This window comes from Rhizobium sp. BT03 (assembly GCF_030053155.1).
Taxonomy (GTDB): Bacteria; Pseudomonadota; Alphaproteobacteria; order Rhizobiales; family Rhizobiaceae; genus Rhizobium.
On sequence record NZ_CP125645.1, the window covers coordinates 230,687 to 288,357 of the forward strand.

The following is a 57,671-nucleotide window of genomic DNA, read 5'->3' on the forward strand; positions in this document are numbered from 1 at the left end:
GCGACGGCCGCACGCACGTGGATACCAACTGCCTATTTCTGACGCGACCGGCCCTGCCGATCATCGCGCGCTGGGCTCACATGCCGAGGGAACTCTATCCAGTAGGAGATTCCGTCTATTGGAGCTCGATCCGGAGTTCCCGGCTGTCGCGCGCTCACGAGCCGACTGCGACGGTATGCTACCGCACGACTTGGGAAGCCGATTACAGGCGGATGGGAGAGCCTGCCCCTGCGGGCAGCAAGACCCTCGCCTTCACCGACCAGCCATACTACTGGTTCAAGTCTCTTCCGGCTCGGGATCGCTGGCGCATCTGGCAGGATTTCGGCTTTCCGCTCAGGCGGCGCACGGTCGCAAAGCTGGTCGGCCAATATGCGCTGTCAAGGCTTTCTCCCTACTCTTATCTCGGCGCCAAACATGAGTACTGACAGTCTGCCGAGCCCCTGATCTCTCGTCTTCCTGCGTCCGGAAGATCTGTCGAACCAAAGAGGGACGCTGTGCGTACGGAGGAAGAAGTTTGCAACGTGTTGATGTCGTAATACCCTGCTATAACTATGCCCATTTCCTGCAGGAATGCGTTGAAAGCGTCCTTTCGCAAACGGGCGTCGATGTGCGCGTGCTCATTCTGGATGACTGCTCGCCGGACAATACGCCGGAAGTCGGAATGGCCCTGGCGTCCCGCGACAAGCGGGTCACTTATCGGCGCCACGCGGCAAACATGCGCCACATCGCCACCTATAATGAGGGGATCGATTGGGCCGGCGGTGACTTATTCCTGCTTCTTTCTGCGGATGATTATCTCTGGCCGGGCGCGCTGGACCGCGCAGCGGAGGTGATGCGCAACTATCCGGATGTGGGGTTGGCGTTCGGGAACGCGATCATAGCCGAGCCAGATGGCAGCATGAGCAAACGCGCCGATCCTCTCGGCGACCATTACGTGCCCCCCATGCAGATCTTGTCCGGTCGGCAATTCATGCAGTTGAGTGGAGCACGCAATCTCGTTCCAACGGCGACCGCTGTCGTGAGGACCGCGCTGCAAAAGCAGGTCGGCGGCTACCTCAAGGAACTGCCGCATGCCGGCGATATGGAAATGTGGCTGCGGCTCGCATCACATGCCGGCGTAGCTTTCATCAATGCCGATCAAGCAGTATATCGCCAACATGCCTCGAATATGTCGCTGCAATACTATGGAGAAAATATTCTCTCCGATCTTCTGCAAAGAAAAAAGGTTTTCGATATCCTATTTAGCCAAGCGGCCGATGGCCTCAGAAAAGATGAGATGTTACGGCGCTTTCTTGCCAGAGATCTCGGAAAACAGGCGCTTCGACAGGCTGGCATCGCATTCAACAACTTCGACGTTGCGACGGCCGTGGCGATTCAGCGCTTTGCATTGGAGGTTTCCCCCAATGTGCGAAATTCATTGCCCTGGATCAAATTGGTCTGCAAGCAGACGATCGGCCCAAAGTGCTGGTACGCCTTGAATTCTATGCGGCGAAGAGTTGCCGCATGAACAGGCAGGACCGGACCGGGTTAGTTCATCCGCAAGTACCGAAACAGCAGTCCCTGTCGAGCACTCGATCGCTGCTCATGCCAAGATCGCGGGAAGCGTAACAGAGCGCCCTCAAAAAACCCGGTGACGCATTTGCGCCACCGGGTGATTTGAGCAAAGAACGTGATTCCAAGAATGCTCCAACCAGCACGCGTCTTTACGATCATGCCGGAATAGTATTTTGGAACAAGTCGTTAAGCTTGAACACGACCTCCGTCCTGTTCGTTGCCTTGACCTTTTTCATGATGTTGCGAACATGAACCTTGACGGTGCTTTCTCGCAGGTTGAGCTCATAGGCAATGATCTTGTTCGCCTTCCCGCGGCGCAACGCCGCGACGACTTCGGCCTGGCGATCGGTGAAGATTCCGGCCAGCGGATGCGCCGTCGGGTTGTTCGACTGCAGCAAGTGACGCATGGCGAACAGGGCGCTTGCCGGCACGAAAAGTCCTCCTGCCACCGATAGCGCAATCAGCTCCATGCAGACGCTGATGCTGACGGAGGCAGGTATGTAGCCCTTGGCTCCGTAATCGATCGCCCTGACGATCTGGGCGAAGTCGTCACTATCGGACAATATGATGACCGGTGTCGACACGAATTCCGACGAAAGACTCTTGATCTGCTCCGAAACGACAGGGTCGTCGACCGTCTTGCCGCCGACGTTCAAGAGGATTGCCGAAAGCGGAGGATATTCTTCACGCTTTTGCTTCCACTCTTCTATCGATCCGAACGCCAGAATCTCGAAATCCGCCGTGTGGGCGGCCATGCATTGCGCAAGGCAGTGCCGATCGAGTTCCCTCTTGTCGAGAATGACAAGCGAGTGCTTTGACTTTGACGGTCCGGCAAACGTCGTCGAACCATCGTCTATCTCTAACGGAAGAGATATGTTTTCCTGCCTGTGGCTTATATTTATTGTATCCAACGCCCCATCCTCCCAGCCTTTTTCTACGCGGTACTTCAAAGTCGAATATCAAACTCCTCTGTAAATATGGGAGTTTAATTACCAGAAGTGCTAATTTAATACCACAGTTCCAAGGATGTTAAACTAATTAATAGTGGTTACCCCAGCACATAAGTTCCACAGACAGATACAAATGGTTACATCGTTGAAACTGATCGATCTGTGGCTCATTCATTTGTATGTCAATCCATCAGGTTGCTACATATATTCAGTTTAACTCGCTAAACCCATGTAAACTATGCCCTCTTCGACGTGGAGGATCAGGATCGCTCGGCGCGCGACCTGTCGCTGCCGATGGTCGAGGGTCATAGACGTTCGCATGCGATCGTCATCCAATTTTCGTAAGCAGATACGCCTTTAGGTGAATGAGCTTCAACGTTTTGTTTCTTTACTAAGATGAAGAAAACAATTCTTTTTGAAGGGGAAGAAATATTTGCTCTGACGAAACGAAACCTTGGATGCATTCTTGCGATGGCCGGTTTCACCCACGTCAGGGCCTGTTGAAGCGTAGGGGGCGAGTTGGGATGATTGCATCGAACGTCAACCTGGGTGACGGCTGCGTTATCCACCATCGGGATCTTGTGAATCTCTACGGCTGTACGATCGGCGCGGGAACGCGCATCGGCACCTTCGTTGAAATCCAGAAAAACGTTCTCGTCGGAAAAGACTGCAAGATCTCCAGCCATTCCTTTCTCTGTGAAGGCGTGACGCTGGAAGACGGCGTTTTTATCGGCCACGGGGTCATGTTCACCAATGATACCTACCCGCGCGCCGTCAATTCGGACGGCAGTCTGCAGACGGAGGCCGACTGGGTCGTCATCCCCACTCTGGTCAAGCGCCACGCGTCGATCGGCAGCAACGCCACCATTTTACCCGGCGTGACGATCGGAGAGGCCGCGCAGGTCGGCGCCGGCGCCGTCGTAACGAAGGATGTGCCTGCCGGCGCCATTGTTGCCGGCGTTCCGGCGAGAATCACCGGTCGCGTTCATGACCGGTCAGTTGACATGCAAGCGTTGGGAGGAATGCGATGATCGGCATTGCTGTCGTTGGGTATGGGTATTGGGGTCCGAACCTGGTTCGTAACATTTCGGAAGCGGCCGGCGCGCAGCTCCTTTCCGTTTGTGATCTGAATGTCGAACGGTTGGCGGCTGTTAAAAGCCGGTATCCCGCAGTAACGATCACCGACAATTTCGAGGAGGTTCTGCGCGATCCGAGAGTGGATGCAATCGCCATCGCAACGCCGGTCTCGACCCACTTCAAGCTCGCAATGCAGGCGATGATGGCCGGCAAGCATGTCTTCGTCGAAAAGCCGATGGCATCGACGACGGAGGAAGCCGCGCGGATGGTCGAAGAGGCCGCGCGCCGGCGCCTGGTGCTGGCGGTGGATCATACCTTCGTCCACACCGGCGCCGTCCGCAAGATGCGCGAACTGGTCGAAAGCGGCCTGGGCGATATGTATTATTACGACTCCGTCCGGGTCAATCTGGGGCTCTTCCAGCACGATGTCAGCGTCATCTGGGACCTTGCGGTGCACGATCTCTCCATCCTGGACCATGTCGTGCAGGAAAGGCCGGTGGCCGTCTCAGCGACGGGCATGAGCCATGTGCTCGGCGAGCCGGAGAACATCGCCTATCTCACGCTCTTCTTCGAAAGCAAGCTTATTGCCCACGTCCACGTCAATTGGCTGGCACCGGTCAAGGTCCGCCGCACGCTGATCGGCTGCAGCAACAAGATGATCGTCTATGACGATCTGGAGCCCAGCGAAAAGATCAAGGTCTATGACAAGGGCATCACCATGTGCCCGAATTCCGATGCGTATGGCGAGAAGGTGCATCAGATGATGGTCGGCTACCGCAGCGGCGATATGTGGGCGCCCAAGCTCGATATGACCGAGGCGTTGAAACGCGAGCTGGATCAGTTCGTCGAGTGCATCGAGCAGAATTCGCGCCCCATTGCAGACGGCCACGCCGGGTTGCGTGTCGTGCGTATCCTTGAAGCCGCAAGCCGGTCGCTCGCTCAGCGCGGTCGCATTATCGAGCTCGAAGAGGCGAGGCGCATTGCATGATCCCGTTCCTGGACCTCAAGGCACAATATCAATCGATCAAGGGCGAAATCGACGCCGCCGTGCTCGGCGTCCTGGCCTCAGGGCAATACATACTCGGCGAAGAGGTTGCCCGCCTCGAGCAGGAATTCGCCGCGTATTGCAACGTCAAACATGCGATCGCGGTCAACACCGGAACGAGCGCCCTGCACCTGTCGCTGCTCGCGGCGGGTGTCGGCCCCGGCGATGAAGTCATCACCGTGCCATTTACCTTCGTCGCCACCGTATCGGCGATCTGCTACGCCGGTGCACGACCGGTGTTCGTCGATGTCGAGCCCGTGACGCTGACGATGGATCCGGCCCAGCTCGAGGCAAAGATCACACCCCGAACCAAGGCCATTATTCCCGTCCATCTCTACGGTCAGATGGCCGATATGGACGCGATCAAGGCGATCGCCGACCACTACCGGATACCGGTCATCGAGGACGCCTGCCAGGCGCACGGAGCGCAATACAAAGGTGCGCGCGCCGGCAGCATCGGCACATCCGGCTGCTTCAGCTTCTATCCCGGCAAAAACCTCGGCGCTTGCGGCGAGGGCGGTATCATCGTCACCAACAGCGACGATCAGGCCAGGACGATGCGCATGCTGCGCGACTGGGGACAGGAACAGCGCTATCACCATCTGCTGAAGGGCTTCAACTACCGCATGGATGCCATTCAGGGTGCGATCCTGCGCATCAAGCTCCGGCATCTCGAAGCCTGGACCGAAGCGCGGCGCGCCCATGGCCGCCGCTACTCCTCGCTGCTGGGGCGATCGGCGCATTTGACGACGCCTGTCGAAATCACCGACCGGCGCCACGTCTACCACGTCTATGCCATCAGAAGCCGCGGTCGCGACGAGCTTCAGCGCGTGCTGAGCGCGGAGGGCATTCAGTCCGGGCTGCACTATCCGATCCCTGTTCACCTGCAGAAGGCCCATGCCGACCTTGGTCACAGGACCGGCGATTTCCCAATCTCGGAAGCCGCCGCACGCGAGGTGCTCTCGCTGCCGATCTATCCAGAGATGCCCGCATGGCACGTCGATCAGGTGGCCGCAGCGCTGGAATACGCCTATGTCAGTTGATCGTGCGGGCGAGGCCAGGGTCGTGCAGGCGGTCCACGGCCGTCATGAAAGGCCGGCGGATCCCCCCTACCAGGCGGGGCTCGCCGAAGAACTCAGGCAATCCTATGGGCGCGCCGGCCTGATCGAACTCTACGGTCGCTTCGCGACGGGAGATGGTGTCGTCGACACCATGATGCGCAAGGCCATCTGGCAAGCGATCACGCGGAGCTGCGGCACGGGATTGCAGGTCGCAGGCGGCGCCGGCTTCAAACACCCGGAGACGTTCGACATCGGCAACGGGGTGTTCATCGGGGCTCAGGCCTATATCCAGGGACGCTTCGACGGCCGATGCAAGATCGGCGACAATGTCTGGATCGGGCCGATGGCCTATTTCGACGCTCGCGATCTCGTGATCGAGGATTCTGTCGGGTGGGGACCCGGCGCCAAGGTGCTCGGCTCGACCCACACGGCATTGCCGGTGGATGTGCCGATCATTCGCACGGATCTTGAAATCAAGCCGGTCCGTATCGGCGCATGGGCCGACATCGGCACCAACGCCACAATCCTGCCCGGCGTGACCATCGGAAAAGGCGCGATCGTCGGTGCGGGCGCCGTTGTCGTCTCGGATGTCGAGCCGTTTTCAGTTGTCGCCGGCGTGCCGGCGAAATTCATACGCTGGCGCACGGAAGCCGATCCTGTGCTGGATATATCGCATGGAGGAAGATCGTGAGAAATCAACGGGTGCTCATTACCGGCGGAGCCGGCCTGATCGGGTCGCATATTGCCGATCTGGTCGCATTGGAAAAACCGCGTGAGATCATCATTCTCGACAACTTCGTGCGCGGACGCCGGGATAATCTCAGTACGGCAATAGCCAGCGGGTACGTTAACATCATCGAGGGAGATATCCGCGACAGAGCGCTTCTGGCAAAAGTCTTCGAAGGCGTCGATATCGTGTTTCATCAGGCCGCCATCCGCATCACGCAATGCGCGGAAGAGCCGCGACTGGCTTTTGATGTGCTTGCGGAGGGCACGTTCAACGTTCTCGAAACTGCCGTCAAGGCAGGTGTCTCGAAGGTGGTCGCTGCTTCCTCGGCTTCCGTTCTGGGGCTGGCCGAGAGCTTTCCTACGACCGAAGAGCATCATCCCTACAATAACCGGACAATCTACGGCGCGGCGAAAACATTCAACGAGGGGCTGATGCGCAGCTTTGCGGAGATGTACGGTCTGCGCTATGTCGCGCTCCGTTATTTCAACGTCTATGGGCCGCGCATGGACGTTTACGGCGCCTATACGGAAGTTCTGATCCGCTGGATGGAGCGCCTGATGGCGGGAATGCCGCCCCTCATCTATGGGGACGGCAGCCAGACGATGGACTTCGTCGATGCCCGCGACATCGCCCGCGCAAACATTCTGGCGGCGAAAAGCGATGTCACGGACGAAGTGTTCAACGTCGCGAGCGGCACGGAAATAAGCCTGCTGCAACTCGCGAAGATGTTGAGCGACATTATGGGTTCGTCATTGGAGCCGGAGCACAAAGAAGCCCGCACGGTCAACGGCGTCACGCGTCGTCTTGCCGATATCAGCAAGGCCGAGCGGCTCCTCGGCTTCAAGGCGGAGATCTCCATGGAGCAAGGGCTTCGTGATCTCGTTGCCTGGTGGCAAATGCAGACCGACGCAGGGGGGCAGGCGGCATGAGTTCATCTCAATCCACAATTCCGGCCACAATTCCGGTCGCCAAACCCGTCCTCGGGGAGGAGGAGGCTGAGGCTGCGCGCCGCGTTATTCTGTCGGGATGGGTGACGCAGGGGCCGGAGGTCGCGGCTTTTGAGCGTGAATTCGCCGCCTTCGTGGGCGCCGCGCATGCTTGTGCCATGTCCAACTGCACGACCGCGCTGCATCTGGCGCTGAAGGCGGTCGGCGTATCCGCGGGCGATGAAGTCGTCACGGTCAGCCATTCTTTCATCGCGACCGCAAACGCGGTTCGATACTGCGATGCGGTGCCCGTTTTCGTCGATATAGAAGAAGACGGTTACAACATCGAGGCCGGTCTGATCGAAAGGGCAATCACGCCGCGCACCAAAGCAATTCTCTGCGTGCATCAACTCGGCATGCCTTGCGATCTCCGCGCCATCGTGGAGATCGGCAAGCGTCATCACATACCGGTCATCGAGGATGCGGCCTGTGCGACGGGAAGCGAAATCCTATGGGACGGGCGTTGGGAAAAGATCGGCAAAGCGCATGGCGACATTGCGTGCTTCTCCTTCCACCCCAGGAAGGTGGTCACGACGGGCGATGGCGGCATGCTGACCACGGCCAATCCGGAATATGACCGAAACTTCCGGCTCTGGCGCCAGCACGGCATGAGCGTCACCGATGCCGTGCGCCACGGCTCGAAACAGGTCATCTTCGAAGACTATGACGAATTGGGTTACAATTACCGGATGACCGATCTCCAGGCGGCCGTCGGACGCGAGCAGTTGCGGCGGTTGCCGGAACTGGTTGCCCGGCGCAGGCTGCTTGCCGAGCAATATTGCGAACGTCTGTCGACGATTGCCGGGCTTTCCCTGCCGGCCGAGCCGCGCTGGGCCCGCAGCAACTGGCAGAGCTTCTGTGTGAGATTGCCCGATACGGTCGACCAGCGGGCGGTCATGCAGACCCTGCTCGATCAGGGTATCTCGACCCGGCGTGGCGTGATGAACATTCATCTGGAGGGCGCCTATTCAGGTGAGAGCTCCTACCGCGCTGCCACGAGCCTGATGCGAAGCGTCTCTGCGCAGCAGCAAACGATCATCCTGCCGCTTTATGCCCAGATGACGGTGTCCGACATGGACCGGGTTGTCGAGGCACTTCGCGCCGCCCTTGCGGAAGCGACCGTCAGAGCCGTCGGCGTGCAACCTGCCAGGGATGTCGCTCTCGCCTGAGCAATCAGCATAACGAACAATGCGCGCATCTCCGGATGCGCGCATTGTTCGTTATGCTGATTTCGTGATCCATCCACGGATGATTGCCGGCAGGGATTCCGGCGGAAGCAGGTCGATCAGCATGCGCAGCGAATAGAGCCCGCAGAGAACGACGGCGACGAAGCCCATCACCGTTGCCGGCCACAGCGGCAAAATCGAGAACATCAGGAAGACGAGCCCCGATGCAGGCAGGAAGAGCAGCGCGTGTCGGCGATTGGCGGCGGACCAGCGAAAACCGGTCAGCTTCCGCACGATCACATAGATCAGGATGCTGTGCCAGACATAGAGGCCGAAAAACGCCATGCCGGCTCCTTGCGTCCCGAGCAGCGATACCAAGAGCCAGGCAAGCCCGACATGCACGACTGTCGCCGCAACCTCCGTCCAGAAGAAAATCGCCTGGGTACGCTTCGCCACGACGATGAAACCCATCGGCCAGGAAATAATCCGCAGCATCATTCCAAGGCAGATCCAGCGCAGAAGCTCGACGGCCCCATGAAATTCCGCCGAATAGAACAGGCTCATCATGAGCGGCGCGAGCGTCAGCGTGCCGAGCAGACCGGGGCCAGCGAGCAGCATGCTGATTTCCGCCTGTTCATTGACCAGCCGATTGCATTCGGCACTGTTGTCGATGGTTGCGGTCAGGCGCGGATAGAAATCCGTTCCCATGGCCTGCAGGATGAAACCGGCGTATAGACCGCCGAGGCCCCAGGCCGCTTGATACAGTCCCGCCGCCATGACGCCGCCCTCCTTCAGCACGATGATGCGGATGGCATAGGCTGCGCCGAAGGTCAGAAGTCCGCTTGCCATGAAGACGAAACCGAGCCGGAGCAGCGCCGACACCTCCCGGCTGAACTGGCGCATGGGCATTGGCGAGGGATGTGGAAAGATCCGCCGGCTGTACCACCAGGTCGGAAGGATCGATGCGGCTGCAATGACCACGAGCGACGGTGCGATCGCCTGGACCCCGAACAGGTAGATCAACGGGATACTCACGGCTGTACCGAAGAGCCCGGCCAGCACGTTGATGCGGGCGAGATCCGCAATGCCGCGCAGGCCCTGGATCAATGCGCTCTGCCCCGCAGACACCAGCCGGAAGAAAACGGCGAGCGACAGCAGCACAATGCCGCCGACATGCTGGAAATCGCCGAAAGTGAAGCTTGAGACAGGATATGCCAATGCGGCGAGAAGAAGCGCGCCAAGCAGCGCCAGCACCACCGATATGCGTCTCAGTACCGTCGCCGACTGGGCAATCCTCGCTGCGTCGCCGGTGCCGGCGGCCTCCGCGACCTGGCGCACGCCGCTGCCGCCGACGCCCAGACCCGCGATGGACTGCGCGATATCGACAATCGAGCTGTAAAGGCCCATAAGCCCGATGCCCTCAGGCCCGAGCAGGACGGCCATCGCCTTGTTTCTGATAATACTGAGTGCGACATTCACGAGCGAAGCGCCGCCCATCAGCATCGTCGACTTGAGGATTTCGGTGTAGGTCTGGCTGCTGGGTGGGGTCATGCGCAAAGTCATCGGAAGGCCCTAGAGCACGATGCCGAAAAATGTGAGCGGTTTTCGGATGACATCATGCTTTAACCCTTTAATTTAGAACAGAATTCAGATTTCAGGCCGGCCGGGCCGAAAATCATCCTGTTCTAGCCGTTTATCCCGTGCTGGCGTTCGACCGCCTGCCGCAAGCTCGATTGCATCACATGCTTTTCGCGTATCACCGGCTTACCCGGCTGATCTGCGCCTCTGTCTGATCAGGCAGCGCAGCGGCGTCTTCGGACGGCGCATCGGCGATGCGGGCCCGGGTTACCCTGACCACGTCGCCCGGCGCCAGCGGGGTCGTTTCGGAGGCCTGGAATTGATTGACCTCACCCTTGTCCCGCCGGTTCACGACGAACGTCAGGGGGAGTTCTTCAAGGCGGTTATTCACGTTGGCGCCGTTCGCCAGGTCTTCGAGAAGCAGTTGTTGCGTGGTGTCGCGCTTCAATTTGAGCTGATCGAGATTGGCTTTCTCAGCCTGCACCTCGGAAGCGACCTCGCTGCGGCGCGTGTCGGAAAGCCCCTCGAGATTGCGCGTCGTCTCGTTGATCGCCTGGCGGCCCCGCATGATGGCCGTCACGAGGTCGAGCCGGTCGGAGCGATAGGTGGTGAGCAATCGTTCCAGATCCATCTGGCGTGAGGTGATCGTGAGGCCCTTCTGGACCAGCGTCTTCACGCTCGTCAGTTGCTCTTCGACCGACTGGATATTGTCATCCGAGCCTTTCAGCTTTTCTTCCAGCGTATCGATTTCCGCCGTCAGGAGATTGCGCAATTCGACGAGGGCCACCGACTGCTTGTCCAGCGCGCTTGCGCGGGCCTGAAAAATGACCCGCTCCTCCTGGTAGATACTCTCGGCATATTGCCGATCGGCAGCGGGCGGCGGATCGAAGACGATCTCCTTCGCGCCGGACATCTCCGTTTGCAGCCGCGCGAGTTTTGCCGAACCGCGCAGCAGCGAATGGTCGATTTCCCGCAAATCGCCGGCAAGCCTGATCGTCTGCGACTGCTGCTGTGCCGCAGCCCGCAACGGGCCGCCGCTCATGGCGAGCGATTGCAGGACGCTGAGGCCGGAGCGAAACTTGTATTCTCCCGGCGCCACGACGTCTCCGACGACGTAAATGGAGGGATAGTCGAGAATGTCGATGGTCACCGCAGGTGCCTGGGCCAGACCCATCTTCGCCTGAAGGCGCTTGCCAATCTCGTTGGTGAGGCCCTCATTGTCCAGATTTCCAACCGACAGCGCCCCCAGGAAGGGCAGGGAGACCACACCTGCATCCGAAACCGTATAGTCGCCTCCAATCCCATCCCATCGTTCAAACTGTCCTTTGGAGGGTATCCATTGGACGATCGTCAGGCGGATTCTCGTTTGTGGAGCCAGGGGGGCGCTGTCGGCGAGAGCTGGCGACACCGCTCCGGCAAGAAAGAGGAGTGCGCTGATGACGGACGTCGCGCGAAAGAACACGCGAGGGGCGCGGTGCGATAGATTCATGTACATGTCTCGCCTGCAAAACATTCTTACACGGACGCTGATACGATACCTTGACCTCTGCTCGAACGCCGGAAGCCAATTCCGAAGCTGCACCGCCAGTGTGCAGCCTGGCGAAGCCTTGAGGAAGGTGGAGGCCGTTTGCTTTGCCACATCACTATTGATGAGGCGGGGAGGGTGCTTCAGCCTAAATTGAGTAGAAACATATATCGTCGGTGCGGCACGCAGGCGTCGTCTTGGAAAATCAATAGGTTATGCACGCAGAAATAGGCGCGATCGCTTCGGTAAAGTGCAACCTATACGGCAGCGCCCTCATGCTCGGGATCGTCGATTTTACCGCATGATGACCGGCCGTTTCGCCCCTCTACGGCTTCGAGCTTGCCCAGGAAACGGCAAATCTCCGCCCTTTCGCATCGGATCCGTCGCGTGGGCGACGCAACACGGCCGCTTGCCCAAAGGATGCCGTCTGTAGAGCGAAAGGCGTAGGATATACTCGCTTATTTTTCGACTATACTTCAGAGCTTCGCGTTTAAGCGAACCTCATAGATACGACCCTGACAATCTCGCGAGAGGTACCTGCCATGTATCGCAACGCTCGCCGGTGGACTTCGCGCTCACTCCTGCTGGATTCGTTGGTTCCCCGATGGTTGACTGTCGGCGGAAAGGAAAGGCCGCGCAAGCCTGCCGGAAAGAACGGGGATAGTGCTCAACTCGCGGCAGCGGTGCAAACGGCTGATGGAAACAAGCAGGCCCTCCTCGTCGGCGATCCCCATAAGGAGGCTGCGCTCAACGAGCATGAGGCTGGGCAGAGCGCGGGCGTGAACGGCGACGCTGATGGTCGGGCCGACGACAGCCTCGTCGCGCCGCCCTTGCCTGACGCTTTCACAATCAATCGTGAAATCGGAGAGCGAAGCGGTGATAGAGCCGCGTCCGTACTGTCAGTTCATACGCCGGATTTTGCCCATGTCGAGCGGAACGCCAACGGAGTTGCATTCGGGGCGGCATCACCCCTTTATCGCACCTACGCCGGAATGAACCTCATAGGCGACGATCCTTTGGCGCCGTATCTGCCGCAGGCGCCTACGCCGGCAGGCTCGGGGCACGATTCTGCCGCGGTAGTGGGCGAGCGTGCGCACTCCGGCAACGTCGTTATTCTCGAATCGAGCCCGTCAGCGCAGGCGAGCGCCCAGCATGCCGGAGCCAATTCACTGGCGTTTGGCATGCCCTTTGGCGTGTGCGGGTGCGGCTACTTTACCTCCCCCACGCGGATTCTCGATTGGGCCCATGGCGGCGCCATGCTCCAACAGGACGGTCAATTGGCGGGGACCAAGCTGACCGAGGGGCCGGACTATGTATCGGCGCTCAAGCGGGCCATCGGCGCCTCGGTCAGCGACCCGCTTCTCGATCGTAATCTGTCCCCTCTCTCGGGCTGGCGCGGCACCGCAAACTGGACAGAATCAACGGTCTTGGCCGGATCATTGCCAGGCGGTGGCGAGACCGGAACAGGCAACAGCACCTCCAAAGGTATCGGCATCCTTTCCGGCTCGGTAACGACGCCACCTTCGACGCAGCGGTCGCTGACGACGCAAAATCTGGCGGCCGCAGCGGCGGCCAGCAACCCGATCGTGCTGGAAAATCAGAAACAGGGCAATCCAGAAAGCGAGTGGGGCATCGACGGTGCCGGCAGCACCAACATCGAGGGCTTTGCGACCGATATCAGTGTCGACAACGGCAAGACGATCAGCTTCAAGATCAATACGAATTCCACCAATTACCGGATCGATATATACCGGCTCGGCTATTACGGCGGCATGGGCGCCCGCAAGGTGGCGACCATGCAGCATACCGGATTGCAGACCCAGCCCAGTCCGCTGCGCAATGCCACAACCGGCACGGTGGACGCCGGCAACTGGGCCGTCTCGGCGTCCTGGACCGTACCTGATGATGCCGTCTCGGGCGTCTATATCGCCAAGCTCGTGCGTCAGGATGGCACCTCCGGCGAAAATCATATCCCGTTCATCGTGCGCGACGACGACAGTCACAGCGATATCGTCTTCCAAACCGCCGACGAGACCTGGCAGGCTTATAACGGCTGGGGTGGCGCAAACTTCTATGGCGGCAACGGTCCGGCGACGGGGCAGGGGGCGGGCCGCGCCTATGCGGTCAGCTACAACAGGCCGATTGCGACCCGCGGCGGGGTGGGCACCTATGCCGGTCCGCAGGATTACCTGTTCGGCGCCGAATATGCGGGCATCTCCTGGCTGGAACAGAACGGCTACGATGTTTCTTACATGTCGGGTGTCGACGTCGACCGCTATGGCAGCCTGTTGCTCAATCACAAAACCTATGTTGATGCCGGGCACGACGAATACTGGTCCGGACAGCAGAGGACCAATGTCGAAGCCGCGCGCGATGCCGGCGTCAACCTGATGTTCTGGAGCGGCAACGAGGTCTATTGGCGCACCCGCTGGGGCAATGCCTACAGCGCCGACGGCACACCTTATCGCACCCTGATCTCCTACAAGGAGACATGGTCGCCCAGCGCCAGCATCGACCCTTCCAACGAATGGACGGGCACCTTCCGCGATCCGCGTCTCAGCCCGCCTGCCATCGGCGGCGGAAACCCCGAAAACTCGCTGACCGGGCAGTTGTTCAAGGTCGACGATGTCGGCAGCAATCTTGCCGCGATCACGGTTAAATATGATGACGCCAACCTGCGCTTCTGGCGCAATACGAGCGTTGCCAATCTTCAGCCTGGCCAGACGGCAACGCTCACCAAGAACTATCTAGGTTACGAATGGGACGAAGCAGTCGACAACGGCTTCGATCCGGCCGGCCTCGTCAAGCTGTCGTCGACGACGCTTCCGGTCAGCACCTACTTGCTCGACTACGGCAACACCACCGGCAATGCGACCTCGACCCACAATCTGACGCTTTATCGGGCGCCGAGCGGTGCGCTGGTATTCGGCGCCGGCACCGTCTACTGGGCCTGGGGCCTGAGCGACAATCACGACCTCCAGGCGACGCCGACGGACCCGCGCGTGCAGCAGGCGATGGTCAATCTGCTCGCCGACATGGGCATTCAGCCTGGGACACTGCAATCCGGGCTCGTCGCGACAACCGCTTCGTCGGACCATACTGCGCCGACCTCGGTCATCACGGTGCCCGCCACGGCGACCGTAGGATCCACCGTGACGATTACCGGCACCGCTACCGATACCGGAGGCGGCGTCATCGCTGCGGTCGAGGTCTCCACCGATAACGGAGCGAGCTGGCATCCGGCGACAGGCGATGAGAACTGGACTTATACCTGGTCGCCGCAGACCGCGGGCACCTACACCATCCGATCGCGCGCAGTGGACGATAACGTCAACCTGGAAACACCCTCGGCGGGGCGAACGGTCACCGTCAGCGGGCCGAATTACACCTCTCTCTTCGGTTCGGCGACACCGGCGGTCGTCAACACCAACGATAGCGCAGCCGTTGAACTCGGCGTCAAATTCCAGACCTCCGTGGCGGGCACGGTCACCGGCATTCGTTTCTACAAGGGCGACCTGGATACGGGCACGCATACCGGTTCTTTATGGTCGAGCACCGGTACGCGGCTTGCGACCCTCACCTTTACGAACGAGACTACCAGCGGCTGGCAGACTGCCTATTTCACCAGTCCAGTGGCTCTGACGGTCGGACAAACCTACACCGCGTCCTACCATACGAATACCGGTCACTATTCGACGAGCACCAACTACTTCACCTCAAATGTGACCAGCGGTCCGCTGACGGCACCGGCCAGCGGCAATGGCGTCTACCGCTATGGCAACAACAGCCTGTTCCCCAGCACCACCTTCCAGTCGACGAACTATTGGGTCGATGTGATGTTCACGACACCGAGCTCGAACACGACGCCGACGGCGGTTGCCGATGCGGGGGATGCGACCGAGAAGGGCGGGGTGGCCAACGGTTCGGGCGGCGCGGTTGCCAGCGGCAACGTGCTGACCAACGACACCGATCCGAATGCCGGCGATACCAAGACCGTCACGGCCGTGGTCTTCGGCGCGACGTCGGGCACGCTGGGCTCGGCGCTCAACGGTACCTATGGCAGTCTCGTGCTCAATGCATCGGGCGCCTATACCTATACGATCAACGAGACCAATACCGCCGTCCAGGGGCTGCGGCAGTCGACCAACACGCTGAGCGATGTCTTCAGCTACACGATGCGCGACAGCGCCGGCGCCACGGCCACGGCCAATCTGACCGTCACCATCCATGGTGCCAACGACGCGCCGGTGCTGGCCGTCCAGACGGCTGGTCAGAATGCCACCGTCGGCACGGCCTTCTCCTTCGCCGTTCCGACGACGACCTTCACCGATGTCGACAGCGGCGAGACGCTGACCTATTCGGCAACGGCCGCCGATGGCACGGCGCTGCCTGCCTGGCTGAGCTTCAATGCCACGACGCGGACCTTCTCCGGCACGCCGACGACCGCTGGCACCTATGGCGTCAGGGTGACGGCGACGGATCTTGGCGGCCTTGCCGCCAATGAGACCTTCAACATCGCCGTGTCGACGCCCGGCAATACGCCGCCGACGGCAGTTGCCGATGCGGGGGATGCGACCGAGAAGGGCGGGGTGGCCAACGGTTCGGGCGGCGCGGTTGCCAGCGGCAACGTGCTGACCAACGACACCGATCCGAATGCCGGCGATACCAAGACCGTCACGGCCGTGGTCTTCGGCGCGACGTCGGGCACGCTGGGCTCGGCGCTCAACGGTACCTATGGCAGTCTCGTGCTCAATGCATCGGGCGCCTATACCTATACGATCAACGAGACCAATACCGCCGTCCAGGGGCTGCGGCAGTCGACCAACACGCTGAGCGATGTCTTCAGCTACACGATGCGCGACAGCGCCGGCGCCACGGCCACGGCCAATCTGACCGTCACCATCCATGGTGCCAACGACGCGCCGGTGCTGGCCGTCCAGACGGCTGGTCAGAATGCCACCGTCGGCACGGCCTTCTCCTTCGCCGTTCCGACGACGACCTTCACCGATGTCGACAGCGGCGAGACGCTGACCTATTCGGCAACGGCCGCCGATGGCACGGCGCTGCCTGCCTGGCTGAGCTTCAATGCCACGACGCGGACCTTCTCCGGCACGCCGACGACCGCTGGCACCTATGGCGTCAGGGTGACGGCGACGGATCTTGGCGGCCTTGCCGCCAATGAGAACTTCAACATCACCGCCTCGGCGGCGGCGACGACCTACAGCCTGTTCAACGCCTCCAGCACGCCGGCCCAGACCAACCTCAATGATGGTCAGCAGCTCGAACTCGGCGTCAAGTTCCAGTCGAGCGTTGCCGGTGACGTGACCGGCATCAAGTTCTACCGCAGCGCCAACGATAACGGCCAGAATGTCGTCGACCTGTGGACCACGACGGGCACCAAGCTCGCCACCGCCACCTTCGCCGGCACCACCGGGAGCGGCTGGCAGACGGTGAACTTCTCAACCCCCGTCACCATCGCCGCCAACACGATCTACGTCGCCTCCTATCACACGACAGGGGCCTACGTCGCGACCGACAATTTCTTTACGGCCGCCGTCACCAGCGGCCCGCTGACCGCGTCGGCCAGCGGCAACGGCGTATACACCTATGGCGGCTCCGCCACCGCAGGCATTTTCCCGAATGCCACCTACGCTGCCGCCAATTACTATGCCGATGTGGTCTTCCGTCCGGCATCGACAGCGCCGAACACGACGCCGACGGCGGTTGCCGATGCGGGGGATGCGACCGAGAAGGGCGGGGTGGCCAACGGTTCTGGCGGCGTGGTTGCCAGCGGCAACGTGCTGACCAACGACACCGATCCGGATTCCGGCGATACCAAGACCGTCACGGCCGTGGTCTTCGGCGCGACGTCGGGCACGCTGGGCTCGGCGCTCAACGGTACCTATGGCAGTCTCGTGCTCAATGCATCGGGCGCCTATACCTATACGATCAACGAGACCAATACCGCCGTCCAGGGGCTGCGGCAGTCGACCAACACGCTGAGCGATGTCTTCAGCTACACGATGCGCGACAGCGCCGGCGCCACGGCCACGGCCAATCTGACCGTCACCATCCATGGTGCCAACGACGCGCCGGTGCTGGCCGTCCAGACGGCTGGTCAGAATGCCACCGTCGGCACGGCCTTCTCCTTCGCCGTTCCGACGACGACCTTCACCGATGTCGACAGCGGCGAGACGCTGACCTATTCGGCAACGGCCGCCGATGGCACGGCGCTGCCTGCCTGGCTGAGCTTCAATGCCACGACGCGGACCTTCTCCGGCACGCCGACGACCGCTGGCACCTATGGCGTCAGGGTGACGGCGACGGATCTTGGCGGCCTTGCCGCCAATGAGACCTTCAACATCGCCGTGTCGACGCCCGGCAATACGCCGCCGACGGCAGTTGCCGATGCGGGGGATGCGACCGAGAAGGGCGGGGTGGCCAACGGTTCGGGCGGCGCGGTTGCCAGCGGCAACGTGCTGACCAACGACACCGATCCGAATGCCGGCGATACCAAGACCGTCACGGCCGTGGTCTTCGGCGCGACGTCGGGCACGCTGGGCTCGGCGCTCAACGGTACCTATGGCAGTCTCGTGCTCAATGCATCGGGCGCCTATACCTATACGATCAACGAGACCAATACCGCCGTCCAGGGGCTGCGGCAGTCGACCAACACGCTGAGCGATGTCTTCAGCTACACGATGCGCGACAGCGCCGGCGCCACGGCCACGGCCAATCTGACCGTCACCATCCATGGTGCCAACGACGCGCCGGTGCTGGCCGTCCAGACGGCTGGTCAGAATGCCACCGTCGGCACGGCCTTCTCCTTCGCCGTTCCGACGACGACCTTCACCGATGTCGACAGCGGCGAGACGCTGACCTATTCGGCAACGGCCGCCGATGGCACGGCGCTGCCTGCCTGGCTGAGCTTCAATGCCACGACGCGGACCTTCTCCGGCACGCCGACGACCGCTGGCACCTATGGCGTCAGGGTGACGGCGACGGATCTTGGCGGCCTTGCCGCCAATGAGAACTTCAACATCACCGCCTCGGCGGCGGCGACGACCTACAGCCTGTTCAACGCCTCCAGCACGCCGGCCCAGACCAACCTCAATGATGGTCAGCAGCTCGAACTCGGCGTCAAGTTCCAGTCGAGCGTTGCCGGTGACGTGACCGGCATCAAGTTCTACCGCAGCGCCAACGATAACGGCCAGAATGTCGTCGACCTGTGGACCACGACGGGCACCAAGCTCGCCACCGCCACCTTCGCCGGCACCACCGGGAGCGGCTGGCAGACGGTGAACTTCTCAACCCCCGTCACCATCGCCGCCAACACGATCTACGTCGCCTCCTATCACACCACCGGCGCTTACGTGGCAACTGACGGCTTCTTCGCCAGTGCCGTCACCAACGGTCCGTTGACGGCCCAATCAAGCGCGGTCGCCGGTGGCAACGGTGTCTATGCGTATGGCGGATCGGCCACGACAGGTCTCTTCCCGACCAACTCCTACGATTCATCGAATTACTATGCGGACGTGGTCTTCCGGCCGCAGCTCGTCGGGTGAAGCAAAGGTTAGGGACGGTTTCGAATGAGGCTGATACGACGCAAATGCTGGCCGCGGCGAGGGGCGCTCCGACCGTCCACATTCGGGGAATGCCGATGAGCAGGATCGAGCGGCTCCCGGTAACCGTGCTGGCCGGCTTCCTCGGCGCCGGCAAGACGACGCTTCTCAGCCACGTCCTGAATAACCGTCAGGGCCTGCGGGTTGCTGTCATCGTCAACGATATGAGCGAAGTGAACATAGACGCCAGTCTCATTCGAGACGGCGGCTGCAACCTGTCGCAGACGACGGAGACATTGATCGAGCTCAGCAACGGCTGCATATGCTGCACCCTGCGCAACGACCTTCTGACGGAAGTACGGCGGCTGGCCGAAGAGCGGCGATACGACTATCTGTTGATCGAAGGCACCGGTATCGCCGAGCCGCGCCCCATTGCGGCAACCTTTTCCTTCCGCGACGAGAACGGCGTCTCGCTCGCCGATTTTGCCAGGCTCGACACGATGGTCACCGTGGTCGACGCGGCAAACCTGTTAGCCGACTACAGCAGTGCCGATCTGCTTGCCGACCGCGGCCTGCAGCGGGACGGCGAGGATCGGCGCACCCTCATAGACCTGCTGGTGGATCAGATCGAGTTTGCCGATGTCGTCGTCATCAACAAGATCTCGGACGCGACAGATGAGGTCCGCGCTGAGGTGAGCAAGATCGTGACGTCTCTCAACCCGGATGCGCTCCAGGTGGAGACGGATTTCGGCAAGATATCGCTTCCGACCGTCCTCAATACCGCCCTCTTCGATGAAGCAAAGGCAGCTGCGCATCCCCTGTGGCACAAGGAATTGTACAGCCCGGATGAGCATGTTCCTGAGACGGAGGAATACGGAGTCTCGAGTTTTGTCTATCGCACCAGGCGTCCCTTCGATCCCATGCGGTTTCGGGCATTCCTGGATGAGCCCTGGCCTGGAGTGCTGCGCGCCAAGGGCCATTTCTGGCTTGCCACGCGCCCGCGTCATGTGGGCCTGATGTCGGCTGCCGGGATCCAGCGGCGCTGCGAGCCGATGGGGCTCTGGTGGGCCGCCGTGCCCCGGCAGGATTGGCCGAGCCATCAGCAGTTTCGTCAGCAGCTCGAGAGCCGCTGGGACAGCGCCTGGGGCGACCGTCGGCAGGAATTGGTTTTTATCGGCGTCGGCATGGACGAGACAGGTGTGCGCACCGCGCTGGACGGATGCCTCGCCAGCGCCGATCCGCGCGACTGGGCCACCCTCGAAGATCCGTTTCCGGCCTGGTAACACGGGGCGGCGCCGGACAACGCTCGAGTTAGCCGGCTGGGACAGCCGGACCGAACCAGCATTCCTTTTCCCGCCGTGAGGCACTCGGCAGGGAGCCGTCGGCAACTTTGGGGCCTTGTCGGCCGGTATGGGGTGAGGGTCATCATATTGGAGTAGGGGCTACCTCCCACATACCCCGGATTGCTGTCGTACGTTCCCTTCGCAAAGGTGCCAGAATGAACGTCTTGCTACAGCGGTCGAAGGGCCGGCCGATGCGGAAGGGGACGCCGCTGATGCGGAGAATTCATGTGGGTAATCGTGAGTATCTGAGTACATTTGGTGGGGCGTTGAGTATCTGTCGTGCACCCTCTGCCTGGAGCGCAGTCCTTGCCTCCGCGACGGTCGTGTCGTCGAGAAGTACCGATGGTGCCCCGACCTTTGCCAATCAGGGCAGCGCCACCGTCCAATCCTCCTTCACCGGCACGGTCACATCTTCCCTGATATCTTCAGGCGACATGCAATCGTCTCCGGCACCGTCGACGGCGATGCCGGCGCCTGCTGCCGATGGCGGCGCGCAGGACACGTCCACGAAGACGGCGTCGGTCGCGTCGGTCTTCCAGACGCCTTCCTCCACATTGCAACGCACCGTGCTTGGCCCGGATCCGGCCGAGGAGGCTGCGGCACTGCCTGCCGCCCCCGCGCTTACGGGTGTTACCAGCGATATCGATACCGGCAGCGCCGAAACGGCGGCGCCGGTCAGTTCTTCCAGCAGTGTCGGCACAACTTCGTTGCGCCTTCAGGCCTCGATAGCATCCATGTCGGTGGAGCCGAGCCAGGACGTTTCTGCTGAGACTGCCGCGGCCCCGGCAGCACTGGCGGCGCCGGCGGCGGCCGCAGCGGCAGCAGTGACGCCCAACAAGATCGCGCTCGAAAACCTGAAGCAGGGCAACCCGATCAGCGAATGGGGCCTGGAGGGCGACGGCGGCGGCACCATCCAGGGCTTCGCCACCGAAATCAGCACCAATATCGGTCAGACGGTCGATTTCAAGATCGCCACGGATTCCACCCATTATCGCATCGATATCTACCGCATGGGTTATTATGGCGGGGCCGGCGCGCGCAAGGTCGACTCGATCGAGCAGCAGCTGACCACGGCGCAGATCCAGCCGCATCCGATCGTCGACATGTCGCTCGGCCTCATCGATTGCGGCAACTGGTCGGTTTCGGCCAGCTGGCAGATCCCTGCCGATGCCGTCTCCGGCGTCTACTTCGCCAAGCTGGTGCGCGAGGATGGCACCGAGGATGCCGGCATCATCCCCTTCGTCGTGCGCGACGATGCCTCGACCAGCGATATCGTCTTCCAGACGTCGGACACGACCTGGCAGGCCTATAATGCCTGGGGCGGCGCCAGCCTCTATTACGGCGAAGTGCCCGTCGACCCGGCCGCCATGATCGGCTACCTGCCGCCGAACTGCAGCTGCGGCCTGACGGCCATCGGCCGCGCCTCGGCCGTCAGCTATAATAGACCGATCATCACCAATACGAGCCCGATCGGCGGCTCGCACGATTACGTCTTCGGCGTCGAATCCTCTGCCATCTCGTGGCTGGAGCAGAACGGCTACGACGTTTCCTATATTTCCGGCGTCGATGCGGCGCGCAGCGGCACGCTGCTGCTCAACCACGATGCCTATCTCTCCGTCGGCCATGACGAATACTGGTCTGCCGAACAGCGCGCCAATGTCGAGGCGGCGCGCGATGCCGGTGTCAACCTCGCCTTCTGGAGCGGCAACGAGTGCTACTGGAAGGTCCGCTGGGAAAGCAGCATCGACGGCAGCGGCCAGGCCTACCGCACCATGGTCTGCTACAAGGAAACCTGGGGCACGAGCACGGATCCGAGCAACGTCGGCACCGGCACGTGGCGCGATCCGCGTTATGCCGATGCGGGGCAGGAGCCGGAGAATTCGCTGACCGGCACGATGTTCCAGGTGGACAGCTACCGCCAGGATACGATCTCCATCCCCTACGACTATTCCAACCTGCGCTTCTGGCGTAACACCGATGTCGCCGAGCTGCAGGAGGGTGATACCTACAATCTGGTGCAGAACCTGCTCGGCTACGAATGGGATTCCGACGTCGAGAACGGCTTCCGCCCGGACGGGCTGATCAACCTGTCGCTCTCCTCCATCGCTGTGAGCACCTATCTGCGTGATTACGGCACGACGGTCGGCGATGCGGTGGCGACCCATAGCCTCACCATGTACCGGGCGGAAAGCGGCGCGCTGGTCTTCGGCGCCGGCACCGTCTTCTGGTCCTGGGGGCTGAGTGACAATCATCAGGGTCCGGCCACGTCGACCGATCGCAACGTCCAGCAGGCGATGGTCAACATGTTCGCGGACATGGGCATCCAGCCGACGACGCTGGATGCGAGCCTGATCCTCGCGACCCAATCGACCGACACGCTGAAGCCGACCTCGTCGATCAGCTCGCCGATCGTCGGCGCAAGCTTCGTCGAAGGGCAGCACGTGACGATATCAGGCACGGCGCAGGATTTCGGCGGCGGCATCATTGCCGGCGTCGAGGTTTCCACCGATGGCGGCCAGCACTGGTTCAAGGCCACCGGCCGAGAGAGCTGGAGCTATAACTGGGTCGTGCAGGCAAGCGGCACCTATACGATCCTGTCGCGCGCCGTCGACGACAGCGTCAACATGGAGGCGCCATCGGCCGGCAAGCAGGTCACCGTCACCCTGCCGGGAACGCAAGGCCTCTGGACCTTGGCGGAGAAACCGACTGTCGAAATGGCGATCGATCCCAATTCCGTCGAGCTCGGCCTGCGCTTCCAGGCGACGACGGCAGGCTATGTGGAAGGCATCCGCTTCTACAAGGGCTTCCACGATATCGGCGACCATGTCGTCAGCCTCTGGAGAGCCGACGGAACTTTGCTGGCAACGGGTGTCTCGGTCGGCGAGTCGCTCTCCGGCTGGCAAACGGTGATCTTCTCCAGCCCGATCCAGATTGCCGCCGGCACGACCTATGTGGCCTCCTATCACACCGACGGTTTCTATTCGGCCACCGATAATTATTTCGGCAGCACCTATGCCAGTGGCGCGCTGAAGGCCGTCGACGGCGGCGGCGTCTACGCTTATGGCGACAATGCCGGCACATTCCCCGGCCAGAGCCCCGGCACCGGCACCAACTACTGGGTCGATGTGGTCTTCGATGCCGGGCCCAACAGCGCGCCGGTTGCGACCGACGATGCCGGGCTGACCATCACCCGCAACGACAGCGTCGTCATCTCGATCGCCTCGCTCATCGGAAACGATACGGATCCCAACGGCGATGCGATGACGATTTCGGCCGTCGGCAATGCCGTCAACGGCACGGTAACGCTCAACAAGCAGAACGGCACCGTCATCTTCACGCCGACCAACGATTATTCGGGGCCGGCAAGCTTCAGCTACACGCTGTCGGACGGGCGCGGCGGCACGGACCAGGGCAATGTCAGCCTCACCGTAAACCAGGGCCCTGCCGGGGAAACACTGTTTACCTCGAGCGAAGGGCCGACGGGCGCAAGTTATAACGAGGGCCAGTCGCTGGAACTCGGCATGCGGTTCTCCGCTTCGTCGAGCGGCATGGTGACCGGCGTTCGCTTCTACAAGGCATCAGGCGATACCGGCCCGCATACCGGCTCGCTGTGGACGGCGGACGGCACACTGGTCGCGACCGTCACTTTCGCCGACAGCGGATCGCTGAGCGGCTGGCAGACTGCAACATTCTCGAACCCGGTGCATATCCTAGCCGGCACGACCTATGTCGCCTCCTACCACACGACCGACTCCTATGTGGCAACGGCAAACTATTTCACATCAGCCCATAGCAATGGTTCGCTGACGGCGCTTGCCGGCAGCAACGGCGTCTTTGCCGAGGGCACCGGTTTTCCGACCTCCAGCTACCAGTCGTCGAATTACTGGGTGGATGTCGTCTACAACCAGACGAGCAACGTGCTGCCGGTCGCCGCCAATGACAATGGCTACACGACCTATTCCAGCACGGCGCTGTCGATTGCCGCAGCCAGCCTGCTTGCCAACGATACCGATGCCGATGGCGACCTGCTCAGCATCACCGGCGTCAATGGTGCGGCCAACGGAACGGTGACCTTCAACAGCCAGACCAAGTCGGTCACGTTCACCCCGACGGCCGGTTATACGGGTGCGGCAAGCTTCTCCTATTCGATCTCGGACGGATTCGGCGGCACGGCATCCGCAACGGTCAGCCTCAATGTGGCTGCACCACCCGCGGGCGGCCCGACGTCAAGCCTGTTCACCGGCGCAGACACGTCGGGGGTTGCCGCCGCCAATGATCCCAATTCGGTCGAACTCGGCGTCAAGTTCATCGCTTCCGCCGGCGGTCAGATCACCGGGCTCACCTATTACAGGAGCGCCCAGGATACCGGCGCGCATGTCGGCTCGCTCTGGACGGCGGGTGGCCAGCTTCTGGCCCAGGCGACCTTCATCAACGAGACGGCGAGCGGCTGGCAGACGGTTTCCTTCACCCAGCCGATCAATGTGACCGCCGGCGCCACCTATGTGGCGAGCTACCATTCGAACGGCTTCTATTCCGCAACGGCGAACTACTTCACGACGGATCATACGAACGGTGCGCTGACGGCGCCATCGAGCACGACGAGCGGCGGCAACGGCCTTTATGCCTATGGCACGAGCAGCCTGTTCCCGACCGCTTCCTACAATGCGAGCAATTACTGGGTCGACGTGGTCTATCAGCAGGGCGGCGCGCAGAATGCGGTTCCGGTCGCCGCCAATGACAGCGGCTTTACGACCAATAGCGGCACGCCGATCACCATCCAGGCCTCGGCACTCCTGGCAAACGATACCGACGGCGATGGCGATGCGCTTGTCGTCACCGGCGTCAGTGGCGCGGTCAACGGCTCGGTCGCCTACGATGCCCAGGCCCAGACCGTGACCTTCACGCCGACGGCAGGCTATTCGGGACCGGCAAGCTTCAGCTACGCGATATCGGACGGCAAGGGCGGCACGGCCTCGGCGCAGGTCGCGCTCACCATCAACAACCCGGCTGCAGGACCGGAGCAGAACCTCTTTGCAGCAAACGCGACGCCCTCGGTCGTCTCGGTCGCCGACAACCAACCGGTCAATCTCGGCATGAAATTCCAGGCCGATACGTCAGGCTGGATCACCGGCATCCGCTTCTACAAGGGAGCAGACAATACCGGCCCGCACAACGGCTATCTCTGGACCGCATCCGGCACGCTGCTCGGCAGCGTCACCTTCAACAACGAGACGGCCAGCGGCTGGCAGACTGCGCAGCTCACCCAGCAGATCGCGATCCAGGCGGATACGACCTACGTCGTTTCCTACTCGAGCAACGGCAACTATTCGGCATCAGGCAATTACTTTGCCAGCGACGTGACTAACGGCGATCTGAAGGCGCCCGGCGGCAGCAACGGCGTCTATGCCTATGGAGCGGGCGGATTGTTCCCGACAGCCAGCTATAACAGCACGAACTACTATGTTGATGTGGCGTTCAAACCACAGCTCGCAGCGTAAAGCCCGCGAGGATGCAAGGCCAAGCATGCTGTAAAGAGTGAGAGTTTCGATGATGGGTGCAGACAACAGATTGCCCGTAACGGTTCTCGCCGGGTTTCTCGGCGCCGGCAAGACGACTGTCCTCAATCATGTCCTGAGCAATCGGGAGGGCCGCCGGGTTGCCGTCATCGTCAACGATATGAGCGAGGTCAACATCGATGCGGAGCTCGTGCGCGAGGGGGGAGCAGATCTCTCGCGCACCGACGAGACGCTGGTAGAGCTTACCAATGGATGCATCTGCTGCACCTTGCGCGACGATCTCCTGAGCGAAGTGCGCCGGCTCGCAGCTGCGGGCCGTTTCGACTATCTGCTGATCGAGGGCACCGGCATTGCCGAGCCGCTGCCTGTTGCCGCGACCTTCTCCTTCCGCGACGAAAGCGGGGCGGCCCTCTGCGACGTGGCGCGTCTCGACACGATGGTCTGCGTCGTCGATGCGGTCAATCTTCTCACAGACTACCAGAGCGCCGAGTTCCTTGCCGATCGCGGCGAAAGGCGTGACGGGGATGATGAGCGCAAGCTCGTGGAACTGCTCGTCGAGCAGATCGAATTTTCCGATGTCGTCATCATCAACAAGGCAGGCGACGTGCCGTGCGCCGACCTTGCCGAGGTTCGCCGGGTCGTCGCGGCGCTCAATCCGGAAGCTCGGGTCATCGAGGCGGTCTTCGGCCAGGTGCCGCTTGGGGCGATCCTGGATACCGGCCTCTTCAGCGAGGCGAAGGCCGCCCGCCATCCGCTCTGGCACAAGGAACTCTTCGGCTGGGGCGATCATGTGCCGGAGACCGAGGAATACGGCATAAGAAGCTTCGTCTATCGCAGCCGCCGGCCCTTCCATCCCCTGAGGCTCAAGGATTTCCTCGACCGGAAATGGGCGGGCCTCATCCGCGCAAAGGGTCATTTCTGGCTGGCGACGAGGCCTGATGAGATCGGCCTTCTGTCGATTGCCGGCACCCAGTGCCGGATCGAGACCAGGGGCTACTGGTGGGCCTCGGTGCCGCGGGTGCAATGGCCGCGCTTTCCGCAGTTCCGCCAGCTCATCGACCGGCATTGGGACGATGTCTGGGGAGACCGCCGTCAGGAACTCGTCTTCATCGGTTCCGGCTTCGACGAGGAAGCGATCCGCGCTGCTCTCGGTTATTGCCTGATCGGAGAGGAGACGGGTTTCGATCCGCAGACCGCCGTCGGCATTCGCGATCCGTTTCCGGCCTGGCAGCACGGACATATCCCTGCGCATTCAAATAGTTAGAGTGTTCCAAGGAACGCAAGACGCCCTGAGTGAAGACGTTTTGATTATCAACCGGAGGAGAGAACAATGAGCAACGAACTTTATGCAGACGGCATCGGCGAAATCACCATTACGGGAACGATCGTGCGCATCGACCTGATGTCGCTTTCGGCAACCGATCGTGACGACAACAACAACCCGAAGCCGGTCTTCCGCCAGCGCATCATCATGCCTGTCGATGCTTTCGCCAATGCGGTGGATCTGATGCAGAAGGCGCTCGGCGGGTTGGTCGAAGCGGGTGCGGTCCGTCGTATCGGCGATATGTCGGCGGCGGCGGCTGCCGATATCCAGTCGGCGCCGGCCGGCGCTTCGAACGCTTCGCCGAACTTCAACTGACAAAACGAATATTGACTCGGTCTCTTATTGTTTCGGGTGGGCCATGAGTGGTTTTCTGCATACCAACCTGCACTGTCTGGCGCTCGTCGCGCGTCATCACGGCGTTGATCTCGCGCCTGAGCGATTGCAGCATGATTATGCCGTCGGCAACGATCCCGTTGCCGTACGGCAGCTGCTGCGGATGGCCAAGGATGCCGGCCTCAGAGCCCGGCATCTGACGCTCGACTGGCGAAGCCTGTTTCAGCTCGGCGAGGCCTTTCCGGTGCTCGCGGAACTGACGAACGGCAATTGGGTGGTGATCGCCGGCGCTGTCGGCAGCGGCGAGGATGAGAGAATTCGTGTTCTCGATCCGCTGGCGTCCCGCGCCGAAGTGATGATGCTCAGTGAAGAACAATTCGCCAAGGCCTGGCTCGGATCGGTCGTCCTGCTGAAGCGCAACTATCGCATGTCCGACGAAGACCGGCCCTTCGGCTTCCGCTGGTTCGTCCCCGAAATCATCAAGCAGCGCAGCTTCTTCCGCGATGTCGCGCTTGCCGCCTTCGTGCTCTATGGTCTCGGGCTGACGACGCCGATGTTCTTTCAGCTCGTCATCGACAAAGTGCTCGTGCATCAGAGCTATGCGACGCTGACGGTCCTGACGGTCGGTATCGCGGTGGCGCTCGTCTTCGACGCGACCTTCAGCTTCCTGCGCCGTTATCTGCTGCTCTACGCCACCAACAGGATCGACATCCGGGTGGCGACGCGCACCTTCGGCCATCTGCTCAACCTGCCGATCGCACTCTTCGAGCAGGCGTCTGCCGGCGTTCTCGTCAAGCATATGCAACAGACGGGGCGCATTCGCGAATTCCTGACCGGCCGGCTGTTCCTGACGCTTCTCGACGGCGTCTCGCTCTTCGTCTTCGTGCCGATCCTGCTTCTCTACAGTGTCAAGCTGACGCTCGTGGTGCTCGGCTTCGCAGCGCTCGTCGGGCTGGTGGTGATGATGCTCGTCGGCCCGTTCCAGCGCCGCCTGCAGGCGCTCTACCAGGCCGAAGGCGACCGGCAGGCCTTGCTTGTCGAAACCGTGCACGGCATGCGCACAGTGAAATCGCTGGCGCTGGAGCCGCGCCAGCGCAAGGTATGGGACGATTATTCGGCCCAGTCGATCTCGGTGCGCTTCCGGGTCGAGAAGATCTCCACCATCGCTCAGTCGCTGACGGGGCTTCTGGAAAAGCTGATGAGTGTGGCGATCATCGGCCTGGGCGCACTCGATGTCTTCAGCGGTGCGATGACGATCGGCGCGCTGGTCGCCTTCAACATGCTCGCCGGCCGCGTCTCCGGGCCGCTGGTGCAAATCGTCACCATGGTGCACGAATATCAGGAAGTGGCGCTCTCGGTGCGCATGCTCGGTGAGATCATGAATCAGCGGCCGGAGCAGGCCGGACGCGGCCGCGGTGTGCGGCCGCATCTGCATGGCCGCATCGAATTCGACCGCGTCTCCTTCCGCTATGCGCCGGATGCGGCACCTGCGCTCGACAATGTCTCCTTCGCCGTTCCGGCAGGCTCGGTCTTCGGCGTAGTCGGCAAGAGCGGCTCGGGCAAGACGACGATCACGCGGCTCATCCAGGGGCTCTATCAGAGCCAGGAGGGGCTGGTGCGCATGGACGGCTATGACAGCCGCGAGATTGACCTCGTGCACTTGAGAACCAGCATCGGCGTCGTGCTGCAGGACAATTTCCTGTTTCGCGGCTCGGTTCGCGACAATATCGCCGCCGCCAAGCCCGATGCCAGCATCGAGGAAATCATGGAGGTCGCCCGCATCGCCGGCGCCGAGGAGTTCATCGAGCGCCTGCCGCGCGGCTTCGACACGATGCTGGAGGAAAATGGCTCGAACCTTTCCGGCGGCCAGAAGCAGCGGTTGGCCATCGCGCGCGCGCTGATCACCGATCCGAAGCTGTTGATCTTCGACGAGGCGACGAGCGCGCTCGACCCTGACAGCGAGGCGATCATCCGCGAGAATCTGAGCCGCATCGCTGCCGGCCGCACCGTCATCATCGTCTCGCACCGGCTTTCGACGCTCGTCGATGCCGATGCCATTCTCGTCGTCGACCGTGGCAAGGTCGCCGATATCGGCCGGCACGATCAGCTTGTATCGCGCTGCATGACTTATCGCCACCTGTGGGCCCAGCAAATGAGGCAGGTCGCATGAACGCGCACGCGAGAAAACCCAGCGAAAACCTGCCGGTCCCTTCAGATAAGCGCTCCTCCGATCAGGGGCCTTCTGACAAGGGAAGACAACTGGCCGCCCGGCCGCCGCTGCCGCCGGCGATCGCGGAATTCCAGTCCGATGCCGTCGAGCTCGAGGAACGCGCGCCGCCGCGTGTGGCGCGCATGACGCTCTACTGTGTGACGGCGCTGCTTGCCGCGGCGATCACCTGGGCCTCGGTCTCCTCGATTGACGAGGTGGTGATCGCGCCCGGAAAGCTCGTCACCACCCAGCCGACCATCGTCGTCCAGCCACTCGAAACCTCGATCATCCGCACGATCGAGGTGAAGGCCGGCGAAGTGGTGCATGCCGGGCAGACGCTCGCGACCCTCGACGCCACTTTCAGCCAGGCCGATGTCGACCAGCAGCAGGCGAAATTCTCCGCGCTCGACGCCCAGGTAAAACGCATCGAGGCGGAGCTTGCCGGCGACGATTATACCAAGATGGCGGGAGATACGCCCGACCAGATGCTGCAGGCGCAGCTCTTCGGTCAGCGGCGGGCCTTCTACGTGGCGCAGCTGCAGAATTTCGACCAGCAGATCGCCGGCCAGTCGGCCGCTCTTGCGGCAAGCAGGAACCAGGAGGCGGTGCTCAACGACAGGCGCGAAGGGCTCTCGCAGATCGAGGCAGCGCGGGAGCGGCTCTATGACAACCAGAGCGGCTCGCTGATTACGCTGCTCGGCTCGCGCGACGCCCGCCTCGACGTGGAATCCGACCTGACCGCCGTCCGTGGCAAGGCCGACGAGGCCGCCCACTCCTATGCCAAGCTCCGAGCCGACCGCCAGGCCTTCATCGAGGATTTCCGCCGCGCCGCCATGGAGCAGCTGGTGGAATTGCGCGGCCAGCGCGACATGGCTGACGAGGAACTGAAAAAGATGGAGCTGCGCCGCAACATGGTGGCGCTGACGGCACCCGCCGATGCCGTCGTGCTGGATCTCGCCCAGCGCTCCATCGGATCGGTGGTGCGCGAAGCCGAACCGATCGTCACCCTGGTGCCGATCAACGTGCCGCTCGAAGCCGAAGTTTCGATCAACACGCGCGATATCGGCCGCGTTGCCGTCGGCAAGGAAGCGCGCATCAAGCTCGACGCCTATCCCTTCCAGAAATACGGCACGGCCTCCGGCACGGTGCGCACCATCAGTGAGGACACGTTCCTGACCGGCCAGCAGGACCAGACCGCCACCCCCAGCCAGCCGGCCGCGCCCTTTTTCAAGGCCCGCGTCCTGCTCGCCGATACGAGGCTGAATGCTTCGGATGTGCCGGTGCGGTTGCTTCCGGGCATGACCGTGTCCACGGAAATCAAGGTCGGCAAGCGCACGGTGATCTCCTATTTCCTGTATCCGTTGCTGCGGGGGCTGGATAACGCAATACGCGAACCGTAGGGGGATCAGTTCGCGGGAGGGCGAACATCGTCTGCCGGGTTGCTGCTTGACGCTCCAAGCACGCAACCTCACACTCGCGGTATCGAAGGTGAGTCGGACAGACTGTACCGTTTTTCACATCCGTTGCTCACCTCGGAAGGAGTCGCCGGCAGGGGCTTTGGTTTACCGGCCGACCGACACCGGTCGGTCGCAAACAGGATCGAGATTGATTGGGCTCGAACTCGCATCCGCTCCGATTTTGCTTGTGAGGTCGCGCCGTGGATAAGGTGTTATCAGCAGTCGATCCTCCCCGCGACATCCGGCTTCGGCGCTGGAATTCCCTGTTGCGGAGCAACCGCCGCCGGCTGCTTTGGTCGGTGCTTTTGATATCGGTTTTGCTTCTTGCAGGCAGCATTGTTTTTTACCGTGAAATCCACCACAGCGAAGATCCGGTCGAGCTCTTTGAAGATCGAGCACTCGATAAGGCTGCCCGATCGGCGCCCATAACCGTCCGCCCCGATACGGCGGCTCCTTCTCCTCTCTCGCCAATGTCCATACCGCTGCAGCTGATCGAGGTCCCGAAGCCGGAACTGGCCGGTCAGTTTCTGCGGATGTGGCGCGTCTCGGGGCCGAATATTTGCGGTGCTCTTCGAGAGGCCGGCATCGAGATGAGCGAATGGAAAGCCGCATCGATGCGCAATCGCAATTATGAATGTTATTTTCAGCGCATCTACGAGCGGGACGAGGTGCGTCCCCTCAGCTCCACCTTCCTCAAGGTTCGTGGAAATGAAATGGGCGATGTTCTAGAAATCCGCGCCAAGATCATTGGGCCGACGACAGATGCTGAGGGGCGTCTCGCCCCGGCCGTCCTGCGCATTTTCGAGATCATCGTGAAGCAGTCGTGCTGGCGCGATTTCGAGGATACGCTTGCGTCGATCCAAAACCTTCGAAATGTCGAAGACGAACGATTCGGCTCCTATCTCGGCTTCACGCGCGAAGCCGGCAGCGGAAATAACTTTAATTTTGTCCTTGGTCTGAAGGCGACTTCAGCTTCACAGATGAGGACGAAGACGTATTTTTCGACAGAGCGCTGGCTGGCGACAACAAATCCCCGCCTCATGGACAGCTTGAGCCCGTCGCTATCAGCCAATTGCGCTCAATGACGGCGCAAACCGAACGCGACTCGGACTGTCGATGTCGCCAGCAATCAGAAGGGGTCGGCCTTCATGCAAACACCGCCTTTCCGATCACGGGTGTCGAAGGCACGGCCATGTCGCGTGGCTCCAGCATGCCGGCGCCGAACGCCTGCCTGCCGGCATCGATTGCCTTGGCAAAGGCCTCCGCCATCGCGGCCGGGTCGCCGGCGCCGGCGACAGCGGTGTTGAGCAGCACGGCATCGAAGCCCAGTTCCATGACGATGGCGGCATGCGAAGGCCTGCCGATACCGGCATCCACGATCAGAGGCACGTCTGGAAAATGCGCCCGCATCGATCGAAGGGCTGAAAGATTTTGGGGTCCCGCCGCAGATCCGATCGGTGCGCACCAGGGCATCAGCACCCGGCATCCGGCGTCGATGAGGCGCTCGGCGACGACCAGGTCATCCGTCGTATAGGGAAAGACCTGAAAGCCTTCGCCGGTCAGGATGCGTGCCGCTTCGACGAGCGCGAAGACATCCGGCTGCAGCGTATCGTGATTGCCGATCACCTCCAGCTTGATCCAATCGGTGCGAAAGACTTCGCGGGCCATCTTTGCCGTCAGCACCGCCTCGGATACGCCGTGGCAGCCGGCCGTATTGGGAAGAACGTGAACGCCGAGCGCGCGGATCATGTCGAAGAAAGCGCCGCCGTTGCGCCCGCCTGCCATTTCGCGGCGCAGCGACACGGTGACGATCTCGGTTTTAGAGCGCGTGATGGCTTCGGCGAGGATCGCCGGCGAGGGGTAACGGGCGGTGCCGAGAAGCAGGCGCGATGCGATTTGACTTCCGTAAAGATCCAGCATGCTCAGCCTCCCTGCATCGGGGTGAGGATTTCGATCCTGTCATGATCGTTCAGCATGTGCTCGCCGCGATCCTCGCGATGAACCAGTTCGCCGTTGACGGCGGTCGCCAGCCAGTCGCCTTCGTAATCGAGTGCGGCCAGAAGCTGCGAAAGCGTCGTGGCGGCGATTGTCTGGGCTTCGCCATTGATGATCAGTTGCATTGGGAGTTCCTTTGCTTCGGCTATTTGGAAAAAACGAGATCGGCGGCCTCGGCCGCCATGGTCGGCGCCAGCAGAAAACCGTGGCGATAAAGGCCGTTGAAAACGACGACCTTCCCCTCCCGCACGACGCGCGGAAGATTGTCGGGTAGGGCAGGGCGGATGCCGGCGCCGGTTTCGACGACGGCGGCGTCGGCAAAGGCCGGGTGCAGCGCATAGGCCGTGTTCAGCAATTCCATCAGCGAGCGCGCGGTGATCGGGCCGTCGGAATCGGTCTCGATCATCGTTGCGCCGATCATGAAAAACCCGTTGCCGCGCGGGACGATATAGACGGGAAAGCGTGGATGGAGCAGGCGGACGGGCCGGGCGAGGGTGATCTCTTCAGTCTGGAGATAGAGCATTTCGCCCCGCACGCCGCGCAGATCATGCTCTTGCCCGATGCGGGCAGCGCCGGTGCAGTCGACGATGTCGGAGAAATCGTCATCGCCCGGAGCTGCGTCGGTAAAGGTAACGCCGTTTGCCGTCAGTTGCTCCTTCAGCGCGTGCAATGCCTGGCGAGGGTCCAGATGCGCTTCGCCTGGGAAGAACAGGCCGTGCCTGAAACGGGTGGCGAGCGCGGGCTCAAGGGCGGCAATATCGCTCTCCTCAACCCATTGATAACCGGTCGTGCGGCCGGCAAACCGCTTCAACTCGCCATGGTCGCGCGTCGAGGCGACGACGAGCGTGCCGTTGCGGACGGTGCTGCCGGGCAGGATAGCTTCCCAGCGATCGGCGGCATCGAAGCCGCGTGTGAGCACGGCCTCATCGGCGCTTTCCCGCTCGCACCAGGGCGCCAGCATGCCGCCGGCGAGCCAGGACGCCGCATGGGCGAAATTCGGGTGCGGGTCGAAGACCGTGACATCGGCACCACGGGCATGCAGCTCGCGGGCGACGGTGAGGCCGGCGACGCCGGCCCCTTTGACAAGCACGCGCATGTCAGTCCGCCCCGTGTGCGGGGGCGTCGATCGGCATATAGAGATCGCCGCCCTCCCGGTATTTTGCCGCCATCGCGTCCAGCCCTTCCTTCTGCGCTTCGGCGCGGATGTCATGCGATATGCGCATGGAGCAGAATTTCGGGCCGCACATCGAACAGAAATGCGCCACCTTGTGGGCTTCCTTCGGAAGCGTCTCGTCGTGGAAGGAGCGGGCGGTGTCGGGATCGAGCGACAGGTTGAACTGGTCTTCCCAACGAAATTCGAAACGCGCCCGCGACAAGGCGTCGTCGCGCAGGCGGGCGGCCGGATGGCCCTTGGCGAGGTCGGCCGCATGGGCGGCGATCTTGTAGGTGATGACGCCGGTCTTGACGTCGCTGCGGTCAGGCAGGCCGAGATGCTCTTTCGGGGTGACGTAGCAGAGCATGGCCGTGCCGAACCAGCCGATCATCGCCGCGCCGATGCCGGAGGTGATATGGTCGTAGCCGGGGGCGATATCGGTCGTCAGCGGCCCCAGCGTATAGAAGGGCGCCTCGCCGCAGACGGCGAGCTGCTTGTCCATGTTTTCCTTGATCTTGTGCATCGGCACATGGCCAGGCCCCTCGATCATCACCTGGCAATCCCTCGCCCAGGCGATTTTCGTCAGCTCGCCGAGCGTTTCGAGTTCGGCAAATTGCGCCGCATCATTGGCATCGGCGATCGAGCCGGGGCGAAGGCCGTCGCCGAGCGAGAAGGAGACGTCATAGGTCCGGCAGATATCGCAGATCTCCTCGAAATGCTCGTAGAGGAAGCTCTCGCGGTGATGATGCAGGCACCACTTGGCCATGATCGAACCGCCGCGCGAGACGATGCCGGTGACGCGATTGACGGTGAGCGGGATGTAATGCAGCCGCACGCCGGCATGGATGGTGAAATAGTCGACGCCCTGTTCGGCCTGCTCGATCAGCGTATCGCGATAGATTTCCCAGGTGAGATCCTCGGCGATGCCGCCGACCTTTTCCAGCGCCTGATAAAGCGGCACCGTGCCGATCGGCAGCGGCGAATTGCGGATGATCCATTCGCGGATATTGTGGATGTTGCGGCCGGTCGAAAGATCCATGACCGTATCGGCGCCCCAGCGGGCAGCCCAGACCATCTTCTCGACTTCTTCGGCCATCGATGAGGTGACGGCGGAGTTGCCGATATTGGCGTTGATCTTGACCAGAAAATTCCGGCCGATGATCATCGGTTCGCTTTCGGGATGGTTGATGTTGGCGGGGATGATCGCCCGGCCGGCGGCGACTTCCCGGCGGACGAATTCCGGCGTCACGTGATCGGGAATATCGGCGCCGAAGCTTTCGCCGTCGCGTACCAAGGCCTCCGCCTTGGCTTTGCGGCCGAGATTCTCGCGAATGGCGATGAACTCCATCTCCGGCGTGATGATGCCGGCGCGTGCATAAGCGATCTGGGTGACGGCTTTGCCGTTTTTGGCGCGCAGCGGCTGGCGTCGCCCGGGGAATTCCGGCGTTAGCCGGTCGCCGCTGACGAAGCCGTTATCCTCGGGGCGGACATGGCGGCCGTCATAGGCTTCGACATCGCCGCGGGCCAGCAGCCAGTCGCGTCGCAATGGGGGCAGGCCCTGCTCGATGCGGATCTCCGCACCTTCGATCGTATAGGGGCCGGAGGAATCATAGACGACGACAGGCGGCTCGCCGGCGGTCGGATGGACGCTGATTTCGCGCATCGGCACGCGGATATCACTGTGGATATCTCCCGGAATATGGATCTTCCGCGAGGCCGGCAGCGCGCCGGTGGTGACGGTCGGGGTGAGGTTTTTTGCGGCAATGGTCATGGTTTGAGGCTCCAAATTGCGAGTTGGAGACCCAGTCAGTCAGCCGGAATGATGGAAAGACGCCGACATGGATTCCACGCGGGAATCCGAAGCCTTCGAGCGCTTGCACCGTCCCTACGCCAGTATGAACTGGATCAGGTTCAACGGGTCACTGCGCCACAACAGGCTAAGCCTGATTGTCCAGCAGTATCTCAGCCCCTTGCCGGGACCCCCCTGGTGAATGCCGATAGTCGTAAAGCGCCGTCCCGGATCATGTCAAGCTTAAGAGCTTTGTCGTTCCGCTTTTGTCGTCCCGTCTCGGAGCCTGTTGCGTTACTGGCCGAACTGCGGCACATGTCAGTTCACTCAACGTCAGGTGGATTATGTCGTTTCGGATTGAACGTCTTATGCGAGAACATCTCAGTGGCGCCGCCGGTGTGCTGGTCAGTGCCTATTCGGGACCTCCGTGGAACGAGAATTGGTCGCTTGAAGCGGCGATTGAAAATGTAAACAACGTGCTCGAAACCCCCAAATCCATTGCTCTTGCGGCCATCGACGGAGGCAAGGTGCTGGGGATCGCGCTGGGCATACGGCAGCGGCGCCATGCCGGTCCGGTCATTTATCTGGATGAGCTTTCGGTGCTGCCTGAAGCGCAGGGTCGGGGAATAGGGACCGCGCTATTGTCGGCCGTTTCCGAAACAGCAAAGGCCGAGGGATGCAACAGCGTCTGGTTGGTCTCACAGCGGGAAGGTGCGCTGTCGCAATTTTATCAGCGCTGCGGATTCGCCGTCGGCAACAACCTTGGTCTCTACTCCAAATCGAGTGCGTAGCGGTTGGCCCCGTGACCGCGATTCTACTTTGAACCTATCTCCTTGTGGGATGAAAGAGCGCATGTCTGATCGGATTTGCCTGTCCGGTATATCGGAGGAAAGCTGGCGAGCGGTCATCGAAATGCTGGGGGCTGCCGGCTGGTCTGTGCGAAAGGGTGGCGGCCTTGATTTCTCCTGGGCTATCCTTGAGCGCGGCGGGATACGGATCGACATGGAATATGATGCATGGCAGGAGGGCGAAATGGCCTTTGCCAAAACCGACGGGTCGACAATAATGATCGATCTTCCAGCACAATTGATATTGGAGCTGAAATTGAACTGACCCGCCACCAAACGTTCGGCGGCCTTTGAAGATGCCCGCTCAATCCGGTCGCAATGTCTTGCCGGATTCCGCATCGAAAAGATGAAGCTTCCCCGGTCGAGCGGCGATCGTCGCGACCTGCCCCGGCTCAAAGTCGTGACGGTCGGACAGCACCGCGACAAGCTCGCCGGACCCGTAGCGCAGGAAGACCATCGTCTCATGGCCGGTGGGTTCGGTCACACTGACCGTCGTGTCGAGGCCGCTTTGGCTGAGCGACAGGTGTTCAGGCCGCACGCCGAGAAGCACGGCCTGCCCGTCGGACGCCTGCGGGATAAAACCGAGCGCAATCTCGTCGCCGGTCTCCGTGACGAAGATCGCACCATCGGCCTTGTAGCGGCCTTTCAGCAGATTCATCGACGGCGAGCCGATAAAGGCCGCCACGAATGTATTGCGCGGACGATCGTAGAGTTCCAGCGGTGTACCGATCTGCTCGACCTTGCCGCCCTGCATGACCACGATCTTGTCGGCCATGGTCATCGCTTCGACCTGGTCATGGGTGACATAGATCGTCGTGGTTCTCAGCCGCTGGTGCAGCTCCTTGATCTCCTTGCGCATCTGCACGCGCAGCTTGGCGTCGAGGTTCGACAAGGGCTCGTCGAACAGGAAAACCTGCGGCGACCTGACGATCGCGCGTCCCATCGCCACGCGCTGGCGCTGGCCGCCCGAAAGCTGGCGCGGATAGCGGTCGAGATAGGGCACGAGGTCAAGCGTTTCGGCCGCCGCCTGCAGCCGCTGCTTGATGATGTCGGCCGGCTGCTTCTGCAGGCGCAGCGAAAAGACCATGTTTTCGGCAACGGTCTTGTGCGGATAGAGCGCATAGCTCTGGAAGACCATCGCGATGTCGCGATCCTTCGGCGGCAGATTGTTGACGACCTTTCCGCCGATCGAGATGGTGCCGCCGGTGATGCTTTCGAGCCCCGCGACCATGCGCAGCAATGTCGATTTGCCGCAACCGGACGGGCCGACGAGCACCACAAATTCGCCGTCGCGAATATCGATATCGACGCCATGCAGGATATTTACGGCGCCATAGGCCTTCCGCGCCTCTGAAATATTGACTTCAGCCATATGCCTCCCACTCGCTTTCCGGCTCCCCCGGGCAGTCCCAAGAGATATGCATCTCGCGACAATATCCAAGGCATCAGGCCTGGCGAAACCGCACTCTGCCGCTGCTCAGATAGACTGTCGGACCTCCTCCATGAAACGTTTCATTTTTGATTGACTTTTCCCGCTTGCCGTCTAATTCTCGCTGGCGAGGCCGAGAGGAGCGGTTTCGAACATAAATATGAAACGTTTCATTTTTTTGTTTACCAGATAGTTCTGCACGAGACCAGTCCCAAAATCGGACCGGAGCCACTCCGGAAGGACCGGCTGGCGGCAGCGCACAAATGTGGAGGAGGAAAGCATGAAAGTCGAAATATACGATGCATTGATGCGCCGTCAGGCAAGCCGTCGCGACGTCCTGCGCGGGACGGCGAGTGCTGCGGCTCTGCTCGGTCTATCCGGCGCGATGGGCGGAATTCCCGGCATGGCGATTGCCGCCGACGATCTGCGCGCCCAGATCCTGCAGATTCCGGGCGTCGGCAAGGGCTCGCCGACGGACGCGGACTGGCAGAAGGTCGGCGAACTCTGCCTCGGCCCGACCAAGGCCAACGTCAAGCAGGGCGAATTTGCCGGTGTCGAGCTGACCTTCATGGGGCTCAACAATCAAAACCTGCACAACTTCCTGTTCCGCGGCTTCCTGAAGCCCTGGGAGGCTTATACCGGCGCCAAGATCAACTGGATCGACCTTGCGCAAGCCGACTATAACGCCCGCCTTCAGCAATCGATCGCGACGGGCACGGTCGATTTCGACATTCTGGAAATGGGGGCCCCCTTCGAAGGCGATACCGCCGGACGCGGGCTTCTGGACGAGATGCCGGACTGGGCTGCAAAGCAGATCGAAGCCGACGACCTGGTGAGCTACCTGAAGCCCCCGGTCGGCACTTGGGGCGGCAAGACCTATCGCGTTACGATCGACGGCGACTGCCACACCTTCGCCTATCGCAAGGATTATTTCGGAGAGGGCTCCATCAGCGGCATGGCCGAGCCGCCGAAGACCTGGCAGGAGGTCAATGCAGCCTCCAAGGCGCTGATCGGCAAGACCGATCCGCTGACCGGCCAGCCGGCCTATGGCTATCTCGACCCGCTCAAGGGCTGGGGCGGTTTCGGCTTCTATTTCATCGAGAACCGCGCGACGGCCTATGCCAAATATCCCGGTGACCCGGCCTGGCTGTTCGATCCTGAAAACATGAAGCCGCTGGTCAATAACCCCGCATGGGTCCAGGCGATCCAGGACGTGCTCGATCTGATCGCGGCCAAGGCCTATCCGGCCGATCAGATCAATGCCGATCCCGGCACCACGGCCTTCTCGCAGTTCCTGGCAGGCACCGGCGCCATGCTGATGTGGTGGGGTGATGTCGGCTCTGGCGCGCGCACCTCGGACTCGTCGGTCGTCGGCGATGTGGTCGGCTTCGGTATCAACCGCGGCTCCAACCGGGTCTACAACCGTAAGACCGGGCAATGGGAAGACAAGTATAACGAAGCGCCCAACATGGCCTATCTCGGCTGGGGCATCTATGTCACCAAGCAGGTCTCCGGCGACGAGAAGAAGCGCAAGGCGGCCTGGTCCGCTGCCGCCCATCTCGGCGGCAAGGATCTGTCGCTGTGGACGTCGGCCTATCCCTCCGGCTTCCAGCCTTACCGCCAGTCCAACTTCAACTACGACGAATGGGAAAAGGCAGGTTACGACCGTGCCTATATCGAGGACTATCTGGGTTCGAATGCCGACAGCTACAACCACCCGAACGCTGCCATCGAACCGCGCATCCCCGGTATCTTCCAATATTATTCCGTCGCCGAGGACGAATTGGCCAAAGGCTTTGCCGGACAATATAAGTCGGCGCAGGAGACCGCGGATGCGATTGCGGCCGCCTGGGAAAAGATCACCGACCAGATCGGCCGCGACAGCCAGCTGAAACTCTATCGGGCGAGCCTCGGGCTGTGATCGTTTGACACCAGTATGCCGGCGGACCGGAAACGGTTCGCCGGCGCTCATTCTGTCCGGGCGAGGAATATCATGTCGACAGTCGAAGGCGACCTGCTCCACACGGTCGAAGCCGGCGCCATTTCCGCGAGCCGCCGTTTCTGGGGCCGCACGGCTCTGTGGCTGAGCGCCCTATGGTTCATAGCGTCGTTCCTATTGCAGGGTGCCCATGAGCTGGGCTGGAGCGGTTGGGGTTTTGAGAACTGGCGGCCGGTTCTTTATGCCTATTTTCTCTGGGCCGCCGTTCTTTGCGTCACGCGTGTCGTCATTTACGGCGAGCCCGGCAAGAAGGCGCTTTTCGTTCTCCCGGCCGCGCTTTTCGTCGTGTCGATGGTGGTGTTCCCGCTGCTCTTTGCGCTCTGGATCGGCTTTTCCGATTGGAACCTCGCCTCCTCGACCGGGCGGCGCTTCAATGGGCTCGACAATGTGCGCCGGATGATCGCCGATCCGTTCTATGCCAATGCCTTGCTGAACATGGTCCTTTATTGCCTGGCGATTGTGGTCGAATATGCAATCGCCTTCGGGCTGGCGCTGCTCCTCAACCAGGAAATTATCGCCCGAAAATTCTGGCGGGTCACCTTCCTCATCCCTTTGATGCTGTCGCCGGTCGCGGTGAGCTGGATGGTCGGCAAATCGATGCTGGAGACCCGTTTCGGCCCGATCGCGCGCTTCGCCCGCTGGCTCGGCTGGGAAAACCCATCCTTCTTCGGCGATCCGCTGACGGCGAAACTGTCGATCATGATCATGGATGCCTGGACCTTCATTCCCTTCATGATGATCATGCTGCTTGCCGGATTGCAGGGCCTGTCCAGGGAGGTGCTGGAGGCGGCCGAAGTCGATGGGGCCACCAGATGGCAGCGCTTCTGGAAGGTCACTTTCCCGCTCATGCTGCCGGTTTCGGTGACGGCGGTGATGATCCGGGTGATCTTCAAGCTCAAGCTCGCCGACATCATCATCACCGTGACATCGGGAGGTCCGGGCGGCGCGACCGACTCCGTCACCAGTTTCATCTATCGTGAATACCGCGACCGTTCGAATGTCGGATACGGTACCTTGCTCGCGCTCGTCTATCTGGTGATCATCGTCTTCGGGATGACAATGCTGATGAAGATCTCGGACCGTATCGTGAAGCGGATGACAGGAAGGCTCTGATGGTTCGCATCGATTTCGAAAAATACGGGCGGGCTCAGCGCATTCGCTGGTGGGCCATGCGTCTGGCCGTCTACGGCCTGCTCGTCACCTGGGCGTGTGTCTGCATCTTCCCGCTGTTCTGGACGGTGTCGACCTCGTTCAAAACAGCCGCCGATGTCATGCGCGGCAATCTGGTCCCCTGGTTCAATTTTACCCCCAGCTGGCTCGGCTGGCGCTCGCTCGGGCTCTCACCCGATACGATTTCAGAGGTATCGACGGTGCGTGACGAGTTCATGCGCAGGCTCTGGAACAGCATCATCATCTCGGTTACGGCATCCGCCCTTGCGGTCGTGCTTGGATCGCTGGCGGCCTACGGCCTCAGCCGTTTTTCCTACAAGTTCGGCCATATGCGCAATTCCGACATCTCCTTTTTCTTCCTGTCGCAGCTGATCATGCCGCCCGTTGTTCTCGCCCTGCCGTTCCTGGTTCTCTACAAGGAGCTGGCGCTGCTCGACACTTATGCGGGTATGATCGCCGTCTATACGCTGATGGTCCTGCCGATCGTCGTCTGGATCATGCGCGACCAGTTCGCCACCATCCCGGTAGAGCTCGAGGAGGCGGCATTGGTCGATGGTCTGTCGATCTGGGGCGCCTTTGCCCGCATCATCGTGCCGCTCGTTCTGCCGGGCATGGTGGCCGCGTTCCTCCTGGCGCTGATCCTGTGCTGGAACGAATATTTCTTCGCCGCACTGCTGACCTCCACCAATACCAACACGCTGCCGGTGATGATCGCCAGCCAGACGGGCAGCCAGGGCATCAACTGGTGGTCGATGGCCGCCCTTTCCACCGCCGGCATCCTTCCGCTTGTCGTCGTCGGCGTCGTGCTGGAAAAGCACATCATTGCCGGGATGACCGCGGGCGCCGTCAAGTAGTTGCGGGATGTCGAAAATGTCAAAGATGCCGACAGTCAAGGATGTCGCCGAATATGCAGGCGTCTCTGTCGGCACCGTTTCGCGTGTCCTGTCGGGCGAAGCCGCGGTCAAACCCATGCTGCGGGAAAAGGTCAACGACGCTATTGCAGCGCTCGGTTACCGCCCGAACGTCACCGCGAGAGCGCTGCGCACCAGCAGAACCGACGTCATCGGCCTCATCGTTCCCGATATCACCAATCCGTTCTTCGCCCAACTTGCGGCAAGCGTCGAGCGTGCGGCGCTCGAGCGTGCGCATAGCCTGATGCTGGCAAGCTCGCATGACGATCGCGAGGCGGAACAGAGCCACGTCTCGGCCTTTCTCCACCGGTCGGTGCGCGGCATCATCGTGGTGGCTTCGAGCGACGGTTCAGGCCTCGATCTGCCGGCATCGGTGCCGATCATATCGCTGGACCGGCGCTTCGGCACCTTTCCCCTGGTGTCGACCAACCATGCGCAGGCAGCCGCGCTGATTGCCGACCATCTCTACGGGCTCGGGCACCGCCGCATCGCCTATATTGCCGGGCCTGTCGACACCGAGGCGGGGCGCATGCGCAAGGAGGGTTTTGTCGGCCGCATGGACGGGTTCGGCAAAACAGGCGAACCCGTCGAGCTGGAAATTGCCTATGGCAGGTTCGACTACGAGTCCGGGGAAAGAATTGCCCGCGACCTGCTTTCGCGCCCCTCCCAGGACCGGCCGACGGCGATTGCGGCCGCCAGCGATCAGCAGGCGATCGGCGCGCTGCGCGCAGCGCGCGACCTCAAGATCGACGTGCCGCGCAAACTGTCGGTCACGGGGTTCGATGATATTTCGCTCGCCAATCTTGTCGTTCCCAGGCTGACGACCATACGTCAGCCGGCCGACATGCTGGCGCGGCGCGCGGTCGGCCTTCTCTTGGCGGAACCGCCGGGCGCGGAAGACGAAACGGTCGACGGGTCGCTGATCGTGCGCGGTTCGAGCGGCCCGTGCCCGCAACCCAAGGCCGATAGCGCCGGCCATACGAATTGAAGCAGGGCCGGTGCTCCGGCAACAAGAAAAGGATGGAAGATCGATGCTCAAGGGAATTCGGGCCGAACTCAACGGCGACATTCTTCAAGCACTTTGCAACATGGGACATGGCGATTATCTCGTCATCTCAGACATGAATTTTCCGTCGGATTCGATTGCCCGGCAGACTCGCCTGGGGACGCTGCTGACCATGGAAAACATTCCCGCGCCGCAGGCGATCGATGCGATCCTTTCGGTCTTGCCGCTGGACACACCGATCCAGCCTTCGGTCGGCCGCATGGAAGTGATTGGCAAGCCGGGTGAAATTCCCTCGATCCAGCAGGAAGTCCAGGCGATCGTCGACCGCGCCGAAGGCAAACCATCGCCGATGTATCCTGTCGAACGCATGGCCTTCTATGACATCGCCAAAAAGGCCTATTGCGTCATCGCAACGGGGGAGCTGCGCTTCTACGGATGCTTCCTTCTGACCAAGGGCGTCATTCCGGAGGCGGAGGCCATCCGATGAGCGAGAAAAACGGGATCGTCATTCTCGGCATTTTTGCCGCCGACACCGCCTATAAGGCAAAACGCCTGCCCCACATTGCCGAGACGCTGATGGGGTCTGGTTTCACGCTCGGGCCGGGAGGCAAGGGCTCCAACCAGGCGATTGCCGCGGCCAAGGCCGGCGGTAAGGTGACCTTCATCTCACGGGTCGGCAACGACCCGTTCGGCGAGATGGCCCTTGCCGCCTATTCCCAGGCGGGCGTCAAAGCCAATGTGATGAAGATGGACGGTGTTTCCAGCGGTGCTGCCTTCATCTTCGTCGACGAGGTGAGCGGCGACAATGCCATCATCGTCGTGCCGGGTGCCGCGGGCCTTATCGGCATCGAAGATGTCGATGCGAACCGGGCGGCGATCGAAAGCGCCGCGATTTTCATGACGCAGCTCGAACAGCCGCTCGAGGCCGCCTTGCACGGTCTCTCGATGGCGAAAAGGGCAGGGGTCACGACGATCTTCAATCCCGCGCCGGCGCGAGCCATTCCGGACGAAATCTACGGCCTGTGCGATTTCATCGTACCCAACGAGGTGGAAGCCGCCGAATTGGTGGGTCATGCGATCACAACCGATGAGCAGGTCCGTGCGGCCGGCCGCGCCCTGCTCGATCGAGGGGCGCAAGCGGCGGTCATCACGCTCGGCGGACGCGGCGCGTATTATCACACCGCCGATCAGAGTGAATTCGTCCCTGCATTCTCGGCAGGAAATGTCATCGACACCACAGGGGCGGGGGACGCCTTTCTCGGCGGTTTCGCGACGGCGATTTCGGAAGGGCAAACACCGATCGAGGCCGTCCGTTTCGGCTCAGCGACCGCTGCAATCGCCGTAACCCGGCCGGGCACGGCCCCCGCCATGCCTTCACGCGCCGAGATCAGCGCCTTGCTGGGCTTGGCATGATTGAATACCGCAAGGGAATCCGGTTGAATCGACTGCAGGCTACAGCGGCGCGGCGCTGTAGCGCTCTATCTTGGCCTGCAAGCCGCCGAGCTTGATCACGCTCCCGATTGGGATAGGGGCAACGCCGCCTATGCTATCTAGTTCACGGATGCTTCTGGATCTTGCAGCCACGTCGGAATATCCTGTTTGGTGTGGAGGACACGCCATACATCGATGTGACCGGCTTGCTCGATATAGAAAACGATATGGGGGAAGCCCTTTAGCGGCATGCTGCGCAGCTCGGGCAAGCCCACCTCATAGGCGTAGCGGAATGCACCCGACGCAGGATGCTCCGCGATCAAGGTGTAGGTCGATTGCAGCGCCTCGACGAAACCTAGCGCAATCCGAGCGCCGGCCTCGCGAGTATAATAATCCACTGCATTTTCGACGTCCCGGCGGGCCGAAAGGCGAGGGACGATGGACTTTATGGTCACTTGGAACTTTGTCTCAGGGCGCGGTCGCGCAAGCTGTCGAAATAGTTGGCATCGACTGGCTCGGTCGTCTCGGATGAAGCGCCCTCAAGTAGCAGATCGCGCAAACGCTGCCGATCTCTATCGCGACGGATTAACTCGCGTACATACTCGCTGCTGGTGCCATAGCCTCGCCCAGCGACCTGTTGGTCGACGAAGTGTTTCAGGTTTTCCGGCAGTGAGATATTCATGGTGCTCATGAGGTTAAAATAGGCCGAATGGCAAAATTTGGCAAGGCGCATTGATGGTCGGCCGCGAAAAACCGGAGTTGCCTGCGAAATTTGCCAAGCGGTGAATTGCAGACGTTGAAATCCTGCATACTTTATGTATGCAGGATAAAAGAACCTGGCCGAGGAGAAGCGCAGCATGACGATGACCACCTTGAAAATTGTCGACCTGCATAGCCGTGTCGAAGCCATCTTCCGCAAGGCCGGCCTCAACAGCGCACAGGCCGGTGCGCTTGCCCGCGTCATCGTTGCCGGTGAGCGCGACGCCTGCAAATCGCACGGCATCTACCGTATCGAGGGCGCGCTGCGCACCGTCAAATCAGGCAAGGTGAAGCCGGACGCCTTACCGGGACTGGATCTCAACGAAGGGTCCGCCATCGTCAAGGTCAACGCCAATGGCGGCTTTGCCAATGCGGCCTTCGAACTCGGTCTGCCGGCGCTGGGCGAACGCACCCGCAGGCTCGGCATTGCCGCCCTCGTCATCAACGATTGCAGCCACTTCTCCGCGCTCTGGCCGGAGGTGGAGGCGGTGACCAAAGAAGGCCTTGCCGGTCTCGTCATGTGCCCGAGCTATGCGACCGTCGCGCCCGCCGGCGGCAACAAGCCGCTGCTCGGCACGAACCCCTTCGCCTTCGGCTGGCCGCGCAAGGACACGTCGCCCTACGTTTTCGACTTTGCGACCTCCGTCGCCGCCCGCGGCGAAATCGAGTTGCACCGCCGCGCCGGCAAGCAGCTTCCCGAGGGCTGGGCGATCGATGCCGAAGGCAATCCGACGACCGATCCGGAGGCCGCGCTTGCGGGCGCCATGCTGCCCTTCGGCGGACACAAGGGATCGGCCATCGGCACGATGATCGAACTCCTCGCCGGCATCATGATCGGCGATCTCACCAGCCCCGAGGTGCTCGACTATCTCGGCACGACGACACTCGCTCCCTTCCATGGCGAAGTCATCATCGCCATGTCGCCGCAAGCCTTTGCCGCCGGCCGCCCCGGCGATCCCTTCGCCCGCGCCGAGCTGCTCTTCGAGGCGATCGTCGGCAGCGGCGCCCGCCTGCCGTCGCAGCGCCGCTTCGCCGCCCGCCGGAAGTCCGAAACGGAAGGCGTCGCGTTGACGGCCGCCGAGTTAGAACTGCTTGACCGTCTTTTGGAAAAAGGTCTCGACGCGGTCTCGTGACGGCGTCGTCTTTTCTCTGATTTGCAAATGACAAGGCCCTCCGAATGAACTGCCCCCCGAAAGTTGGACATCAACCTTCGGGGGCCAGTTCAGAGAGGAGGGCCTTCGCTTAAATCGACGGATTATGCCGCGGCTTTATACGTCTGCACGGCGCCGGGCAGCTTGCTCCATTCGGCGTACCAGGTGTCAAACAGCTTCAGCTGGGCTTCGACATAGCCGCGCTGGCTTTCGGAAAGCACGTCCGTCTCGTTGAAGTGCAGCGTGTATTCCGGATCACCCTTCAGCACCATCATATGCTTGAAGTAGAGAACGAGATCCGGGCCTTCATCGAAAGAGGAGAGCACGGCAAGCGCCGATTCCAGTTCCAGCGCACGCTGGCGGGCATCCGGATCGCCGGCGGCCGCAGCCTGGGCGAGGTTGCACACGTGGATGACTTCCTTCGGCAGCACGCAGCCGATGCCGGTGATCGCGCCGACAGCACCGCAGTTGACGAAGCCGTGGAAGACGCAGGTGTCGACGCCGATCATCAGCGAGACGTCATCGTCGCGGCTGGTGATGTTTTCGGCCGCATAGCGCATGTCGGCCGCACCGCCGAATTCCTTGAAGCCGACGAGGTTCTTGTGCTCCTCACGCAGCGCGAAGAACAGCTCGGCGCGGGTAGAAAAGCCGTAATAGGGGCTGTTGTAGATAACGGCCGGCAGGTTCGGGGCAGCCGAAAGGATGGCTTTGAAGTGGTTCTTCTGGGCGGCGACGACCGTGCCGCGCGACAGGACACGCGGGATCACCATAAGGCCCTGGGCACCGACTTTCTGGGCGTGCGCGGCGTGCGCGACAGCCGAGGCGCTGTTGACGGCGCCGGTGCCGACGATGACCGGAATACCGGCCTTCACCAGGCGCTCCACGCCCTGCATGCGCTGCTCATCCGTCAACAGCGGCCAGTCCCCCATGGAGCCGCAATAGACGACGGCGGACATGCCCTTTTCGATCAGTTCCTTGCCCTTGCGCACCAGTGCGTCGAAGTCTGGCGTACGGTCGTCCTTGCAGGGCGTCATCAGGGCGGGAATGACGCCAGAAAAAATTGTGGCCTTCATGTCGATTTCCTTCAGCGCTAGGGGAGGCTCGATCGGCAAAGGTCGCCGACCTGTTCGAGGATGGAGATAACATCCTGTGTTCTATTTGTCGACAAGAAAAATACAAGACCTGTTATAGCGCTATGTCGAGCTTGCCGGTGCGGCTGAAAAGCTTCTGCACCTGGGCGACGATCTGCTCGGCGTGAACCTTGCCCAGACGATCGGCAGCCTCGAGATCCCGTGCCTCGATCGCGGCAATGATCTCGGCATGTTCATCGACGAACTGCTGGGGAAAATGTTCGTCGTAGGACTGATAATAAAGCCGGAGAATGCGCCGGCCTTCATCGAGCAGCCGGCGAAAAAGCCCGGTGAAATAGGGGTTGCGCCCGGCCTCGGCGATGGCGGCATGGAAGGCGGCGTTGGTCGCGATCATCGCCAGCGTGTCGCGCGCTTCGATCGCCGCCGAATAGTCCTCGTGGAAACGACGGATAGAGGGCAGGTCCTCCAGGCGGTGGTTCTGCGCCGCCAGCCGGGTCGTTACCCGATACATAAGAACAAGGGCGTCGAAGAAGGTGGCGAGATTGAGAAAATCGATGTTCGACACCATGGTCGAGCGGTTCGGCAGCGTTTCGATCAGCCCGTCACCCGCCAGGCGCACCAGCGCTTCGCGGATCGGTGTCCGCGACATGTTGAACCGCTCCGCCAACTGTACTTCGTCGATCGGGCTGCCGGGGGCAAGCTTCAGGTCAAGTATCTCATCGCGCAGCAGGTCGTAGACCAGTTTCACGCCGGAGCCGCGTTTGCGTTCGGGAAGCGAACCGGGGTCGATGTCGGGCATAAAAACTCCTTTTGTCGACAGGACAAATACGACGAGTTTCAAGCTGGATCAAACCTTCAAGTTCGGTTCTGCGGGGAGATAGTCAGGAGAGCGATCCTCGATAAGTATGCTATGTGCTTGAGTTGATATGATATAACATAACGTGTGGCGGTCAGGTTGAAATGTCCGCGGTTGCGCAAAGTAGAAATGTCACTGGCGGCAGCCGCACGGCAGGCCGACCAGCCCCGATCTGAGCGGCTGGTCCGGGTTGCAAGATCAGATCGGGGCGGGTTTGTGGCACCATCGGCTTTAGCTTTAAGACGATGCGATCGACGCCTCACTCGGCAGCATCGCGCTTTGCCAGCGCAGCTTTATGGCGTTCGATGACGGCCGGATCGTTCGTAAAATCCTTCCGTCGCCCCGGACCGTGAGCACGTCGCACATAGCCGTTCTTCTCGCTGTTGGTCATCACCACCGGCTTCGACGGCTGCTCCTGACGCTCCTTGATATAAGTCAGAACGTCGCCGAGCCGTTTGTTCTCGGTGATCGCCGCATGCGTCACCCGCTGGTCCTTGTCGAAGGTTTTGTAGGGCAGGGAATGTCCCTTCCATCGTACATCGAGGCGGCCATCGGCATAGGCATAGGTCTCGACATAGCGGCCGGCCAATCCGCGCGTCACGTCGCTCTCCTCCAGCATGATCCGCTTACGCTCGAACGAAAACGTCAGCTGCGACCCGACATAGCGCTGCTCGCGTTTGCACAGGATCTCCTTCAACCGATCCGGTGCAAGATTTACCGGCCGGTGCAGGTCATCGGATCGGGCAGGGACAATCGCAAACCGCCCATTGTAGTCCACCATGAAGCCCGGCAGAAACGCATTGCCTGCCTCCATGGTGTCGATGCCTGCCAGTCGCAATTCCTTGACCAGACGATCCTGCAGCGTCCGGTTCATCCGCTCGACACGGCCTTTGGCCTGGCTGGAGTTTGCACAGAGAATCTCGATATTTAGCTCCGAGAGTGCCCGTCCGAACTGGGTCATGCCCTGACCACCCTTGGCCTCCTTCTTCGTCACCCGGAAGACCGAGTGCTTGTCGGAATAAAAGGCGATCGGCGCCCCGTGCTGCTTCAGATAAAGCTCAAGTGCGTCGAAATAGCTGAAGGCGCTTTCCGAGCGCACGAACCGCAACTGCATCAACCGGCCCGTCGCATCGTCGACAAACACCAGGAGCGAGCACGGATCTCCACGATCCTCGAACCAGCGATGCTCGGACCCGTCGATCTGCACCAGCTCGCCATAGGCTTCGCGCCGCAAGCGCGGCTGATGAAACGTCCGCCGCTGCTTGCGTGACAGCCACAATCCGGCCTGCGTCATCCAGCCGCGCAACGTCTCGCGCGACACACGCAATCCATCGCGCTCGGCAAGCTTCTCGGCCGCCAGCGTCGGACCGAAATCCGCATAACGTTCACGAACCAGCGTCACCGCATAATCGCGAACACCATCGCTGATCCGGTTGTTCGACGGCCGGCCGATCGCCTTGTGGCGGATCGATGCCGCACCGGTCGTTCTGATGCGATCCAACAGCCGCCGCACCTGGCGCTCGCTGAGAGCAAGCACATGTGACGCCGACACCATCGTCATCCGCCCGTCGGCAACCTTCGACAAAACCTCGATCCGCTGCAGGTCACGCTCGCTCATCGCAATCAGTCCCATCCGCTTGTCTCCCGCGCCATCAAACGCGGGGAGAGTGACATTCCAACTTTGCAGAAACAGGACACTTCAACTTTGCGGCTACAACACCAAATAGCATAATGCATGTTATGGAACAAGAGCTTTGCTTACCGCGCCTCCTGATGCGCTTGCTCGAGGCGATCGAAAACGGCAGGCGGCCGGCGCTGGTCGAGCAACATTGATTGTGGATGGGCTGGTTTGCCGGGCTCATTTCGCTCGCGCCCCTTGGATGCGTGCGCCATATTCTGATGTTTACCGCCAGGTGACAGCGACCGCGCGGTTATCTGGCCGACGACACCCGCTCATCATCCTATCGCAACGCGATTCTGCATTCATGGCTTATCGTTTCGTCCACACCGCCGATCTCCATCTCGATTCTCCCCTGCGGTCGCTGGCGCTTCGCAACGCCGAGCTGGCCGATCTCGTGAGCGACGCCAGCCGGCAGGCGCTGGTGGCGATCGTCGATCTGTGCCTTGAGGAACAGGTCGATGCGCTGGTCATCGCCGGCGATCTCTATGACGGCGAGCAGACGTCGATGAAGACGGCGCGCTTCCTGGCAAGCCAGCTGGAACGGTTGCACCGGGCGAGGATTTGCGTCTTCAAGATCCGCGGCAATCACGATGCGATGTCGAAGATCGCCAGGGAGCTGGTGATGCCCGATACGGTGAAGATCTTCGGCGGGCATGCCGAGATCGTGGAGGCGACGAAAGGCAGCCTGTCGGTTGCGATCCACGGCATGAGCTTCGCCAAGCCGCATGCGCCGGACCCGCTGCTGCCGAAATTCAAGCCGCCGGTGGCGGGTGCGGTCAATATCGGCATCATGCATACGAGCCTTGCCGGATCTGCCGGACATGACGTCTATGCGCCCTGCAACGTGCTCGACCTTCATGCCTCGGGATTCGACTATTGGGCGCTCGGCCATCTCCACCAGCGCAGCCATCATCCGGGTGCTGCTACGGTCATCATGCCGGGCATGCCGCAGGGCCGCGACATCAACGAGTCGGGCGTCAAGACCGTGTCGCTGGTGACCGTGGCGGACGACCGGACCGTGACGGTCGAGGAGCGGCGCACCAGCATCGCGCAGTTCGAGCGCGTCGATGTCGACCTTACAGGGGTCGATGATTGGCGTGATGCGGCTATGGCGGTCGAAGCGGCACTGACGGCGCAGCGCGAGCGCACGGTCTCGCCGCATCTCGTCGCCCGCCTCAAGCTTTCCGGCCGCACGCCGCTCTCCTGGCAGCTGCGCCGCGATGTCGATGTCATGCAGGCGGAAGCCGAGCAGCGCGGCGATCTGATCGGCCGGACCTGGATCGAGAAGCTGGAACTCGCCTTCGAAGCGCCCTTGGCCCTCGCAGACGCTTCTGCTGCCGATCCCGTCGTGGGGCTGGCTGCGCTGATGCGGGACGAAGTCATTGCCCGCAGCGGATTTCGCGACGATATCAGGGAGATGGTTCGGGACCTGCTCGCCGACCTGCCGGCCGAGAGCCGGGCATTCGCCGGGCATGACGAGGCGGGCTTCGAACGCTTCATCGACAACCTCCTCGCCAACGGCGCCGAGGACATCGCCGCCCGGATGAAGGCCGCGGAGCGGGGAGAAAGCTGATGCGCCTGCGCCGCCTCGACCTCACCCGCTATGGCAAGTTCACCGACCACTCGATCGATTTCGGCGCGGCCCGTCAGGGTTCGCCCGATTTGCACATCGTCTACGGCCTCAACGAAGCGGGCAAGTCGACCACCTTTGCCGCCTATCTCGATCTGCTTTACGGCATAGGAGAGCGCAGCACCTATAATTTCCTGCATCCCTACAATACGATGAAGGTTGGCGCGCGGCTGGAATTCGACGATGCGGAATATGAGCTGACGCGGCTCAAGCTGCGGACCGGCAGCCTCGTCGACGATCGGGGGCAGGCTGTGAACGAGGCGCTCCTGACAGGCGCGCTCGGCGGGATCGGCCGCGAGGCCTATCGCACCATGTTCTCGCTCGACGACCAGTCGCTCAAGGAAGGCGGCAACGCCATCATACAAAGCAAGGGCGAGCTCGGCGAGTTGCTGTTCTCGGCAAGCTCGGGCCTCGCCGGTCTCAGCCGTTCGCTGGTAACGGCCGCCGACGAAGCCAATGGGATCTACAAGAAGCGGTCGTCGAGCACCAAGCTTGCGGAACTCAAACGCGCGCTCGAAACGCTGAAGGCCGAGCGCAATGCCATCGACACGCTTGCCTCCACCTATTCGGCCCTGAAATCGACCCACGAGCAGGCCGAAGCCGCCTATGCCGCGACGACGCGGGAACTGGCCGAGGCCAAGACCCGGCACCAGGAGCTCACCCGCCTTCTCGGCGCCCTGCCCGCGGCGCTGGAACTCCGGCGGCTGGACGCCGATGCGGCCGGCATGGGCGATCTGCCGCGGCCGCCGTCCGAATGGTTCGCGCTGCTGCCGCAGCTTTTCCGCGACGAGACGCGGCTGCAGGCGCTTGTCGAAACCGCCGACCGCACGCTGCGCCAGCTTGCCGACGAGATCGAGGCGATCGCGATAGACGACAAGGCGCTGGCGATTGCCGCGCATATGGACATGCTGGACCAGGGCCGGGCGCGTTATCTCGCGGCTGAGAGCGACCTGCCGAAACGCCGGCTGGCGCTGGCCGAACAGGAAGGCGTGCTGGTGCGGCTGCTCGCCGATCTCGAGCAGCCGGGCCATGCGACGCCCGAGGCGCTGCTATTGCCCGCTTCGCTGATCGGCATGATCCGCGATCTCATCGAACGGCGCTCCGGCGTTGAGGCCAAACTGGCTGCCGCGGGCCGCGAGCTGGTGCGGGCGCGAGAGAATCTCGAAAGGCTGAGCAAGGAAGATAGCTCGCAAAACGGAGCCGCGGTGCTCGATCCCGCGCGGCTTGGCCGCATCGAGGCCGCCCTCAGCCGCCTGACCGGGTCCGATCTCGCAGTGCGGCTCACCATGGAAGAGCGGACACTTGTCCAGGCGAAGCGAATGCAGGCGAACCAGTTCGCCCAACTCGCACCCTGGACCGGCGACGCCGCGGCCCTGCAATTGACGAGCGCGGCGGAGCCTCGGCAGATCGAGGCCTGGCGTGGCCAGGCGACCGCTATCGACAAGCGGATCGGGGATCATGAGGCGCGGTTGCGCGATCTCGGCACCGAAGAGGCGCTGACCAAAGCCCGGATCGCGGCCTTCGTCGCCGGCGGTTCGATAGACGATGCCGAGGCCGCGAGGCTGCGCGATGAACGCGATGCCGCCTGGCAGGCGCATCTTACCAGTCTGAATGCCGAAACGGCCAGGACATTCGAGGCGCGGATGCGCCAAGACGACATGCTGTCCGCCGGCCGGCTGTCGCGGGCGCAGGAGCTGGCCGAGCTGCGCCAATTCCGCCATACGGAAGCGGCAACGGCAGCAGCGATCGAACGGCAAAGGGAACTGCTTGCCGAGGCGCGTGCCGAACATGATGCGCTCGCCGAGCGCATCGGTGGTCTGCTGCCCGGTGCAATCGAATATGACGCCGACGCTGCGGGGCGCATTGCCGCGCTGGAGGCCTGGAGCAGCAAACGAGCCGCGGCGCTGGCCGCGTGGGACGATCTGCAGCGGGCCGAAGACGCAGTGGACGCGCTTCGCCTCGACCTGGACAAGCATGCCGCGACGCTTGCGGCGAGCCTTGCGGATGCCGGTCTTGGTGACGCCGACCGTCTGCCGGTCGCCGAGCTGATGCAGGCCGCGAATGATATGCTTGCCGCCGGCAAAGACGAGCGGGCGGCGCGGCAGGCGCGTGAGAAGGCTGTCGGCGATCTCAGCCATGATCTCAGGGAGCGCGAGCGCGACCAGCAGGAGGCGGAAGCCATAATAGCGGCCTGGGACCGGGAATGGGCGGAGGCGTTGTCGCGCACCTGGTTTGCCGACAAGGCCGGCTCGATGGCCGCCGTCCGCGCCATGCTGAACGCGCTCGGCACATTGCCCGCCATCCTGAAGGAACGGGATGACCTGGCAAGCCGCGTTGCCGCGATGGAGCGCGACCAGGAGCAATTCCGCGGGGATATTGCCGGTCTTCTCGCAGATTGCGGCCTCAGCCGCTCGCCATCCGATACGCTTGCCTCCGCCAACGCGCTGGTGGAACGTCATGAGGCAGCCCGGCATGCAGCTCAGCTTCGTGCAGACCGGCAGGCGGATCTCGAAAAACAATTGGAGAAGCGACGGGCGCTGGAAGAAGACCTGGCCGTTCACAATGCCCGCAGGAACGAACTGACCGGCTATTTCGGCGCGGACTCGCTTGCCTCGGTCGAGGCATTCCTGAACCAGGCCCGGGAGCGGGACCGATTGGAGGAGCGGGCCGCCACCCTGCGCGGCCAGATCAGCGAAGCATTGCGCGCGACGAGTTTTTCCGATGCCGAACGCCGCCTTGCCGATGTCGACGCCGATGCCGTCGAGCGCGATGCGATGGAGCTTGGCGCCCGGATCGAGGATATCACCGAGCGGGCAAAGCTTCTCTATTCCGACGTGTCGCTGGCGCAGCAGAAGCTCGAAGCCGTCGGCGGGGACGACGCGGTGGCCCGGATCGAGGCCAAACGCCGAACCATCTTCCTCGAGATCGAGGAACTGGCCGTGCGGCATCTGACGCTGCGTGCCGGCACGCTGGCAGCTGAACAGGCGCTGCATATCTATCGCGAGAAACACCGCAGCTCGATGATGAACCGCGCATCGGAGGCGTTTCATCTGATCACCGGCGGCAACTATTCCGGCCTGACGACCCAGCCCGACCACGACAGGGAAATACTGATCGGCGTGTCACGGGATGGCGGCTCGAAGCTTGCAGACGCGATGTCGACGGGCACGCAATTCCAGCTCTACCTCGCGCTTCGGCTAGCGGGCTATGAGGAATTCGCAGCCCTTCGTCCGCCCGTGCCCTTCGTCGCCGACGACATCATGGAGAGCTTCGACAATCCTCGCTCCGAGGAGGTTTTCCGCCTGCTCGGCGACATGGCAAAGGTCGGACAGGTCATCTACCTCACGCATCACTGGCATCTCTGCGAGATCGCGCGGCACGTTGTGCCTGATATCACCATACACCAGCTGCCATAACAGGGCGCAAAGACATCAATTTTGCCACGGGTCCAGCACGACAACGCCGGCGCCTTCGAAATCCCGGACATTGCGCGTGACCACGGTCAGGCCGAGAACCAGGGCGGTTGCGGCAATCAGCGCATCGGCTTCATTGCGCCGATCCGGAATATGCAGATGCGCGCAGCGTGTGGCGATCGCATCGTCAATCGACAGGATGCGGCCGGCGAATGCCGGCCGCACCTGATTTTCCAGCCATGCACGCAGACGAGCGCCCTGCGCTGCATCGCGGCGCTGCACGCCGAGTATTCCCCGTTCCAGTTCCAGGATCGTGATGGCGGAAATGCATAAGCCCGCGGTATCTTGCGCCCCGGCCCATGCGACCACATTGGCATCGGCCTTACCGTCTCCGACCTTGCGCAATTCGGAAACAACATTGGTATCCAGCAAATATTTCAAGATAGATCGACCCCGCGCGGTGCGATCTCAGCACGAGGCGGGTCGAAGTCGATATCTGACAATCCAGGCATGAAGAGAGCATCGATGAGGCTGCGGCGCTTGCCCGTGAGACGCTCGAATTCGTCATAGGTCATCAACACATGGGATGGCTTCCCGCGATCCGTAATGATGACCGGGCCATTTTGCGCCGCCTTTTTCGCCCTGCTCACGTCGTGATTCAGTTCGCGGCTGGAAAGACTTGTCATACCCATAGCGCATCTCCATGTAGGTACTTACCTACATATAACATTCGGCGAATGCAAGACAAGGGGACTGCAGGCAGACAAAAGTTTCGAAAATCGCCATAAGACGTGTCACAAATGGCACCTCCTCTCGTCCTTATCAGCGAAAGGAGATTTCCATGCGATCATTGCTCTGTGCCCTCTCCGCCTTACAGCTCCTCAACGGCCTGCTGATGCTGCTGGCGCCACAATTCTGGTACGGCGCCGTCCCCGGTGTCACCGAGACCGGACCGTTCAATGTTCATTTCGTTCGTGACACCGGCCTCGGTTTCCTCAGTGCCGGAGTAGCCCTCTGGCTGGCGGCGATATACAAGCTGAGCGCCCGGCTGCTGGTCACGGTGGCGAGCGTTTTCCTGCTCGGCCATGCTCTGCTGCATCTCGCCGAGATTGCCATGCATGGCCCCGAACTCGGCTATATCGCGCGCGATCTTGCGCTGATCGTGGCTCCGGCGCTGCTGCCGCTCATGATTTTCGCACGGAGGCGGGACCATGCTTAGGCGACTGCTCGTCAACGCGGCCCGCAATTTCGGCGCACGTTATGATTACGATGTCGGCTACTTGGAAGCGATGGTGGCGCTCAGCCAGCGCGGTTTTCTCAAGCTCGCCCTTCTCACGCCCTTCACGCAGGAGCGTTTCGGCTTGCCGGCCGCGCCCTATTATGCGGCGAAATTCATTGCCGCCCGCGCGATGGATTGTGGTTCCTGCGCAATGCTGATCGTCCGCATGGCTGAGGAGGCTGGCGTCCGACCGGATGCCCTGGCCGCCATCGCCGGGTCGGGACCGGCCGATGCCGACATGCGGCTTGCGGCCGACTACGCGATGGCCGTCATCACGAATGCGGCCGAGCTTCCCGCTCTTATCGAAACTGCAAGGGAGCGGTTCGGGGAAAAAGGGCTTTACGGCCTTGCCTCGGCCGTCACCGCCGGACAATTCTATCCGACATTGAAGCGCGGTGTCGGCGCGGCCTTGAGCTGTGAGATACTGCCGGCCGAATTCCGGGCAACGGCATGACGATGGACCATGACAGGGATGAAGCGATGCCGCAGGCGCTGCGCCGGCGACTGGTGCGGCTTGCCTATCGCTATCTCGGCTCCGTCAGCGACGCGGAGGACATCGTCCAGGAAGCGGCCGTCAAGCTGCTCGCCAGCGACGGCGTGCGGGATCGCGATGCGTGGCTTGCCCGTGTCGTCACGAATGCTTCGCTCGACCGGCTGAGGCATC

Annotated in this window: 46 protein-coding genes and 1 riboswitch (2 of these 47 running past the window's edge); of the genes, 30 read left to right on the plus strand and 16 right to left on the minus strand. The window is 61.8% G+C overall.

The genetic code is table 11. The features are described 5' to 3' along the window. A protein-coding gene (locus tag QMO80_RS32150; protein WP_283201606.1) for a glycosyltransferase family 2 protein crosses the window boundary here: on the plus strand, positions 1-425 show its 3' portion. It extends 391 nt beyond the left edge of the window; the window shows 425 of its 816 coding nt (coding positions 392-816); its start codon lies off the left edge, out of view; it ends in the stop codon at positions 423-425. 89 nt (positions 426-514) lie between these two features. Beyond that, on the plus strand, positions 515-1,507 hold the full coding sequence (locus tag QMO80_RS32155) for a glycosyltransferase family 2 protein (protein WP_283201607.1): 993 nt from the start codon (positions 515-517) through the stop codon (positions 1,505-1,507). A 202-nt stretch (positions 1,508-1,709) separates the two neighbouring features. Here the strand turns inward: QMO80_RS32155 and QMO80_RS32160 are convergent, their stop codons facing one another. Then, positions 1,710-2,465, minus strand: a complete 756-nt coding sequence (locus QMO80_RS32160) for a response regulator transcription factor (RefSeq protein ID WP_283201784.1) — start codon at positions 2,463-2,465, stop codon at positions 1,710-1,712. A 563-nt stretch (positions 2,466-3,028) separates the two neighbouring features. Here QMO80_RS32160 and QMO80_RS32165 point away from each other — a divergent pair. The 6 genes from QMO80_RS32165 to QMO80_RS32190 are packed head-to-tail and all read left to right on the plus strand — an operon-like array spanning position 3,029 to position 8,572. Continuing rightward, positions 3,029-3,535, plus strand: coding sequence for an acyltransferase (locus QMO80_RS32165; RefSeq protein ID WP_071085465.1), 507 nt, complete (start codon positions 3,029-3,031; stop codon positions 3,533-3,535). Next, the gene (locus QMO80_RS32170; protein ID WP_283201608.1) at positions 3,532-4,569 is read left to right on the plus strand and encodes a Gfo/Idh/MocA family protein; all 1,038 of its coding nucleotides are present in this window, start codon (positions 3,532-3,534) and stop codon (positions 4,567-4,569) included. The genes QMO80_RS32165 and QMO80_RS32170 overlap by 4 nt, the downstream gene beginning before the upstream one ends. Beyond that, positions 4,566-5,669 (plus strand): DegT/DnrJ/EryC1/StrS aminotransferase family protein, encoded by a 1,104-nt coding sequence (locus QMO80_RS32175; protein ID WP_283201609.1) that lies wholly within the window; start codon positions 4,566-4,568, stop codon positions 5,667-5,669. Before QMO80_RS32170 ends, QMO80_RS32175 begins: the two co-directional genes overlap by 4 nt. Next, positions 5,659-6,378: a DapH/DapD/GlmU-related protein gene (locus tag QMO80_RS32180; RefSeq protein ID WP_283201610.1), complete on the plus strand. Its 720-nt coding sequence runs from the start codon at positions 5,659-5,661 to the stop codon at positions 6,376-6,378. Before QMO80_RS32175 ends, QMO80_RS32180 begins: the two co-directional genes overlap by 11 nt. Further along, positions 6,375-7,346: an NAD-dependent epimerase/dehydratase family protein gene (locus QMO80_RS32185; RefSeq protein ID WP_283201611.1), complete on the plus strand. Its 972-nt coding sequence runs from the start codon at positions 6,375-6,377 to the stop codon at positions 7,344-7,346. Before QMO80_RS32180 ends, QMO80_RS32185 begins: the two co-directional genes overlap by 4 nt. Then, entirely contained in the window at positions 7,343-8,572 is a 1,230-nt protein-coding gene (locus QMO80_RS32190; RefSeq protein ID WP_283201612.1) for a DegT/DnrJ/EryC1/StrS aminotransferase family protein, read from the plus strand. Before QMO80_RS32185 ends, QMO80_RS32190 begins: the two co-directional genes overlap by 4 nt. Before the next feature lie 51 nt (positions 8,573-8,623). Here the strand turns inward: QMO80_RS32190 and QMO80_RS32195 are convergent, their stop codons facing one another. Together QMO80_RS32195 and QMO80_RS32200 are read right to left on the minus strand one after the other, a co-directional pair. Then, a complete protein-coding gene (locus tag QMO80_RS32195) occupies positions 8,624-10,132 on the minus strand; it encodes an O-antigen translocase (RefSeq protein ID WP_283201613.1) in 1,509 nt (502 codons plus the stop codon). A 193-nt stretch (positions 10,133-10,325) separates the two neighbouring features. After that, a complete protein-coding gene (locus QMO80_RS32200) occupies positions 10,326-11,636 on the minus strand; it encodes a polysaccharide biosynthesis/export family protein (RefSeq protein WP_283201785.1) in 1,311 nt (436 codons plus the stop codon). Positions 11,637-12,214: 578 nt separating this feature from the next. Here QMO80_RS32200 and QMO80_RS32205 point away from each other — a divergent pair. Continuing rightward, positions 12,215-19,237 (plus strand): DUF4082 domain-containing protein, encoded by a 7,023-nt coding sequence (locus QMO80_RS32205; RefSeq protein WP_369685955.1) that lies wholly within the window; start codon positions 12,215-12,217, stop codon positions 19,235-19,237. A gap of 95 nt (positions 19,238-19,332) precedes the next feature. Further along, complete coding sequence (locus tag QMO80_RS32210; protein ID WP_283201615.1) at positions 19,333-20,517, plus strand: GTP-binding protein; 1,185 nt, start codon at positions 19,333-19,335, stop codon at positions 20,515-20,517. A gap of 424 nt (positions 20,518-20,941) precedes the next feature. On the opposite strand, the gene QMO80_RS32215 is transcribed toward QMO80_RS32210, so the two are convergent. Then, positions 20,942-21,277: a hypothetical protein gene (locus QMO80_RS32215; protein WP_283201616.1), complete on the minus strand. Its 336-nt coding sequence runs from the start codon at positions 21,275-21,277 to the stop codon at positions 20,942-20,944. A gap of 34 nt (positions 21,278-21,311) precedes the next feature. On the opposite strand from QMO80_RS32215, the gene QMO80_RS32220 reads away from it, so the two are divergent. The 6 genes from QMO80_RS32220 (at position 21,312) to QMO80_RS32245 (ending at position 32,501) form a co-directional block, all read left to right on the plus strand. Next, positions 21,312-26,075 carry a DUF4082 domain-containing protein gene (locus tag QMO80_RS32220; RefSeq protein ID WP_283201617.1) on the plus strand — a complete coding sequence of 1,588 codons (4,764 nt, stop codon included), beginning with the start codon at positions 21,312-21,314 and terminating at the stop codon, positions 26,073-26,075. A gap of 49 nt (positions 26,076-26,124) precedes the next feature. Continuing rightward, positions 26,125-27,357 carry a GTP-binding protein gene (locus tag QMO80_RS32225; protein ID WP_283201618.1) on the plus strand — a complete coding sequence of 411 codons (1,233 nt, stop codon included), beginning with the start codon at positions 26,125-26,127 and terminating at the stop codon, positions 27,355-27,357. Between the two features lie 66 nt (positions 27,358-27,423). After that, positions 27,424-27,732, plus strand: coding sequence for a hypothetical protein (locus tag QMO80_RS32230; protein ID WP_283201619.1), 309 nt, complete (start codon positions 27,424-27,426; stop codon positions 27,730-27,732). Between the two features lie 43 nt (positions 27,733-27,775). After that, on the plus strand, positions 27,776-29,920 hold the full coding sequence (locus tag QMO80_RS32235; protein ID WP_283201620.1) for a peptidase domain-containing ABC transporter: 2,145 nt from the start codon (positions 27,776-27,778) through the stop codon (positions 29,918-29,920). Then, positions 29,917-31,359, plus strand: coding sequence for an HlyD family type I secretion periplasmic adaptor subunit (locus QMO80_RS32240; protein ID WP_283201621.1), 1,443 nt, complete (start codon positions 29,917-29,919; stop codon positions 31,357-31,359). The genes QMO80_RS32235 and QMO80_RS32240 overlap by 4 nt, the downstream gene beginning before the upstream one ends. 323 nt (positions 31,360-31,682) lie before the next feature. Continuing rightward, complete coding sequence (locus tag QMO80_RS32245) at positions 31,683-32,501, plus strand: DUF6030 family protein (protein WP_283201786.1); 819 nt, start codon at positions 31,683-31,685, stop codon at positions 32,499-32,501. 61 nt (positions 32,502-32,562) lie between these two features. Here the strand turns inward: QMO80_RS32245 and QMO80_RS32250 are convergent, their stop codons facing one another. Genes QMO80_RS32250 through thiC form a run of 4 tightly spaced genes read right to left on the minus strand, consistent with a single transcriptional unit; the run spans position 32,563 to position 36,335 of the window. Then, complete coding sequence (locus tag QMO80_RS32250; RefSeq protein WP_283201622.1) at positions 32,563-33,336, minus strand: thiazole synthase; 774 nt, start codon at positions 33,334-33,336, stop codon at positions 32,563-32,565. Between the two features lie 2 nt (positions 33,337-33,338). After that, complete coding sequence (gene thiS, locus QMO80_RS32255) at positions 33,339-33,536, minus strand: sulfur carrier protein ThiS (RefSeq protein WP_283201623.1); 198 nt, start codon at positions 33,534-33,536, stop codon at positions 33,339-33,341. 20 nt (positions 33,537-33,556) lie between these two features. Further along, positions 33,557-34,507 carry a glycine oxidase ThiO gene (gene thiO / locus QMO80_RS32260; protein WP_283201624.1) on the minus strand — a complete coding sequence of 317 codons (951 nt, stop codon included), beginning with the start codon at positions 34,505-34,507 and terminating at the stop codon, positions 33,557-33,559. Position 34,508: 1 nt separating this feature from the next. Then, entirely contained in the window at positions 34,509-36,335 is a 1,827-nt protein-coding gene (gene thiC / locus QMO80_RS32265) for a phosphomethylpyrimidine synthase ThiC (protein ID WP_283201625.1), read from the minus strand. Between the two features lie 93 nt (positions 36,336-36,428). Further along, positions 36,429-36,560, minus strand: a riboswitch (TPP riboswitch). A gap of 137 nt (positions 36,561-36,697) precedes the next feature. On the opposite strand from thiC, the gene QMO80_RS32270 reads away from it, so the two are divergent. Then, entirely contained in the window at positions 36,698-37,144 is a 447-nt protein-coding gene (locus QMO80_RS32270; protein WP_283201626.1) for a GNAT family N-acetyltransferase, read from the plus strand. 49 nt (positions 37,145-37,193) lie between these two features. Beyond that, positions 37,194-37,466 carry a hypothetical protein gene (locus QMO80_RS32275; protein WP_283201627.1) on the plus strand — a complete coding sequence of 91 codons (273 nt, stop codon included), beginning with the start codon at positions 37,194-37,196 and terminating at the stop codon, positions 37,464-37,466. Between the two features lie 39 nt (positions 37,467-37,505). On the opposite strand, the gene QMO80_RS32280 is transcribed toward QMO80_RS32275, so the two are convergent. After that, a complete protein-coding gene (locus QMO80_RS32280; RefSeq protein WP_283201628.1) occupies positions 37,506-38,573 on the minus strand; it encodes an ABC transporter ATP-binding protein in 1,068 nt (355 codons plus the stop codon). 337 nt (positions 38,574-38,910) lie between these two features. On the opposite strand from QMO80_RS32280, the gene QMO80_RS32285 reads away from it, so the two are divergent. From QMO80_RS32285 to rbsK, 6 genes are all read left to right on the plus strand, one after another. Further along, entirely contained in the window at positions 38,911-40,551 is a 1,641-nt protein-coding gene (locus tag QMO80_RS32285) for an extracellular solute-binding protein (RefSeq protein ID WP_283201629.1), read from the plus strand. A 72-nt stretch (positions 40,552-40,623) separates the two neighbouring features. After that, a complete protein-coding gene (locus QMO80_RS32290) occupies positions 40,624-41,742 on the plus strand; it encodes a carbohydrate ABC transporter permease (RefSeq protein ID WP_283201630.1) in 1,119 nt (372 codons plus the stop codon). Continuing rightward, positions 41,742-42,653: a carbohydrate ABC transporter permease gene (locus tag QMO80_RS32295; protein ID WP_283201631.1), complete on the plus strand. Its 912-nt coding sequence runs from the start codon at positions 41,742-41,744 to the stop codon at positions 42,651-42,653. The genes QMO80_RS32290 and QMO80_RS32295 overlap by 1 nt, the downstream gene beginning before the upstream one ends. Positions 42,654-42,669: 16 nt before the next feature. Beyond that, positions 42,670-43,698: a LacI family DNA-binding transcriptional regulator gene (locus tag QMO80_RS32300; RefSeq protein ID WP_283201632.1), complete on the plus strand. Its 1,029-nt coding sequence runs from the start codon at positions 42,670-42,672 to the stop codon at positions 43,696-43,698. Between the two features lie 43 nt (positions 43,699-43,741). Further along, positions 43,742-44,203, plus strand: coding sequence for an RbsD/FucU family protein (locus QMO80_RS32305; protein WP_283201633.1), 462 nt, complete (start codon positions 43,742-43,744; stop codon positions 44,201-44,203). After that, positions 44,200-45,129 carry a ribokinase gene (gene rbsK, locus QMO80_RS32310; protein ID WP_283201634.1) on the plus strand — a complete coding sequence of 310 codons (930 nt, stop codon included), beginning with the start codon at positions 44,200-44,202 and terminating at the stop codon, positions 45,127-45,129. The genes QMO80_RS32305 and rbsK overlap by 4 nt, the downstream gene beginning before the upstream one ends. 137 nt (positions 45,130-45,266) lie before the next feature. Here rbsK and QMO80_RS32315 read toward each other — a convergent pair whose 3' ends face one another. Together QMO80_RS32315 and QMO80_RS32320 are read right to left on the minus strand one after the other, a co-directional pair. After that, positions 45,267-45,596, minus strand: a complete 330-nt coding sequence (locus QMO80_RS32315) for a type II toxin-antitoxin system RelE/ParE family toxin (protein ID WP_283201787.1) — start codon at positions 45,594-45,596, stop codon at positions 45,267-45,269. A gap of 2 nt (positions 45,597-45,598) precedes the next feature. Then, entirely contained in the window at positions 45,599-45,838 is a 240-nt protein-coding gene (locus QMO80_RS32320; protein ID WP_283201788.1) for a type II toxin-antitoxin system ParD family antitoxin, read from the minus strand. A gap of 166 nt (positions 45,839-46,004) precedes the next feature. Between QMO80_RS32320 and QMO80_RS32325 the strand changes: the two genes are divergently transcribed. Further along, the gene (locus tag QMO80_RS32325) at positions 46,005-47,039 is read left to right on the plus strand and encodes an Ldh family oxidoreductase (protein WP_283201635.1); all 1,035 of its coding nucleotides are present in this window, start codon (positions 46,005-46,007) and stop codon (positions 47,037-47,039) included. Between the two features lie 122 nt (positions 47,040-47,161). Here the strand turns inward: QMO80_RS32325 and QMO80_RS32330 are convergent, their stop codons facing one another. The 3 genes from QMO80_RS32330 to QMO80_RS32340 all read right to left on the minus strand — a co-directional run bounded on the left by QMO80_RS32330 (position 47,162) and on the right by QMO80_RS32340 (position 50,637). Next, entirely contained in the window at positions 47,162-48,130 is a 969-nt protein-coding gene (locus tag QMO80_RS32330; protein WP_283201636.1) for a dihydrodipicolinate synthase family protein, read from the minus strand. Between the two features lie 112 nt (positions 48,131-48,242). Beyond that, positions 48,243-48,947 carry a GntR family transcriptional regulator gene (locus QMO80_RS32335; RefSeq protein ID WP_283201637.1) on the minus strand — a complete coding sequence of 235 codons (705 nt, stop codon included), beginning with the start codon at positions 48,945-48,947 and terminating at the stop codon, positions 48,243-48,245. A gap of 316 nt (positions 48,948-49,263) precedes the next feature. Further along, positions 49,264-50,637 carry an ISNCY family transposase gene (locus tag QMO80_RS32340; protein ID WP_283200343.1) on the minus strand — a complete coding sequence of 458 codons (1,374 nt, stop codon included), beginning with the start codon at positions 50,635-50,637 and terminating at the stop codon, positions 49,264-49,266. 352 nt (positions 50,638-50,989) lie between these two features. Here QMO80_RS32340 and QMO80_RS32345 point away from each other — a divergent pair, with 352 nt between their 5' ends. Both QMO80_RS32345 and QMO80_RS32350 read left to right on the plus strand, forming a co-directional pair. Then, positions 50,990-52,258 (plus strand): DNA repair exonuclease, encoded by a 1,269-nt coding sequence (locus QMO80_RS32345; RefSeq protein WP_283201638.1) that lies wholly within the window; start codon positions 50,990-50,992, stop codon positions 52,256-52,258. Further along, the gene (locus QMO80_RS32350; RefSeq protein ID WP_283201639.1) at positions 52,258-55,731 is read left to right on the plus strand and encodes an AAA family ATPase; all 3,474 of its coding nucleotides are present in this window, start codon (positions 52,258-52,260) and stop codon (positions 55,729-55,731) included. Before QMO80_RS32345 ends, QMO80_RS32350 begins: the two co-directional genes overlap by 1 nt. A gap of 15 nt (positions 55,732-55,746) precedes the next feature. On the opposite strand, the gene QMO80_RS32355 is transcribed toward QMO80_RS32350, so the two are convergent. Together QMO80_RS32355 and QMO80_RS32360 are read right to left on the minus strand one after the other, a co-directional pair. Then, a complete protein-coding gene (locus tag QMO80_RS32355) occupies positions 55,747-56,169 on the minus strand; it encodes a type II toxin-antitoxin system VapC family toxin (protein ID WP_283201640.1) in 423 nt (140 codons plus the stop codon). Then, positions 56,166-56,420, minus strand: a complete 255-nt coding sequence (locus QMO80_RS32360; RefSeq protein WP_283201641.1) for a type II toxin-antitoxin system Phd/YefM family antitoxin — start codon at positions 56,418-56,420, stop codon at positions 56,166-56,168. Before QMO80_RS32360 ends, QMO80_RS32355 begins: the two co-directional genes overlap by 4 nt. 149 nt (positions 56,421-56,569) lie before the next feature. Between QMO80_RS32360 and QMO80_RS32365 the strand changes: the two genes are divergently transcribed. The 3 genes in view from QMO80_RS32365 to sigJ are tightly spaced (each overlapping or abutting the next) and all read left to right on the plus strand, a layout consistent with a single transcriptional unit that may run on beyond the window. Beyond that, positions 56,570-56,947, plus strand: coding sequence for a hypothetical protein (locus tag QMO80_RS32365; protein WP_283201642.1), 378 nt, complete (start codon positions 56,570-56,572; stop codon positions 56,945-56,947). Beyond that, positions 56,940-57,461 (plus strand): hypothetical protein, encoded by a 522-nt coding sequence (locus QMO80_RS32370; protein ID WP_283201643.1) that lies wholly within the window; start codon positions 56,940-56,942, stop codon positions 57,459-57,461. The genes QMO80_RS32365 and QMO80_RS32370 overlap by 8 nt, the downstream gene beginning before the upstream one ends. Continuing rightward, positions 57,458-57,671: the beginning of an RNA polymerase sigma factor SigJ gene (sigJ, locus tag QMO80_RS32375; protein WP_283201644.1), read on the plus strand. 692 nt of this gene lie beyond the right edge of the window; the window shows 214 of its 906 coding nt (coding positions 1-214); it begins with the start codon at positions 57,458-57,460; the stop codon falls past the right edge of the window. The genes QMO80_RS32370 and sigJ overlap by 4 nt, the downstream gene beginning before the upstream one ends.

Bases quoted from the DNA above. Each gene is read 5' to 3' on its own strand.
- thiS (WP_283201623.1), bottom strand. From the start codon at position 33,536: ATGCAACTGATCATCAATGGCGAAGCCCAGACAATCGCCGCCACGACG.
- QMO80_RS32225 (WP_283201618.1), top strand. From the start codon at position 26,125: ATGATGGGTGCAGACAACAGATTGCCCGTAACGGTTCTCGCCGGGTTT.
- rbsK (WP_283201634.1), top strand. From the start codon at position 44,200: ATGAGCGAGAAAAACGGGATCGTCATTCTCGGCATTTTTGCCGCCGAC.
- QMO80_RS32340 (WP_283200343.1), bottom strand. From the start codon at position 50,637: ATGGGACTGATTGCGATGAGCGAGCGTGACCTGCAGCGGATCGAGGTT.
- QMO80_RS32220 (WP_283201617.1), top strand. From the start codon at position 21,312: ATGTCGGTGGAGCCGAGCCAGGACGTTTCTGCTGAGACTGCCGCGGCC.
- QMO80_RS32320 (WP_283201788.1), bottom strand. From the start codon at position 45,838: ATGAGCACCATGAATATCTCACTGCCGGAAAACCTGAAACACTTCGTC.
- QMO80_RS32195 (WP_283201613.1), bottom strand. From the start codon at position 10,132: ATGACTTTGCGCATGACCCCACCCAGCAGCCAGACCTACACCGAAATC.
- QMO80_RS32270 (WP_283201626.1), top strand. From the start codon at position 36,698: ATGTCGTTTCGGATTGAACGTCTTATGCGAGAACATCTCAGTGGCGCC.
- QMO80_RS32175 (WP_283201609.1), top strand. From the start codon at position 4,566: ATGATCCCGTTCCTGGACCTCAAGGCACAATATCAATCGATCAAGGGC.
- QMO80_RS32280 (WP_283201628.1), bottom strand. From the start codon at position 38,573: ATGGCTGAAGTCAATATTTCAGAGGCGCGGAAGGCCTATGGCGCCGTA.
- QMO80_RS32305 (WP_283201633.1), top strand. From the start codon at position 43,742: ATGCTCAAGGGAATTCGGGCCGAACTCAACGGCGACATTCTTCAAGCA.
- QMO80_RS32365 (WP_283201642.1), top strand. From the start codon at position 56,570: ATGCGATCATTGCTCTGTGCCCTCTCCGCCTTACAGCTCCTCAACGGC.
- QMO80_RS32300 (WP_283201632.1), top strand. From the start codon at position 42,670: ATGTCAAAGATGCCGACAGTCAAGGATGTCGCCGAATATGCAGGCGTC.
- QMO80_RS32370 (WP_283201643.1), top strand. From the start codon at position 56,940: ATGCTTAGGCGACTGCTCGTCAACGCGGCCCGCAATTTCGGCGCACGT.
- QMO80_RS32210 (WP_283201615.1), top strand. From the start codon at position 19,333: ATGAGCAGGATCGAGCGGCTCCCGGTAACCGTGCTGGCCGGCTTCCTC.
- QMO80_RS32275 (WP_283201627.1), top strand. From the start codon at position 37,194: ATGAAAGAGCGCATGTCTGATCGGATTTGCCTGTCCGGTATATCGGAG.
- QMO80_RS32205 (WP_369685955.1), top strand. From the start codon at position 12,215: ATGTATCGCAACGCTCGCCGGTGGACTTCGCGCTCACTCCTGCTGGAT.
- QMO80_RS32165 (WP_071085465.1), top strand. From the start codon at position 3,029: ATGATTGCATCGAACGTCAACCTGGGTGACGGCTGCGTTATCCACCAT.
- thiO (WP_283201624.1), bottom strand. From the start codon at position 34,507: ATGCGCGTGCTTGTCAAAGGGGCCGGCGTCGCCGGCCTCACCGTCGCC.
- QMO80_RS32250 (WP_283201622.1), bottom strand. From the start codon at position 33,336: ATGCTGGATCTTTACGGAAGTCAAATCGCATCGCGCCTGCTTCTCGGC.
- QMO80_RS32170 (WP_283201608.1), top strand. From the start codon at position 3,532: ATGATCGGCATTGCTGTCGTTGGGTATGGGTATTGGGGTCCGAACCTG.
- QMO80_RS32200 (WP_283201785.1), bottom strand. From the start codon at position 11,636: ATGAATCTATCGCACCGCGCCCCTCGCGTGTTCTTTCGCGCGACGTCC.
- QMO80_RS32295 (WP_283201631.1), top strand. From the start codon at position 41,742: ATGGTTCGCATCGATTTCGAAAAATACGGGCGGGCTCAGCGCATTCGC.
- QMO80_RS32190 (WP_283201612.1), top strand. From the start codon at position 7,343: ATGAGTTCATCTCAATCCACAATTCCGGCCACAATTCCGGTCGCCAAA.
- QMO80_RS32180 (WP_283201610.1), top strand. From the start codon at position 5,659: ATGTCAGTTGATCGTGCGGGCGAGGCCAGGGTCGTGCAGGCGGTCCAC.
- QMO80_RS32350 (WP_283201639.1), top strand. From the start codon at position 52,258: ATGCGCCTGCGCCGCCTCGACCTCACCCGCTATGGCAAGTTCACCGAC.
- QMO80_RS32325 (WP_283201635.1), top strand. From the start codon at position 46,005: ATGACGATGACCACCTTGAAAATTGTCGACCTGCATAGCCGTGTCGAA.
- QMO80_RS32290 (WP_283201630.1), top strand. From the start codon at position 40,624: ATGTCGACAGTCGAAGGCGACCTGCTCCACACGGTCGAAGCCGGCGCC.
- QMO80_RS32285 (WP_283201629.1), top strand. From the start codon at position 38,911: ATGAAAGTCGAAATATACGATGCATTGATGCGCCGTCAGGCAAGCCGT.
- QMO80_RS32360 (WP_283201641.1), bottom strand. From the start codon at position 56,420: ATGGGTATGACAAGTCTTTCCAGCCGCGAACTGAATCACGACGTGAGC.
- QMO80_RS32230 (WP_283201619.1), top strand. From the start codon at position 27,424: ATGAGCAACGAACTTTATGCAGACGGCATCGGCGAAATCACCATTACG.
- QMO80_RS32345 (WP_283201638.1), top strand. From the start codon at position 50,990: ATGGCTTATCGTTTCGTCCACACCGCCGATCTCCATCTCGATTCTCCC.
- QMO80_RS32240 (WP_283201621.1), top strand. From the start codon at position 29,917: ATGAACGCGCACGCGAGAAAACCCAGCGAAAACCTGCCGGTCCCTTCA.
- QMO80_RS32235 (WP_283201620.1), top strand. From the start codon at position 27,776: ATGAGTGGTTTTCTGCATACCAACCTGCACTGTCTGGCGCTCGTCGCG.
- QMO80_RS32335 (WP_283201637.1), bottom strand. From the start codon at position 48,947: ATGCCCGACATCGACCCCGGTTCGCTTCCCGAACGCAAACGCGGCTCC.
- QMO80_RS32330 (WP_283201636.1), bottom strand. From the start codon at position 48,130: ATGAAGGCCACAATTTTTTCTGGCGTCATTCCCGCCCTGATGACGCCC.
- thiC (WP_283201625.1), bottom strand. From the start codon at position 36,335: ATGACCATTGCCGCAAAAAACCTCACCCCGACCGTCACCACCGGCGCG.